Below are 57,671 nucleotides of genomic sequence, written 5' to 3' on the forward strand. Positions count from 1 at the left end.
AATAAAGCGGTGGACCATTCCTTATACGAAGGGATGCAGTATGAACGAAAGAATTTTTACTTATTGTTCTCTTCACAAGATCAAAAAGAAGGAATGCAGGCTTTCATAGAAAGAAGAAAACCGCACTTCAATGGAAGATAAGGAGGCGGAAGAGATATGTTTGAAACGATTCGCTACAATGTGCAAGATGGCGTAGCTTGGCTGCGATTGAATAGACCGGATAAGCTGAATGCTTTTATCGCTCAAATGAATCGCGAAATAAAAGAGGCGGTAAGAGAAGCATCCTTAGATGAAACCGTGCGATGTATTGTCATAACTGGTGAAGGGCGTGCGTTTTGCTCCGGACAAGACTTAGCAGAAGTTAATGAAGAAATGGACCATGGCCAAGTTCTCAGAGATCATTACGGCCCGATGGTGAAACAAATTGTGAAATGTGAGAAGCCAATTATTGCTGCCGTAAACGGTGTAGCAGCAGGGGCTGGATTTAGTTTAGCACTTGCTTGCGATTTTAGAATAGCTTCAGAAAAAGCAAGCTTCCTTAATGCCTTCATCCATGTCGGATTAATTCCAGATTCAGGTAATATTTATTTCCTTTCTAAATTAATCGGAAGCGCGAAAGCGGCAGAGCTGTCTATCTTGGGAGAAAAGGTTAGTGCTGAGAAGGCTTTTGACCTCGGGCTAGTGACAAAAGTGATTCCGATGGATACTTGGGAACAAGAAGTCGAGGAGTTTGCTGTGAAACTTGCACAAATGCCAACGAAAGCAATCGGCTTAATCAAACGTTATTTAACCTTGGCTAACAACCTTTCTTTTGACTCTTTTTTAGAGAAAGAAGCGGAAGGTCAACGTATTGCAGGATTAACACAAGATTCTCGTGAAGGTGTTAACGCATTTTTAGAAAAACGCAAACCTGTGTTTACAGGAAAATAATAGGAGTGGGATAATATGACAACAGTTCAAGAAATCAAAACAGAAAAACCTACTATGAAACGTGAATTCTACCATTTAATCATCAATGGCGAAAAGGTAGAAAGCAGCAACGGCGCTACGTTTAAAACATATAATCCTGCTACTGGCGAAGTCATTGCGGAAGTAGCAAAAGCGACAAAAGAAGATACAGAAAAAGCCATTCAAGCCGCTCGCAATGCCTTTGATTTTGGGAAATGGAAAAAATCACCGGTTAATAAACGTTCTCGTGTGTTAAATAAAATAGCTTCGATCATGCGTTCAAGATTTAATGAATTAGTAGAGTTAGAGATTTTAGATACAGGCAAATCCCTGCATGCCGCACAAGGTCAAGTGATGCAGGCAATTGAAGACTTCGAATTTTATGCAGGTGCCATCGTAGGACATGGCGGTACAGTGAACCCTCTGCCAGGACAATTCCACAACTATACTGAAAAAGAACCTGTGGGTGTTTGCGCGCAGATCATTCCTTGGAATTACCCATTAATGATGGCTGCATGGAAGATTGCTCCTGCCATCGCTGTCGGATGTTCAGTTGTTGTAAAGCCGGCTAGTTTAACACCGCTTACAGCTATTATTCTTGGAGAAATTTGTTTTGAGGCGGGAGTACCTGAAGGAGTCGTGAATATCGTTCCAGGTTCAGGTGCAGAAGTTGGAAACTACTTAGTGGAGCATCAACAAGTGGATAAAGTAGCCTTCACTGGTTCTACACCAATCGGTAAAGATATCATGGCAAGAGCGTCACAAACGTTAAAGCGTGTTACGTTAGAGCTAGGCGGTAAATCCCCTAATATCGTATTTGACGATGCTGATATCGATGCAGCGGTAGACGGTTCTTTATACGGTATTTTCTACAATACAGGTCAGTCTTGTGAAGCCCGCTCACGTTTATACGTACACGAAGACATTTATGACGAATTTGTAAGTAAATTTGTTGAAAAGACAAAGAAATTGAAATTAGGAAATCCATTTGACAAAGAAACACATGTTGGTGCGATTATTGATCAAGGCCAATGGGATGTAGTAGATGGTTATGTGAAATCTGCCATTGAAGAAGGGGCAGAGATTTTGGCCGGCGGTAAAGGGGCAAAAGTCGAAGGCTTTGAAAATGGATTCTGGTACGAGCCAACTGTTATTGCGAATGTTAATCATGACATGAAAGTAGTTAAGGAAGAAATTTTTGGGCCAGTTGTCGTGATCATGAAATTTAAAGATGAAAAAGAAGCCATCAAATTAGCTAATGATACGGAATTTGGGCTAGGTTCAGCTGTTTGGTCGAAAGACGGAGCACGTGCTACTCGTGTAGCAAATCAAATTCAAGCTGGTATCGTAATGGTGAACTGTCCGTTCTCAGCCATGCCTGGAACACCATTTGGCGGTTATAAACAATCCGGTTTTGGCCGTGAGCTATGCATTGAGACGCTTGATCTATATACGGAAACAAAAAGCATTATTTCGTACTATGGCAGCCGTCCGTTAAATCCATTTGGTGTGTAATTCTATGATGAGTACGGATAAAGCTCCTAATGAGTTTTATTCGTACTCATTTGCATAATAGTGTGTTGAATAAGGAGGACAACCATGATTAATAACATTGTAGTAGTAGGTTCGGGTGTAATGGGAAGAGGAATTGCCTATGTAGGAGCAGTCGGCGGATACTCGGTTACATTAGTGGATGTGAATGAAGCGGCATTAGAAAATGCCAAAAAAGAATTGAACAGCATTTTTGAAAAAGGATTATCCCGCGGGAAAATATCTGCTGAAACGGTAGAATTGTCCAAGAAAAATCTTTACTATGCTACTAATTTACAAGAAGCGGCCAGTGAAGCGGATTTAGTGATTGAGGCGGTTCCTGAGAAAGCTGAAATCAAAAAAGCGGTATTTGAAACCATTGAAAAATATGCACCAGCTCATTGTTTCTTTGCGACGAACACTTCAACAATGAGTCCTACGGAAATTGCTTCATACGGAAACCGTACGGAAAAAACAATAGCGATGCACTTCTTTAATCCGGTTCATAAAATGCCGCTTGTAGAAATTATTCGCGGCTTGGAAACAAGTGATGAAACAGCACAAGTGATTAAAGAAGTGGCGGAAAAGATGGGAAAAGAGACAGTTGTCATTAATGAGTTCCCTGGATTTGTCACAAGCCGCATTAGCGCCTTGGTCGGTAATGAAGCTTTTTACATGCTTCAAGAAGGGTTGGGTACACCTGAGGAGATTGATAAAGCCATTAAACTGGGATTAAACTACCCAATGGGTCCTTTTGAACTTGTAGACTTGGTAGGGTTAGATGCCCGATTAAATAATTTAAAGTATTTGCATGAGAAGCTTGGTGAAAAATATCGTCCGGCTCCGTTATTAGAGCAATATGTGAAGGCAGGACGTTTAGGTCGAAAATCAGGCAAGGGAGTATATGATTATACTACCAAAGAAAAAGAGGCGGTTAAAAAATGAGAGAAGTTGTAATCGTAGATGCTGTACGAACACCAATTGGCAGATATAACGGAGCATTAAAAAGTGTACGTCCAGATGACTTAGGTGCGGTTGTCATCAAGGCGCTTGTAGAACGCAATCCAGCTCTTCCAGCTGATGAAATTGAAGAAGTAATCTTTGGAAACGCAAACCAGGCAGGGGAAGATAATCGTAACGTAGCAAGAATGTCGGCTTTACTGGCAGGTCTCCCTGTTAGCGTTGCGGGTACAACAGTGAACCGTTTGTGCGGTTCTGGATTAGATGCTGTCATGTATGCAGCGAGAGCGATTGCGATTGGAGAAGGGGACATTTACATTGCCGGCGGAACGGAAAGTATGACACGTGCGCCTTTCGTTATGGCAAAGCCTGATAAAGAATTCCCTCGCGGTGGTATGGAGCTTCAGGACACAACGATTGGCTGGCGCTTCACAAACAAAAAGTTAGAAGAAATGTACGGCGTAGACACAATGCCGAAAACAGCTGAAAATGTAGCTCAGCGCTTTCATGTTTCGCGGAGTGATCAGGATCAGTTCGCTATTGAGAGTCAGCAGCGAGCGAAAAAAGCGATGGAAGAAAATCGTTTTGCAGAAGAGATTGTCCCTGTCGTTTATAAAGATCGAAAAGGAAATGAAATTGTCGTCGATACGGATGAGCATCCTCGTCCAGATACAACGTTAGATAAACTCGGAAAATTAAAGCCTCTCTTTGAAGGAGGAACGGTTACGGCGGGTAATGCTTCAGGTGTCAATGACGGAGCTTCAGCGTTATTAATCATGAGTGCTGATAAGGCGAAGGAATTAGGATTTAAGCCTTTAGTGAAGTATGTAGTAGGAGCGACAGCAGGATTAGAGCCGGCTATCATGGGATTAGGACCGATTTTTGCTACAAGAAAAGCGCTGCAGCGTTCTAATCTAACGGTAGAGGATCTCGGTTTAATTGAATTGAATGAGGCATTTGCTTCTCAATCTTTGGAATGCATCCGTCAATTGGAACTGGATACAAATAAAGTGAATGTAAACGGAGGGGCGATTGCGTTTGGCCATCCGCTTGGGGCAAGCGGAGCCCGTATCTTAACAACCCTTATATACGAAATGAAGAAACGTGATGAAAAATACGGCCTTGCGACGATGTGTGTTGGTGTTGGGCAAGGAATAGCAGCGATCGTAGAGAATGTAACAGAATAACGGGAGGGCCCTTATTTGACGACATGCCAAGTAAGGGTTTTTTTACAAATAAAAAGAGGTGTAGAAAATGTCTAATGTTTTGTATAGAATAGAAGATAGTATAGGGTATGTAACAATAAATCGTCCTGACGTATTAAATTGTTTTGATTATGAGACATTAAAGCAATTACAAGAAGTGGTAGATTCTATTGAGCTAGATCCTGAAGTGAGAGTAGTCATTTTCACTGGAGCAGGTGAGAAGGCCTTCAGTGCAGGTGCTGATTTAAAAGAGCGTAAAACTTTAACCGATGTTCAAGTAAGAAGAAACGTAAAAGCAATTCGGGATGTATTCAACAGCATCGCATCTCTTCCACAGCCAACGATTGCGGCGGTAAATGGGTATGCGTTTGGCGGCGGGTTTGAATTAATGTTGGCCTGTGATTTTTCATTTGCAGTAGAGGAAGCGAAACTGGGACTTACAGAGACGAGCTGGGCGATCATTCCCGGAGCTGGAGGTACACAGCGTTTACCGAGGTTAATTGGCGAGGCAAAAGCGAAAGAGCTGATTTTTACCGCGCGAAAAATCTCTGCTTCAGATGCTTATGGATGGGGAATACTGACGAGAGTTGTAAAGCGGGATGAACTAATGAAGTCCTGTGAAGAGTTTGCAGCAGAAATGCTGAAAAATGGTCCAATTGCTTTAAAGCAGGCGAAATATGCAATTAATCAAGGGATGAATGCAGATTTGCAAACTGGATTGGCAATTGAGTCGAAAGCCTATGAAATAACAATTCCAACCGAAGATCGATTCGAGGCTTTGCAAGCTTTTAGCGAGCGGAGAACGGCTAATTTCACTGGAAAATAAAAGTTGCGATACTCAGCATTGGACAATAATAGATTCTCTAGTCTCCACTTCTTTAATAATCAAACAGATCCAGGCGGTGCAAACAGAAAGAGGGAGATAAATGAGTACTGCTAATACGCAGTCCATGATTTTTACGATTTATGGCGATTACTTACGCCATTATGGAAATAAGATTTGGATTGGAAGTTTAATACGCTTATTAAAAGAATTTGGACATAATGAACAGGCTGTTCGGGTCGCTGTTTCGCGTATGTTGAAACTAGGGTGGATTCAGTCAGAGAAAAAAGGGAATAAAAGTTATTATTTTCTAACTTCTCGAGGTGATAACCGCATGGAAGAAGCCGCGGGAAGAATTTTCAAGCAGAATCCTCATGAATGGGATGGAAAGTGGAGAATCCTTATGTATACCATTCCGGAAGAAAAAAGACAAATTCGGGATGAACTCAGAAAAGAATTACTTTGGAGTGGCTTTGGAAGTTTTGCCAATGGCTGCTGGATATCTCCCAATGCCTTAGATAAGGAAGTTGAGCTCTTAATCGACAAATATGATATTAGGCCATACGTTGATTTCTTTTTATCAGAATATAAGGGGCCGAAGGAAAGCCAATCGCTTGTAGAGAGAAGCTGGCCTTTATCTGAGATTGAAGAAAAGTATGAGCAATTTATCTCGGATTACAGCAGGAAATACATTGTGCATCAAAGTATCATGCAAAGAGGCGAGATGACCGATGCGGAATGTTTTGTTGAGAGAACGAATCTTGTTCACGAGTATCGGAAATTTTTATTCACTGATCCAGGTTTGCCGAAGGAGCTTTTACCTGCGCGCTGGAGCGGTAACCATGCGGCGTTGTTGTTTAGTCAATATTATAAATTATTAGCTGAGCCGGCTAACCGCTTCTTTGAAGAGGTTTTCCAGGAAGATAATGATTTAAGGCGTAAAGATCAATCATATGATGCTTCTGACCATCATTTAATAAGCGATCAAATAAAAAACTCCTAGAGGGAAGCGTTCCTCTAGGAATTTTTTTGGTGCTTTCTTTTTTTGAAAAAAATGCATATTATGGCCCTTTATGTATGAATATGATTGTGTTTAGGTTGATTCTATTATAACATTATTTATAAGGGGAGTGGTAAAAGTGAAATATATAACGGAACAATTGCATATTAAATACCCTATCATTCAAGGGGGCATGGGGAACATCAGCAATGCGCCTCTTACGGCGGCTGTTTCAGAAGCGGGAGGATTAGGAACAATTGGAAGCGGTACCATGGCGCCAGACGAAGTAGAAAACATTATTCTAGAAACGAAGAAGAGAACAAATAAGCCATTCGCTTTAAATATTGCGATTACTGTTACACCTTATATAAAGGAACTAGTAGAGTTAGTTATAAAACATCAGATTCCAGTTGTATCATTATCTGCTGGGAATCCTGCTCCTGTTATTCCGGTTCTTCATGATCATGGAGTAAAAGTCATTGCTGTTGTCGCTTCTGTAAAGCATGCGCAAAAAGCAGAAGCGGCCGGAGCGGATATCTTAGTAGCGGAAGGATTTGAAGCAGCTGGAATTAACTCCAATCTTGAACTGACAACCTTCACACTTATTCCGCAAATTGCTCAATCTGTGGGCATTCCCGTACTTGCTGCTGGGGGAATAGGAGATGGAAAAGGCCTAGCGGCGGCGTTGATGCTAGGTGCCAGCGGTGTCCAAATCGGTACACGGCTGATTGCTACAAAAGAGGCTCCTTTTCATAACACGTATAAACAAAATTTGGTTCACGCAAGTGACACCGACACAGTCATTGTAGGGCGTTCTGTGGGGCGTGTAAGAAGAATGTTAAAAACCCCATATGCACACAAATTGCGTAATATAGAAGAGCAAGGGATGACTTTAGAACAATATAATGAGATGACGTCCGAAAAACAGCATGTAACGGGAGCGATAGCAGGAGACTTAGAAAATGGATTTATTAATAGCGGACAGGTAGCAGGATTGATTTCTGGCATCCCTAGCGTGAAAGAGCTGTTGGACGGCATGATGGAAGAAGCCAGCAGGCAAATTAATAGAGTAGCTATGGACATAATTCGTTAAAATAAAAAAATATACCTTTAAAGCGCCCAAAGGAAGTTTCCTTTGGGCTTATTGGCGTGCAAGTCTTGCCACAATAGCTCAATTCCTCCTATCTGATATTGAAATAACGGGCAGCAAGAATCTCGCAGATGAAAGGTTATTTAATATAAAACTAGAGAAAAACTAATTCTGTTCAGAAATGTCTGAATTTTATTTACAAATGTTCAATCCTATGGTATTTTAATCAAGTAAAGTATAACAGATATTAAACCGTCGTTTATAATTTGTTTGTTGTTAAATAAACGTTGCGTTTTTTAATCTTCAGGAGTGTGATAGATAGAAAAATTGCTATTTACTATTTAATTTAAGGGCTTTGGTAGAAGATTTTGATTTGGGGAATTTAAATACATAACGAATGTTTGTGGAGATTATTTACATTTGTTATAAAAGGGGGAACATGTATGGGAGTGCAATTTCAAGAACAGAAACTACACACGCAGATAGGACAAAAGGCTTCTTACACATCACTGATCCAAACGAGTGATTTTCAAACGCTGGTAAAGAAAAAGAAATCATTTATTTTGCCAATGGCCGTCTTTTTCTGTTTATTCTATTTTGCCTTACCTATTTTAGCCGCTTATACGAAAATATTAAATTATCAGGCAATTGGTCATATCACTTGGGCATGGGTATATGCATTACTGCAATTTGTACTCGTATGGGTATGTGGTTTTGTCTACATTAAGAAATCTGAAAAATTTGATAATTCAGCGGCAGCTATCGTAGCGAAACATAAGGAGGAATTGTATTAATGAGTCTATTGGCATTATCCTTATTCCTGGGAATCATCGCTTTAACATTGGTCATCACCTATCTTTCATCTAAAAGAACAAAAAATGCCCGCGATTTTTACACAGCCGGAGGTGGATTGACGGCATGGCAAAACGGTCTGGCGGTAGCCGGGGATTTTATGTCTGCCGCTTCGTTCTTGGGAATTACAGGAGCTATCGCTTTAGTGGGGTTTGATGGATTTTACATGAGTATTGGAAATCTAGTTGCCTTTTTATTTTTGCTCTATCTGGTTGCTGAGCCACTTCGAAATCTAGGAAAGTACACAATGGCCGACATGATTACGGCACGCTTCAATTCCAAAAAAGTTCGAGGGGTAGCTGCAGTTAACACGCTGGTTATCTCGATCTTTTATATGATTGCTCAGCTTGTTGGGGCAGGCGGACTTATTAAGTTACTGCTTGGAATCGATTATGCGACATCCGTTTTGCTTGTCGGTATCCTGATGACGATTTACGTTATTTTTGGCGGAATGACCGCTACCAGCTGGGTGCAAATTACAAAAGCTATTTTATTGCTCATCGGATCATTTGTTATCACGTTTATTGTGTTTGCTAAATTTGACTTCAGTGTTATGAATATGTTTCAGCATGTCAAGTCCTCAACGCCATTGGGAGAAGCGTTCTTGAATCCAGGAAACAAATACAAAGATGGGTTGGATATGATTTCCTTTAATATGGCACTAGTCTTAGGGGCAGCAGGTTTACCGCATCTTCTTGTCCGTTTCTTTACCGTAAAAGATGCAGCGACGGCACGTAAATCAGTCGTTTATTCCACATGGTTCATTGGCGCGTTTTTTATTATGACCATCTTTTTAGGCTTTGGTGCAGCTGCATTTGTAGGCTTTGAAAATATTGTTGCTGCGAATCCTGCTGGAAACATGGCAGCACCTTTGTTGGCGCAAACGATGGGCGGAGATTTTTTATTTGCTTTTGTTTCTGCCGTTGCTTTTGCTACCATTCTTGCCGTCGTTTCCGGACTTGTGCTCACATCCGCATCTGCGTTTGCTCATGATATTTATGGAGAAATCATTAAAGGCGGAAAAGTAACAGAGAAGCAGCAAGTATTTGTAGCACGTATGGCTTCTATCGGAGTAGCTGTTGTTTCTATTTTACTTGCATTGTCTGCCCAAAAATTAAATGTCGCTTTCTTGTCTGTACTGGCTCTTGGTATTGCTGCTAGTGCAAATCTTCCTGTAATCTTATGCACAATTTACTGGAAGCGCTTTAATTCAATAGGGGCTATTACAGGAATGCTGATTGGATTAATCAGCTCGGTTGTCCTTGTGTTATTGAGCCCGAATGTATGGAGTCCAACGCCGGGAGCTGCCATTTTTACCGGGGATCCTATTTTCCCGATGCTAAATCCAACTATTTACACGGTGCCGCTAGGTTTCCTTGGAGCATATTTCGGAACAGTTCTGTCTAGGGAAAAATCGAATGCAGAAAGCTTTGCAGAGGTTATATATAAATCAAACACGGGGTATGGGATTAGTGCTGCGAAAGACCATTGATATATAGGTACTAGACTTTAAGTTTAAAATAAAGTAAAGGAAGGTGTTACCTTAATCGGTAGCACCTTCATTTTTGTTGTTGTTTTAAGAACGATTCCAGGATGAAATGAAACTGGACATTTAGTGGAGTAGTTTTTCCTTTTTTCTACCCATTGCACCTGGTTTACTTTTTTTCTTCATTAACATCATGTGGAGTGATGCAGCGAAATGAGACGGGTGATGATAAAACGATTGATGTATTTACATTTCCGTAAGGAGCCAGCCGGTCAATAAGCTTGCTTAGATGATCCATCCCTGTAACGGCAGCCTTAAGTAAATAGCTAACTGAGCCAGTTAATCGATGACATTCAATGATGTCAGGGTCATCGATAATCCGCTTCTCAAATTCTGTATAAGATAATAACTTGAGTTCACTTACCTGAATATAAACGATTACATCACGTCCAATGGCTTCGAGAGATACCCGGGCACTGAATCCTTCAATAATTTCCCTATCTTGTAGCCTTTTTAAACGCTCAGTAATGCTTGGACGACTAAGGGATAATTTCTTCGATAATTCACTTAAAGTAATCCGTCCGTCCATTTGAAGAAGTTCAAGCAGACGAATATCTAATTGGTCCATAGAAGTATTCCCCTTTTTAAAAATGAAGTTAAATATTGAAAAACTTATGCAAAATATAATGATTATCACCAAAACTTGTACATTTTGGTATGTTTTTCAATTATATTATAGATTATTATTAAATGGAAGCGTAATCATTCATATTTTTAAACAAATAAAAAGATAAACGATATCCACTGCTAAGCATCTATTTAATTAAATGTAATCGCTGCCAAAGCGAAAAGCAGGCAGCTAGAGATGGTCATTCGAGAAGAAGAGTCAAGCAAGTCGTCGAAAATGAAGGTTCTTCATCATTAACACAGGAAAAGACGTTGTTTTTTCTCTTTTTTTTAAATGATTTTCTACTATAATCACAGTGCTAATGGAGGTAATTTAAATGAACGTGTTAGAACATTCTGTACAAAAAACTGAATCAGTTATTGAAAAAATGCATGAGCATGAGCAAATTGTTTTTTGTAACGACCCGACAACAGGATTGAAAGCGATTATCGCCATCCATAATACAACACTCGGACCTGCATTGGGGGGCTGCCGAATGCGCCCATATCGTACAATGGATGAGGCCTTGGAAGATGTACTGCGTTTATCTAAAGGGATGACATATAAATGCGCTGCTGCCGATGTCGATTTCGGTGGAGGAAAAGCGGTAATCTTCGGTGATCCTGCAACGGATAAAACACCGGCTATGTTTAGAGCTTTCGGCCAGTTTGTTGATTCTTTAAACGGACGTTTTTACACCGGAACAGATATGGGTACTTCAATGGATGACTTTATCCATGCCTCAAAAGAGACAAATTGCATCGTAGGAATTCCTGAAGCATACGGAGGCGGCGGTGATTCATCCATTCCGACTGCGCTTGGAGTCATTTACGGTATCAAAGCAACGAATAAAGTCGTTTTTGGTTCAGATGATCTTTCCGGAAAGACCTACACTATCCAAGGTCTTGGAAAAGTAGGGTTCAAAGTTGCCGAACAATTGCTTGAATCCGGCGCTGATTTATACGTAAGTGATATTAATGAAGAAGTCATAAAAGCCATTCAAGACCGTGCAAAACAATTAGGAAGCATTGCTCGTGTAGTAAGTGGAAATGATGTGTATTCTGCAGAAGCAGATGTATTTGTTCCATGTGCTTTTGGTGGAATTATTAACGATGAAACGATCGAACGGTTAAAAGTAAAAGCAGTAACTGGTTCGGCAAACAATCAGCTTCATACTGAGAAACACGGAGAAGTACTGAAACAAAAAGGAATTTTATATGCTCCAGATTACATTGTAAATGCTGGAGGTCTAATTCAAGTAGCAGATGAACAATATGGCTACAATAAAGAGCGTGTATTATCGAAAACAAAATCCATTTACACATCGTTATTGGAAGTTTACAGACAGGCAGAGTTGGATGATATCACGACCATCCAAGCCGCAAACCGACTATGTGAAAAACGAATAGAAGACCGAAAAAAGCATAATAGCTTTTTCACTCATACGAAACGTCCTAAATGGGATATTCGTAAATAATAATTTCTGTTTATGAGGTGATGACATGTTAACGGAATTTCCAATATTTCAAATTGTTGATGAATACGGCCAACTAATACATGAGGATTACAAAGATAAAGTAACTGAAGATCTTGTTAAAAAATTCTACTATAATATGGTTCGCATTCGTACCTTTGATCGAAAAGCCATAAGTTTGCAACGTCAAGGTAGACTTGGAACGTATGCTCCGTTTGAGGGTCAGGAAGCTTCTCAAGTTGGAAGTGCACTGGCGCTTGAAAAAGATGACTGGGTATTCCCTACTTATCGTGACCATGGTGCCACGTTAACGTTTGGAGCCGGTATGGCCCGTACATATTTATATTGGAATGGACGTGTGGAGGGATGCGTGCCTGAAGAAGGGAAAAAGATTTTCCCACCTGCCGTTCCTATTGCAACACAAATCCCGCATGCAGCAGGGGCTGCTATGGCGGAAAAAAGAAAAGGAACGAAAAATGCAGCGATTGCCTATTTTGGAGACGGTGCCACTTCAGAAGGTGATTTCCATGAAGGATTGAATTTTGCCAGTGTGTTTAAAGCTCCAGTTATCTTCTTTAATCAAAATAACGGCTTTGCGATTTCAGTGCCGATTAAAAAACAAATGAATTCAAAAACGATTGCCCAAAAAGCACTCGCTTATGATATGCCGGGTGTCCGTGTCGATGGAAATGATATTTTTGCTGTGTATTTCCAAACGATGGAAGGACTTGACCGTGCCCGTCAAGGTGAAGGCCCAACTTTAATTGAAGCTATGACATGGAGATATGGTGCTCATACAACGGCAGATGATCCAACGAAATATCGCGATCAGTCCGAGAGTGACATCATTCGAGAAAATCGAGATCCTATTCTTCGTGTAGAACGCTATATGAAAGCAAATAGCTTCTGGGATGAAGATTGGGTGATGAAGATCAAAGAAGAAATCGCAACCGAAGTCGAACTGGCGGTAAAAGATATGGAAAGCTATCCAAAACCAAATATTAATGACTTATTCGATAATGTATTTGAAAAGCCGACTTGGACAATTGCAAAACAAAAAGAAGAATATTTTCAATTGATCGGGAGGGAAGCTTGATGATTTTAAGTGTAGACAGACCGGCAGATATCCAAACTGAAAAAACTAACGAACTTACACTCGTTCAAGCCGTAACAGATGGGTTGCGCACGATGTTAAAAGAGGATGAGCAAGTCATTTTGCTTGGTGAAGATATCGGTAAAAACGGTGGTGTATTCCGTGCTACCGAGGGGTTGCAAAAAGAATTTGGGGAAGAACGCGTTATTGATACGCCGCTGAGCGAAGCAGGGATTATCGGAAGCTCTATCGGAATGGCTGTCAATGGATTCAAACCCGTAGCAGAGATGCAGTTTTTTGGCTTTATTTATCCGGCATATGAGCAGATCATGACACATGTATCACGAATTCGTATGCGTACGATGGGAAGCTATACCGTTCCAATGGTCATCCGAGCTCCATACGGTGCCGGCATCCGTGCTCCGGAGGTTCATTCAGACAGTGTGGAAGCGTTGTTTACACATATGCCCGGAATAAAAGTGGTTTGCCCTTCATCTGCATACGATGCAAAGGGTCTGATCATTGCAGCTATCGAAGATCCGGATCCCGTTTTATTTTTAGAGTCCATGAGAATCTACCGTTCTAACCGTGAAGAGGTTCCAGAAGGAAAGTATATAGTTGAAATTGGAAAAGGGAAAAGGCTCAAAGAAGGAAATGACGTTTCTGTTTTTGCATGGGGTGCGATGGTACCAGTAGCCATGAAAGCAGCGGAACAGGCCGAAAAATATGGCATTACCTGTGATGTCATTGATTTAAGGACCCTTTATCCACTTGATAAGGACATTATTGCAGAATCTGTTCAAAAAACCGGCCGTGCGGTGATTGTTCATGAAGCCCATGCTACAGGCGGAGTGGGTAATGATATTGTTTCCATTATAAATGATACATCATTTTTGCATATGAAATCTCCGATTGAGCGCGTGACAGGTTTTGATGTACCAGTACCATTATTTGCGCTCGAAGAACATTATTTACCTACACCAAAGCGGGTATTTAACGCAATCGAAAAAGTTATGCATTTTTAGGAGGGGAAAACATTGGTTGAAGTAAAACTTCATGATATTGGTGAAGGGATGACAGAGGGAGAAATTATCCACTATTTCGTCAAAGTGGGGGATTCGGTCAAGGTGGACCAGCCACTTGTAGAGGTACAAACAGATAAAATGGTAGCTGAGCTTCCTTCCCCAGCTTCAGGGAAAGTAAAGGAAATTATTGTGGACTATGGTAATACGGTCTCCGTTGGTACTACTCTTCTTGTACTGGAAACAGAAGGAGCAAAAGCGGTTGATATGGAAAAGAAACATGCAGAAGCAGCTTCTAAAAAGGAAGAGGCGTTACAATCACAACCGCAGCAATTAGCAGTGACTGAGCAAAAAGGAGAAAAAAAATTCATCATCGCGGCGCCTTACACAAGAAAAATTGCACGAGAGTTTCGTGTAGATATTAATGAAATTACAGGTACTGGTACATTTGGGCGCATCACTGTGGAAGATATATATAACTTTGTTAAAAAACGTGATGAAATCCAATCTTCTAAGGAAATGAAAGCGCCCTCCGCCAAAGTGTCTGAAGCAAAAGCAGAACCTAAACAAGAGATTCAAAAGCAGGAAGTTCCGAACATAAATGAAACTAATGCAGAAGTAATTCCGTTTAGAGGCCGTCGGAAGCAAATTGCAAAGAAAATGACCCAGTCACTTTATACGATTCCTCATGTGACACATTTTGAAGAAGCAGATCTTACTGAGCTGCTCGCCTATCGAAATGATTTAAAAGAAATGAATATCAATGTTTCGGCTGTTGCTTTCTTTATCAAAGCGATCGCAGTGGCATTAAAACAATTCCCTGTATTCAATGCCAAGCTTGATGAAGAAAACGAAGTAATCCGTTTAGAGAAGGAATATAACATTGGAATTGCCACGGATACGGAAAACGGTTTAATTGTACCTATCATTCATCATGCTGACCGATTATCTGTTCGTCAAATACATGATAAGTTGAAAGAGTTAACGAAAAAAGCGCAAGAGGATAAGCTAACGTCGGCTGAATTAAAAGGAGGAACATTTACCATCAGTAATGTCGGTCCATTAGGAAGTATCGGCGCTACTCCGATTATAAATCATCCGGAAACAGGGTTAATTGCCTTCCATAAGACGAAAAAAATGCCTGTTGTTATGGAAAACGATGAGATTGCGATTCGCTCGATCATGACCATGTCGATGGCGTTTGACCACCGCGTTGCAGACGGTGCTACAGCAGTAGCCTTTACGAACCGCTTTAAACAATTAATTGAAAACCCTAAGTTGTGGCCAATAGAACTTGCATAGTAACCAATAAATCCACTAAACTCCAAGAATATAACTAGTAAGTCCCACAAAGATCAGGGACAATAGAACACCAAATTAGGAAGACTACTCCACATCATTTTGGTAAAGTATTATCTAATAGATTGGTTGAAGTCTTCCTATCTCAAAAAGCAAATAAGTTTTAGAAACAGATCTCCCGAAAATAAATCGGACCTCACCTGAGGCTTGGGTGCAAAGAAATTTACAAAAAAGAACAACAGCAAAACGTGTAAGCGTTTGCACAGAAGGTTTTTTTCCGGTTGGACAAGTTCGTTACCATCAAGGAAACCCGTTGAAAGCTAATTTTGATCTTGTCGTTCTAGTATATTAATTAAAAGAGTTTAGGAGGACTAGTTAATGAAAGATGCATCATTGCAAAAGAAGTTGTTGCCGCGGCATATAAGTATGATGGCAATGGGAGGAGCAATAGGCACAGGGATTTTTAAAGGTAGTGCAGAATCCGTATCAATAGCAGGACCAGGTGTTATCTTTACATATATGTTCGCAGGACTATTGCTTCTTGTTGTTATGGGAGCTATAGCAGAAATGGCCATCGTCTATCCAAACACAAATATGAAAGGCTTTGTTCAGAAAGCATTTGGTAAGCGTGCTTCCTTTGTTATAGGCTGGATGTATTGTTTCATGTGGCTGGCTGTATGTGTGATCGAAATTGTCGTGGCAGGCAGCTTCTTGCAATACTGGTTTCCATCCATTCCTCTTTGGGAATTAAGTTTAGGCTGTGCCGCTTTAGTTATTGGAATTAACATGATGAATGTTAAAAATTATGGGGAATTTGAATTTTGGTTTGCAGGCATTAAAATCACCATGATTATCGTATTTATCATATTAGGAGCAGGTATTCTATTTGGAGCCATCCCGAGCAATCAATCCAACTATCTTCACAATTTTACAGAGCAAGGCGGTTTTTTCCCGAATGGGTGGATGTCAATCTTTACAGCTCTGTTAATTGTAATGTTTTCTTACGGAGGTTCTGAATTAATAGGATTAACAGTAACAGAAGTAAAAGATGCAGAACGGATTTTACCTAAGGTGATTAAAAGTTTTGTTTGGAGAATTATTTTGTTTTACACGCTGCCAATTCTGGTCATTTGCGGTTTAATTCCTTGGAATGAAATTGGCATCAGTCAAGCGAGTCCCTTTGTTCAGGTGTTATCCATGGCCGGCCTGAAGGGGGCAGCTCACCTTATGAACTTTATTTTAATTACAGCTGTCTTATCTGCAGCCAACTCCGGTATATACGGTTGTACACGGATGCTTCATTCCCTAGCGGTTGAAGGGGAAGCTCCAAAGTCTTTCTCTTTTGTATCAAAAAAGGGTGTTCCATTATACAGTTTAATATTAACAGCAATTATATTAGTCGGCGGCTCCATGATTGCCTTTGTTGCGCAGGAAAAGGTATTTACTTTATTAATGGCGGTTCCGGGTTTTGTTGTATCGTTGGTCTGGATTGGTATTTGTCTAGCACATTTAAAACTTCGCAATTCCTATCCTAAAGAACCAAGCTTTAAATTGTGGGGATTCCCATATGTAACTGTGATTACAGTCGTTACGTTAAGCATCATAACAGTTTTATTTTTGTTAGATGTACAGAATCGAGTGAGTATTATTACTTGTCTCGTTGTTTTAGCGGTGCTATCTTTGATTTCCATCTTTAAGTTTAAAAATGTGGATGAAAAAGATACCATGATAGTAAAACAGAATAAAGTAGTATAGTCATATCCATATTTAAGAGAATAGGTGAACAATAAAAAAAATGATAGGGGCCATAATGGCTCCTATCATTTTTTACATTTAAAAATATAAATTACTTTACAAAGTAAGTGCATTTTTGTATGCAGACAAATCCTAAATTATAGTACCTTTTGACATTTTACCATTAAAAATTTAAATGGAGGTTTATTTTCCGCATTCTTATGTGGTTCAACAATTTCCGAAAATTCTATCAGTCCATATTTCCCGAAATCTTGTTTAATGGAGTCATCATCATAAAAATACATTTTTACCCCTTCCATGATCTCGAAATAGTCTTTCCCTAGTTGTTTACCCTTTCCAAACATTGGGGCTTCTTTTGAAATAGTAGTAAAAATCATATAACCGTTTGGCTTTAACTGACTATAGCAATCTTTAATTAACTTCTCTCTCTCACGATCATTTAATAAGTGAATAAGTGCATAACAAAATATACCATCATAAAGCTTATTATCAAAGGGCATATCGGTTACTGAACCATGAAATATAGGAATAGTAAGCCCATTTTGCCTTGCCAATTCAATCGCTGTTTTTGAAATCTCAATACCTGTTACATTTATTCCGTTGTCCATAAAAACCTTTGCATTTCTTCCATACCCAATACCAGGAATCATTATATCCTTTACATTCTTTTCAAGGAAAAAGTCCTTTGTTAAAATTGCGGAGTCTGAGGGTTCGAATCCCCACATCATTTGATTTTGGATAAAACTTGATTCCCAAAATTCCGTCATAACTCAATCTCCTTTACAAATTGCTTAAATAATCGTTCCTGTTGAAAGATTATAATATCCATGGATACACAAAGCAATTCTGATCATATTTTCTATTAAATTTTTGATAAAATATCATGAAAGTACTATACTAAAAAACTTAGGACACTAGAGGTTATCGATTTATTGAAGAAAGTAGAAGAAAAACCGAAGAGAGAGTATTAGGCTATCGTTAAAGCCCATAGTTAATTTTGATACTGATTTTTTATAAACTATAAATTCTGAAAATAATTAATATTCAGTATTGATTAAACACTATATCAGCAGTATAATCAAATCATAATGTGGAATGCATTCCACATTGTGAAACAGAAAGGGTGATCAAATTGTCAAAGCTGCATTTAAATTTTGCGTGTTGGGATTATGACCGAATTCAAGCCTTAACCAATGGAACTGTTCAAGCAAAAGGAATTGATTTAAACTGGCTGAACATGCCGGTTGAAGAAACTTTTTGGAGAATGATGCGCCATCAGGAATTTGATGTATCCGAATTATCGCTATCCTCTTATTTAATTGCTAAAGACCGCGGTTTTCCAAACTTCACGGCAATACCTGTTTTTATGTCTCGAAGTTTCCGTCATTCAGGCATTTATATTAATAAATATTCTGGAATTGAAAAAGCGGAGGACTTAAGAGGAAAACGGGTTGGAATTCCAGAGTACCAGTTGACGGCCTGCCTTTGGATTCGTGGAATATTACAACATGAGTATGGTGTTCATCCGTCCGAAATGAACTGGTTTACAGGTGGACAGGAGTCTCCGGGCCGAGTTGAAAAAATAAAACTCTCGTTACCGGACAATATTAATATCCAGCCAATAAATGAAGAACAAACCTTAAATCAAATGCTTGAAGATGGAGAAATAGATGCTTTTATTGCTCCACGAGCTCCATCCTGTTTTTTAAAGGGGTCGCCGAAAGTGCAACGGCTGTTTCCAGACAATGTATCTATCGAAAAAGATTACTATAAACGAACAGGCATCTTCCCAATTATGCATGTTGTTGCTATTAAGGATGAAATTCTGAAAGAGCATCCATGGGTTGCTGCCAATCTTTATTCGGCTTTTGTGGAAGCAAAGCAGAAAGTTTATGACGGATTTAACCAAACAGCAGCTTTAAAAGTAACTTTGCCTTGGTTTGTTTCTGAATGGGAAAATACCCGTCAATTAATGGGAGAAGATTTCTGGCCATATGGGTTGGAGAAAAATCGAAAAACTTTAGAAGCAGCTGTTACGTATTCGTATGAGCAAGGAATGATTAATAATCGATTAAGTGCGGAGGATTTGTTTGCACAATCGACTCTAGAAGCATACACACTATAAACTTAAAGCTTATTTGGCCATAAAGCTAGTCTTTATGTTCAATTAGAGCTGCTGCTACCTTTTTTTGAAAAAAATGAATTCAGAAAATAAATAATATTCAGTATTGACTAAGGTTTTCACTGTCAGTATAATGAAAAACATAATAACCACATTATGGAACGCGTTCCGCTATATGGAATTATAACAAACTATGGACTTTCGAAATTTTTACTCTAAAAGTTAACTTGGTGGTTTTTATAGACCTCAATGAAAGCGGTTTAATGAAATAATTTTAATCCTTTTGACAAAAAAATTTTTAAAAAGGGGAAAGATCATGGGGCAAGTAGATGAAAAAGAGTTAAAGCTTCAAGTAGCAAAAGCAATACGCTTGTTAGAAGCGGTTGAACTGCTGGATATGAATGGGCATGTCAGTTGTCGGATTCCAGGTACTGACCGATTTTTCATTAATTCCCGAAAGGCAAGCAGAGCATCTGTTACAGTGGGTGATATCGTAATGTGTGATTTAAATGGAAAATTGTTAGAGGGAGATTCAGAACCGCCAAGTGAATACCATATTCACACAGAAATCTATAAAAGACGCAGTGACGTATTAAGTGTAATTCACAACCATCCGCATTATCAAACCGTGCTTGGAATAGCAGATGTGGCAATGAAGCCAGTTTTCGGAATCGGATCCTTTGTGGACAACGTACCCGTTTATGAGAAATCAAGTTTAATTAACACCGCGGAATTGGGAGCAGAATTAGCCGAAACAATCGGTAAGGAAATTTCTGTTCAGCTGCGTAATCACGGAACAGTTGTTGCCGCTGAAAGTGTAAAGGCGGCTTTCGCTCGATCAGTATTTATTGAAGAAAATGCAAAAAAACAATATGATGCTTTGCTCTTGGGACGAGAGATTAGGGTGCTAACCGGAGATAATCTAGTCCGAACAAGAGAGACAGCCTGGCAGCCAAGTATTATTGAGAAAGTATGGACCTACCATGAACAAAGGGCATTAAAACAAGGCATCTTAGAAGGTATTGATGAACAATCACCACAAACAATGATGTCTAAATAGGTAAGGGTTAAATCTTATAATTATGAATAATAGGAGGGCATTTAGATGTTAAGTCAAGAACAAAACGAGTTGTTAACTAGTGTTGGACCCGATACACCAATGGGAAATTTAATGCGCCGCTATTGGATTCCAGTCGCTGCAGTGAGTGAACTAGAAAACAAGCCAACAAAAAAAGTCAGAGTTTTATGTGAAGATTTGGTTCTCTACCGTGACCTGTCTGGCAATCTAGGTTTAATTGACGAGAGATGTCCTCATAGAAAAGTATCTTTAGTATATGGAATGCCTCAAAAAGAGGGATTGCGCTGCCAGTATCATGGATGGTGCTTTAATCAAAAAGGGCAATGTACGGAGCAGCCAAATGAACCGGATACCAGTACCTTTAAAGACCGGGTTAAAACAAAATCATATCCGGTAGAGGAAATGGGTGGACTCATTTTTGCTTATCTCGGTCCAGCACCGGCACCATTGCTTCCACGTTTTGACGGCTTTGTCGTCGAGCATGCTGTGCGTATGATTGGCAGCGCGGTTATCCCTTGTAACTGGATGCAAATTATGGAAAATTCACTTGACCCCGTCCATACTGAGTGGCTCCATGGTCATTACCATGCTTATGTAACAGGTTTAAAAGGAGAAACACAGGAAGTGGCCTTCCAACGCAAGCATAACAAAATTGCTTTTGATGCATTTGAATATGGCGTTGTTAAAAGGAGATTGCTAGAAGGACAGTCAGAAGACAGTGATGATTGGCGCATCGGACATCCAGTCGTATTTCCTTTTATGCTGGCGGTTGGCAGTGGCGGTCTTGGGTCTTATCAATTCCAGATCCGAGTTCCGATTGATGATGAAACCACATGGCATATCTGGTATATGGCGTATGCACCAGGACTTGATGTAGAAATTCCTCATCATTTAAAAGAAATTCCATTATATGATGTTCCTTACAGAGATGAAAACGGCGAATTTATTACCGATTACATTGATGGACAGGATATTATGTGCTGGATTACGCAGGGGACAATCGCAGACCGAACGGAAGAACGTTTGGGGACTACGGATAAGGGGATCATTTTCTATCGGCAAATGCTTAAAAAGGAAATTGAAAAAGTGGCACAGGGTGAAGACCCGATTGGAACGATTCGGAATGAGGCGGATAACCATATCATCGTCCTGCCGTTGGAGAGAAAAAAGCATCATTTCAGTGACGGCTTTGAAAGTGTATTTAAGAGATTCCAGACGCGTTTCTCACCAATTATTGACGATGTAGTCGCATTATTTGACAAAGTGGGGGTTAAGTAATAATGACATTTATGCTGAGGGGGAAAGACAAACCATTTGTCGATTCCTCCCTAATCCAAAAGGGTGAGAGAGACACTACATTTGCGCCAACAGTCAATTACTGCAGCCATTGCGGTCAGTCGATGAGCGACCCGCGCAGTTTCATTACGGAATATTGGAGATCAGAGCAAAATGTATATTTTTGCTGGTGCCATTCTTGCGGGTACCTTTGGGAGTCAGCAGAGGTAAAGCAACTGACAACAATGGAGCTGGAAGAAGATGATTAAGGTTTTTTTGGATACGCCTTGGAAGGTGTAATCCTCTATATGTTTCTGAAAGCGATTCCAGTAATAAGGACCGAGAACCAAAAAACAGGAGGCGAAATAGTGAAAAATACTAAATTTTCTAAATGGGGTCTTACAATCATTGGCTGTACGTTGTTAACTGGAATGGTGGCATGTTCCAACGGTGAGTCGACTCAAAAATCAAACTCTGCACCAGCTGGAAATACTGGAACTGTGAAAAGCCAGCCAATTGATAAAACAGACACCAATGCCATAAAAGTGACATTGGCGGGCGGTTCAGTAGGCGGTTTTTGGTCCGGTCTTGGTCAAGTTGTTTCCAAATCATTCGCTGACAGTTATGCGGGATCAGCGGCAACCTATGAACCAGGGAGCGGTGCTGGAAATATTAAGTTAGTCGATGAAGGACAAGTTGAGCTTGGTCTTATTCAAGATGTGGAAGGGATTGCAGCAATCAAAGGGTTACCGCCGTTTGCCCAGAAATATGAAAATATGCACGCAATTGGAAGTATATACCAAAACGCATCCATGCAGATATCCGTCCGTGATGCCTTTGCGAAAAAGTACAAAGTTAAAAGTTTGAAGGAAATAGCTGAGAAAAAAGTACCTGCAAGGATTGCGATTAATCAACAAGGAAACCTGAACTCCTTGGCAGCCAATACAGCACTTGAAGCTAACGGAATCACAGATGAAAAATTGAAAGATTGGGGAGGATCCCTCACATGGGAAGGCAGTTCACAGCGTTGGGAAGCAATGGGAAGTAACCGAATGGATATTACCATTGACTTTGTTTTTGCTCCAGACGCGAAAGTCCAAGAAAATGCGGTTCAGACTGACCTTCAGCTTTGGTCTGTTAATCAGGATACCATCGATACTCTAGGCAAAGAGTGGAAGTTAAATGCATACACCATTCCAAAAGGAACCTATCAATTTCAGAAGGAAGATGTACAAACAGTGGGAATCAACGGGATTATTTTAGTCAACGACAAAGTCAGTGCTACCGATCAATACAAGATGGCCAAGTCATTAGTTGACAACTTAAAGAACATTCAAGCTCTACACCCGGCTGTGAAAAACATGACAGCAGAAAATCTGGCAGATACTGGAGCAATTCCATTAGCTCCAGGAGCAGAAGCATTCTATAAAGAAATTGGGGCTATTAAGTAATTTCTAATATCTGACCATTTGCATGAACCGAGGAAGGTGGGAGTTAATTGGGTTCTCAAAAAGTTGAAAAAGAAATGGGACTATTCCGGGCATTTTTTAAGGAAGGCAACCGAAGAGTCCTAACCGGTTTCTTTCGTAAAATGATTTTAACGATGGCTATTATTTTGACTATCTTTGAAGTATGGCTTGGAGCAATTGGAACAATGGATCTATTTCAATATACCACTGTATTTTATCCTTTAGTTTTAACCGCTGCCTTCCTGCAATTTAGTTCGACGAAGAGAGTGAAAGGGCAGAAGCCAACATGGCTGGATATTTTTATGGCTGCAATGTCACTTGGTATTGGTGTTTACTTCTTAATGAATATTGAACTTTATTTGAAGCGTATCCCATTATTTAATCCGTTAACCCCGTTAGAAATGGCAATAGGAATTGCGACGGTACTATTAACACTCGAAGCAACAAGACGGACATTGGGTTTTACACTTACTTCTGTAGTCCTCGTTATTTTAGCCTACGTTTTTTGGGGGCAGTATATTCCTGGCGCGTATTCTCATCGCGTAATAGACTATAATCACTTTTTAGATGATATGGTCTACACAACGAATGGAGTTTTTGGTACACCGCTTGGCGTGGCAGCAACCTATGTTTTTCTATTTGTTTTGTTTGGCGCTTTTTTTACTGCAGCTGGAGGGGGAGAGTTTTTCTTCCGTTTAGCGGCAACCATTTCAGGCAGAAGTGTTGGTGGACCTGCCAAAATTACGGTTATCACATCCGGAATGTTTGGGATGATATCTGGCAGTCCGACTGCAGATGTGTTAACCACAGGATCGATTAATATTCCTACGATGAAAAAGATGGGTTATTCACCCGTATTTGCTGGAGGAGTGGAATCAGCCGCTTCCACAGGTGGCAGCATTTTGCCGCCGATCATGGGTTCCGCTGCCTTTTTGATGTCTGAATACGCAGGAATCAGCTATGGTGCAATCGTGATAGCGGCGACAGTTCCTGCTTTACTCTACTATTTAGGAATCTTTTTACAGGTGCATTTCCGTTCCATCAAACAAAATATGCCTACGTTAAAAGAGGAAGAGATCCCCAAAATAAGCGATGTGTTTAAAGAAGGCTGGATCTACCTAGTTCCTCTCGTATTCTTGGTAATTGGCATTATGAACGGAATGACCGCTTCCCTGGCTGCTGTATTGGCAACGGCAATTGTCATTGTGTGCAGCTGGGTAAAACCAGAATATCGGATCGGGTATAAAAAATTGATCCTAATTTTTGAAGAAGTGATTGAACGAATGGTCCCTGTGACCATGGCCTGTGCAGCAGCTGGAATACTGATTGATGGAATTATGCTGACAGGTCTTGCCTCCAAGTTTGGAACATTAATTTTCTCGCTAACAGCTGGAAGTCTATTCTTAACATTAGTAGCCACGGCAGTTTTATGTGTTATTTTTGGAATGGGGATGCCTGTTTCTTCTGCGTATATCTTGACGGCAGTGTTAGCAGCACCATTATTGATCAATATGGATATACCTGCGTTGAACGCCCATCTATTTATCGTGTACTACTCCTGCTTATCGGCTATCACTCCTCCTGTGGCAGTGGCGGCATTTGCAGCTTCAAGTATCGCACAGGCGGACCCGGTAAAAATTGGTCTGAATGCTTGTAAACTAGCGATTGTCGCTTTTATTTTACCGTTTATTTTTGTCTATGATCCAGGAATCCTTTTAAAAGGTACATGGTGGGATATCGCTTCCAGTATCGTATTGTCAGTGATTGGCGTTATTGCGATTGCTGCTGCTGTGGAAGGCTGGTATAAAGCAAGAATGAACAAGTTGGAACAAGTGATCTTATTAGTGGGCGGCATCTTACTAATTGCACCGGGGTTGATTAGTGACGTAATAGGACTCATTATTACTGTTACGATTTTAAGTATGAATCGAATAAAAGCTAAGAAGAGCCTAAACCCAGATAAGAATACAGAGGATGTTAATATTCTTGAAGCATAAGCGGTAATATGTGTCTCCAGATTAAAACCTGGAGACTTTTTATGATAAGGAGGCTTGAAATGAGTGAAGTGAAACAATATTGTTGGCATGATGTGATAGATTCTGACACGAGGGATATTTATCAATCATATGAACGGGTAACGTTCATTGGAATGAAGCCTGCTGTGCTTCTGGTCGATCTTTATAATCTGGTCTACGAAGGTGGTTCTTTGCCTGTAAAAGATGTGGTGAAAAAGTATCCAAGTTCGTGCGGGATTCATGCTTGGAATGCCATTGAGCCAACCAAACAATTGATTTCATTGGCTAGAAGCCATCAAATACCATTGATTTACTCCACACAGGGTACAAATCGCATTCAAGCAACAAATAGGCAGCGAAATGTTGTGCATGATAACTCTTATGAAATACATGAAGCTTTCCAACCAGCACCAACCGATATTATCATTCAAAAGGAACGCGCCAGTTGTTTTTTTGGAACTCCATTGATCGCTTACCTAACTAGGATGGACATTGATTCTTTAATTATTTGCGGTGAGAGCACAAGTGGATGTGTTCGAGCTACGGCTGTAGATGCTTATTCTTACGGATTTCATCCGGTTATAGTAGAAGAATGTACATTTGACCGAAGTATTATTTCTCATAAAGTAAGCTTGTTTGACCTTCACCATAAATATGCAGATGTTATGAGCCTTGGTGAGGTGAAAGGGCATCTTGATTTAAGATTGGGTGCGTTCTAAAAATCAGTCGAACCTAGTTCACTCATTATATATTAAACTACTGTGGTAATGATAATCCACAGCTCTGGTCCTAAAAGGGTTTTTGATTGTTTATCCCGTTCATTTCCAAAAGCAGTAGTAACTCTTACCCATAAAAACATGATAAACTATTATGTATATATAGTTTAATTTAGGTATTTTCTTGCGTAGGAGGTAAGTGTTGGTACATATTGGTTTTAGAGACGGAGGAGTTTTGATGAAAGAATCAATTCAAACAGTACAATCTGTGGAAAGAGCTTTGAGAATTATGGAATGTTTTACACTTGAAAATCCGCAAAAATCATTAGGTGAACTGGCCGCCGAAACGAATTTGTCAAAAAGCACCATTTATCGCTTGCTTGCTACACTGGCGATATGCGGCTACATAAAACAGGATAAACAAACCCAAAAATACAGTTTAGGGTTTAAGCTATTTAATTTAGGTGCTGTGGTGAGTGGAAATATGTCTTTAAGGGACACAGCATTACCGTTTATGAAAAGGCTATCTGAAGAATTGTCAGAAACAATTGATCTAAATATTATTGAAGCAGATCAACGAGTGTGCATTGAAATGGTGGAAAGTTCAGAGGAAATTCGTAATATTGTCAAAGTTGGCCAGCGTAATGTTTTATGGACAGGGGCTTCCGGTAAAATCCTGCTAGCAAACCTGGAGGAAACCGAACGTAAGAGAATTATTGCCGATGCGAAAAAGCTTAATCAATTGCCTATAGAGGAAATCGTATTAGAAAATGAGCTTGAGATTATTCGCAAACAAGGATTCGTTCTCTCTATTGATGATCGACTTAAAGGTTCATTTGCGATTGCTTCACCCGTTTTCGATCATACTAGAAGACTTATTGGTGGATTAACAGCAGCTGGGCCAATCCATCGATTATCAGAAGATCGAAAGCCATTTATTATTAAGCAAGTTATGTATACTGCTTACAAGATTTCAGAATCCATGGGAGACAGTGGTGCGCAAAATCGCTTCAACATGCAAATAACACAGTAATTAACGATAAAAAACTGTACGGATACAAAGTTAGATTGGTATTCGTGCAGTTTTATTTTATTTTCAGAATATTTATAACAATCATTGAAAACAAATTCAAAAAAATGCTATAATTTTCTTAAGCTTATAAAATGGAATGCGTTCCGTATTGTGAAAACGATGAAAAAGTTTTCAACTAATCACAAATGAAAGGAATGATATAATGATGAATTTTCAAGATCATCCGTATTTGCTCCGCATAGGGATTGTCGGATTGGGAAATGCGGGTAGTGCCCTGCTTCCAAGTATTGCAAAACACCCAAATGTAAAGGTTACAGCAGCAAGCGGTAGAAATGAAGAACGGTTGAAGAAGTTTGCTGGGGATTATCAGGCTGAGTATTACTTGAGTGTAGAGGACTTATGTCAAAGTGAGCAGGTTGATGCTGTTTACATAGCAAGTCCGACGGAATTTCATGTAGAACATGTGAGAATTGCAACGCAATATAAAAAACATATTATTGTTGAAAAGCCTTTAGCAGTATCAGTTGAAGAGGCTGATTTGCTTATTCAGGCTGCTGAACAGGCGGGTATTCATATGATCGTCGGACATTCGTTTAGTTTTGAACCGCCTATACGAAAGATAAGAGAAATTATTGAAAAAGGTACGCTTGGGAAGGTGCGGATGATTAACAATTGGTATTATAATGACTGGATGTACCGTCCGCGTACACCTGAAGAGCTAGATACAGAGCTCGGTGGTGGTGTAACCTATCGACAGGGTTCTCACCAGTTTGATGTTATTCGATATATTGGCGGAGGTATGCTTAGAAGTGTCCGTGCAATGGCTGGTCGGTGGGATGAATCTCGTCCGACAGAAGGGGCCCATGCAGCCTTTTTAGAATTTGAAGATGGGACTGCAGCAACTGCTGTTTATAATGGATATGATCATTTTTTAACTACGGAACTTACGTTTGGAATTGGTGAAGGTGGTCCATCACAAAGGAATCAAGGCTACGGGTCTTCTCGTAAAGCTATTCAGCAATTGAGCAGCAGTGAGGAGGAAAGGAGGTTAAAAAGTCTAAAAGGATACGGTGGAAAACATGCAAAAAACTATGATCAAGAAAAAGCTCATCAGCCGTTTTTTGGATTAACGGTTGTTAGTTGTGAGCGGGGCGACATCCGTCAATCACCGAATGGGTTGTACGTTTACGGAGAAAGCGATAAAGTGGAGATTCAGCTTGGGAATGAAACCGGTCGGGATGTAATGATTGCCGAGCTATATGATGCGGTTGCCTTTGATAAGCCTCCTATTCATGATGGTAAATGGGGCAAAGCAAATTTAGAAGTTTGTCAAGCAGTCCTGAAATCTGCCAGGGAACGCAAGGAAATTTACCTGAAGCATCAAGTAGCTATTAACTCATCTAAGCAAATAGCGAGAAATAAATATTGATAAAAATTTGGAAAAGGGTGCAAGACGAGCTTCAACACACCAGGTGTTGAAGCTTGTTATCCTTTATTTGAGGTGAGGGAAGGGTGGTTCTTTCTTACTTTTTAATCATTCAAACGTTAATTTCTATTGCAGTGCAGGGAACACGACCAATTGTTTCTTTATTTGCCGATTCACAAGGTATATCCGTGAGTGTTATTGGAATTTTGGTTTCGGCTTATGCATTTTTTCCAATGCTTTTTGCCGTTAAAGCTGGGAAGTGGCTGGATGCATACGGCGCTCGGCATATGTGTTTGTTAGGAAGTATTGGTTTGTTAGTGTCTGTATTGATTCCGATCATCAACCCGATTGTTCCAACACTTTTTTTTTCGCAATTACTAATGGGTTTTTCGCAAATTTGCTGTCTCATTTCATTGCAAAAAACGGTTGGAAACCTTCCAGGGAACCAGGATAATCTTATTGCTATGTTTAGCCTAACAGGTTCGCTAGGCGAGCTAATCGGGCCCCTCGCAAGCGGGTTTGGATATGAATACGTTGGTTTTCGCTTTACGTTCGCCATGGCTGCTGTAATTGTCGGTATCGTCTTAATCAGCTGCTTGCTTGTACCAATTAAATTCTGGAAAAGTGCAGTTGCCTCTAGAATAGAAAAAGCGGGTAATAAAACATCCTCATGGAAAATGCTAAAACATGTTAATTTACGGAAAGCACTTATTATCAGCGGGTTAGTATTGTATTCAAAAGATCTTTTTGTGGCTTATTTTCCTGTTTTGGGTACTGGAGTCGGAATGAACGCTAGCAGCATCGGGATCGTTTTATCCCTTGTGGCCGCATCATCTATTGGAGTTCGTCTCATACAATTTCGCCTATTGCAAATCTTTGGGCGGGGTAAAATTTTAACCTCCACATTGATAATCAGCGGGCTTTCTTTTATGTTATTGAATGTAAGTGATTTTCCAGTTCTCTACGGACTCATCGCTGTCTTTCTAGGGATTGGGTTAGGATTAGGGCAGCCCCTTAGTCTGGCTTATGCAATGAAGGTAAGTCCGCTAGATAAGCAGGGAGAAGTATTGGGCTTACGGTTGACCTTTAACCGATCTTCCCAGTTCGTCTCGCCCTTTTTCTTTGGGGCAGTGGGAAGAATAGCCGGGGTTTCAGCTATTTTTATGGTATCCGGGATTGTCCTCCTTTTAGGAGCTTTTTTTACTCGATTGCAGAAGGTGGAAAATGGAAATGCACATGATAGTATGAGTGATTTATCTTTTTCATCTAGAGATGAAAAAGAAAGACTAGCGAAAAAAACAAATTAAAACATATCCCAAAATAAATAGGGGCAAAATTCTTCTAATGTTTGAACTGATGTGAAATTCTTTAAATGGAAAAATTGTTAATAAAAATGCACTAATAGATGTACCAGCAAGGAGTAGCGTCATATAAAAAATCCCAAATTATCACAATTTAAAATTGAGAATTTGGGATTTGTCGTTCTTCTATGAGTGAATGATATGTGGGGTGGTGGCAGGAAACTAAGTTATGCTTTTACTGGTTGTTCCCGATTTACATCATCGCGGCGACGATCGCCCCAATAGGTAGAGCCATGTTTAAGGTATTCATCGTAGCTCCATTTTATAGGCTCCCAATCAGGCTCGAAGATTAAGTAACTATTTGTAAAGATTTCAACACGAAGGCCGCTGCCTGGATCTTTTACATAAATGTACATCGCTTGTGAAATACCATGTTTACCAGGTCCAACAAAGCCAACTTCATTTTCACATAAAATGTCAGCTGCACGTAAAAGGTCTTGAGAGTTATCTAGCCAGTAGGCGATATGGTGCATTTCATTGGGTCCAATTGAATTTTTCGTCGTCATCATCGCAACATCGTGTACTAAGTTTGTAACACTCATCCAGCTAGCTACTTGTTCATCATCTGGATTAACGAAGTATTCGCGAAGCTTAAAGCCTAATGTTTCTGTTAAGTAGTTTACTATTCGTTTATTATCCATTGAAGTTTGCAAATTGACATGGTCGATGCGTCGTGGTGAAACACCTTTTGCCCAAGATTTATATACTTGATTTTTCAGCACTGATTTACGACCTTCCTCAGCTGCTGGTTTTTCCATATCGTAATAAATTTCAAAGCGGTGCCCACTTGGTAATTCAAAACGAATCGCTTCTCCTTGACCTACTTCTTCACCATCTTTAATCCAGCGTACATCTGTGCCAGCATCTTCTAAAAGAAGTGCAAAGGTTCCAACATCCTCACGCCGTTTTGCTTTCCATCCGATGTGGTCGATGTAAGACTTTTCTCCAGCTTTGATTGAAAGGGAATGGTGCTCAAAGTCACCCCAGGCACGTAAATAGTGTGTACCATTAACTGCACGTGTTTCCTCTAAACCGATTACTTCTTTAAAGAACCATAGTGATGATTCTAAGTCCTCTGTTACTAATGCAACGTGACCTAATTTTGCAATTTCTGGAGCATAAATGAATTTTTCCATAATTTTCACCTCAATTTAAAGAATGTGAACCAGTAGGTTGTAAAACTGGCAGCCTATTATCCTTGGATACCTGTTTTGATACCAAATAAATGTCTGCCATAACCGTAAATACCATCTTCGTATAAAGATGTAATATGAGTAGCTATCGCAATTAAGTCACGTGCAAACAATTCAACAGGATGACCTTTCAATAAGGCATGTCCGCCAAGTGTTAATAAACTTTTAACACCAATATTGACGCACTTATCGATAATCGTAGCTCGTATTGCTTTATATCTAGCCCCTTCATAAGGACCACCTTTATCTTGTTCCATCATGACAATGTATTGGTTTAATAAAGCTTTAGCTGATTCCATTTCTATACTTAATTCTGCAAGTACACGCTGACTTGTAGGAGATTCTTTTTCAACGACACCTGAGAAGCGAATTCGACCTGCTGTATGTTTTTCAAACTCTTGTAATACACGTTCAGCGCCGCCTACCGCCATTGCAGCAAATCCAACATAGAAGCCAGGGTAAAAGGGGGTGTTGTAATATAAATAATCTTGATCGAAATCCTTTTCTGGCGGTTGACTGCACTCAATAATTTTACTAAAACGAAGAATCGATTCAGGTTTTACAAAAACTTTATCAACAATCAGTGTATTACTACCTGAGCCGCGTAATCCAAGAGAATCCCAGTTTTTCACAACTTCTAAATCAGACACTTTTAAGCAAATACCCACTCGTTCAGGCTTCTCAGAATCGTCAAATTTCATCATCGCTCCAACGCCAACCCAATCACAATAATTGATACCGCTTACAAAGTTGTATTTACCAGAAACATAGTAGCCGCCTTCACACTTTTCTACTTGCCCTATAGGTGCAAAAACATCAGCTACAAAGCCGCCTTGGTTAACGATTTCGTCACGTAACGGCTTTGGTAAATATGACACCCATGCATTGTGCACTGAAAAAAAGTATGTGAGCCAAGCTGCCGATAAATTGTAATAGCCAACTGTGCTGACCATATCGACAAATGTACGCCAATCAAGTTGTGGGTAACCATATTCTTTCGGAAGAATTAAACGATGAATATTTTCGTTCCGAATAATATTTGCAATATTTTCAGATATTGTGGCATTTTGATCGGCTTGTAACGCTTCAAGCTCTGCGGCTTCACCAATTCTTTTCGCTTTTTCGATTATTTCATTAAAAAGCAATTTATTTTCAACAAGTACTGCCATACAATCAGTTCCTTTCAACATGGATTTAAATAATTATTTAACGGTTACAGCATCTTCATTCTTAAGTGCTAAGAAGTCTATGACAAGCTGATTAACCAGTTCAGGCTGATCTGTTTGACATTGATGTCCGCAATTGTCAATGTACTCAAACTTGATATTTGGTAGTAATTTTTCCAGTTTGTAAGCGGTTTCTATTGACGCAACAGCATCTTGTTTACCCCAAATAAATTTACCAGGAACTTTTAGTTTTGGCAGGGAATCTTTAATACAGAATCGATCCCATAATTTTGTGGTCGTATTCATTTTTGCTAAATAATCATCGAATGCTTTGTTTGCTTCTTTTACACCTGGCCGATTTGCAGCATGATGACGTAATTGAATTAATTCTTCTGGCACTACCGTATCTCCACCTGAATTGCGATTCATGAATTTGCGAAGTGAATTTTCTGTATAATCATAGCCGATTACTTCTAAAAATGATCTTAATTTTCTTTCTGGTATTTCCTGCATTGCCTGATAAATCGTGTTACTACCGATATAAACAACTTTGTTCACTTTTTCTGGATGGTCAATAGCATATTTAGCTGCTACATAAGCACCTTGTGAATTACCAACTAAGTACACTTGGTCTAGACATAATGCTTCTATAAAATCATGTACATGATTCACTAAACTTTGATGCCCATTAACTGGCCATGCATGAGGGCGTGTATCAGTTAAACCCATTGATAATTGGTCAGGTGCATATGCACGATATCCGGCTTCTGCTAAAGCGGGTAACATAAAGCGCCAACCTGCTGCTCCACCAGCACCTGGACCTGCACCATGTAATAAGATAACTGCCGGTCCTTCTGTGCCTGCCCATGAATAATGGGTACGAACTCCATTTGCTAAGACCCAGCTATTATGAAAACCTTCAAAAATTGTCATATGTATTACCTCCTTAGTTTGTTTGTATTGGCTTTTCTGAGTTCAGTATAACTGTTTGAATTTTTAAATATCATAGTAGTTTTTATTGAATAAATATTATGAATCTATAAAATTTATTGAAAATTAGAATTATATTGATTAATATTAGTATCAGAAATGGGAACAGGGGGATTGTTCATGAGTAATATTTCGTTTGACACAGGAGAGGCCAAAAATATTTTAATGTCGGCGAACGCCTTTCTGACACTAAAAAATAATTTGGTTAATAATATCGGGTCGTATAAAACAAAAGGGTTCCTGTTTCGATTCGGAAAAGAATTTGGGATGGAAGCAGCGAAAAACTATTTACAAAATAAAACTAGGAAAAATAAAACATTTGGTGAAGGGCATGCCAGACTGGGGCACGTAAAAGATGTGATATTCATGGGGGAAATTGTGAAACATCCAGATGGTTCTATCGAATGTATCGACACATGGGGGAAATGGGTTGAGTCGTTCGAAGCGGAGCTACATGATCAAAATTATGGTCTTGCCACAGAATGTGTTTGTCACACATTATGTGGATTTGCCAGTGGCGCATTATCCTATGAATTTGGGGAATCGATTATTGCTATAGAAACGAAATGTGTTGCGAAGGGGGATCCTTGCTGCGAATTTGAAATTCGTCTTGAAAAAGATTGGTTACCAGCGAAACAGGAGTTAATTAATTTATATCAAAGTGATAATATTTTGTCGGAATTAGAAATGACGTATGATACCTTGCTGCACCATAAGCATATGCTTGAAAAAATATCGACCTTCCACAGTCAACTCACACAAAACGTGACCGAAAAACATTCGATGGATGAAATACTTCAAACTGCTTACGAACTACTCTATATTCCGATGCTGATAGAAGATATACATGGACATCAGTTAAGTCAAATCGGACTAACTGAGCAACAATTAGTAAGCATAAAAAAAGAACAAAAGAATTTAAACTATCTCGAAAAGAAGCATGCTGTATCGTACTATGCAGGTCGTTCCCATTTTAAATTAGTAACACCTGTATTAATTAATAAAAAACATTATGCAACTTGCTCATTTTTCTACTTTTCACCTCAGAAAATAGAGAATAATGATTTTTTATTTTTAGAAAGAATATCGAATGTGATGGCGTTGTGCATTTTATACGAGGAGGCGCAATTTGAGGAACAGCAACGAATGAGAAGTTCCATTTTAGACCGGTTAATTCATAATCAAAACATCAAAGACATTGAATCATATTTCAAGTTTTTGCCTTTTAAATTTGAGCCTCCCTTTTCTACAGCTGTTATCCATATTCAAAAACTAAAGTCGAATAATGAAATCATTGATTTACATGATCAACTTATTCAAATGTCACGATTATTTAAAAAATGGGAGTTGCCTAGTATTTTTGCTGTCGTTGGGGAGGAAATTGTCTTATTAAACGCACAATTTAACGATAAACAAGCTTTCATGAAAAAATTCAATAAGATTTTTCAGGAGATAGAAAAGCAAAATGTCAACTATAATTATGTTTTAGGTATGAGCGGGGCCTTTACAGAATTAAAGGATTTCGAAAAATCCATAAAAGAGGCACGGGTTGCTCAACGATTCCCAAATAAAAAGCTTATGACAGACTATGAAGATTTAGGTATGCTAGGGGATATCGTCACGAATATGAGTTTAGAGCAATTGCATGAAATGGCGAAAAAAACATTAAAAGACTTATATCATTTCCATGATCCACGAAAAAGAGAGTTGCTGCATACACTTTATGTGTATTTATTAAATGGACAGAGGCTAAAAGAAACAATGGAAGAGCTATCATTATCAATTGGTGGAATACAATATCGGATTAAACAAATTGAAGAGCTGTTGCAATTCACAGTTAAAAACGCATCAACGACCGCCTATATATTATTAGTTATACAGGCACTTATTTTATCAGGGGAATTACAATTTGATTAAGACAATTAGTAGCTGAAAATTTGATTTAATCAACTTTAATGTCTGATCAATAAACAGCTGAGTAAATACATACTTTTGTAAACGTTGTCATAAAAAAAACTCATCGGAAATGGATAGGGCCATCTTCGATGAGTTTTTATTTATATTTATTCAATAACCACAGGTGCTGTAATAGCTTCCTCTTTTTTCGTGATAGCAGATTTGCGTTTGTGTGTCATTAGTAAGAAAACTGCACTGATGATATATAACGCTACAACGATTAATACGCCTGAGTTGAAGCCAGAGCGAATATCGTCTCCTGCTAACATAATTAAATAACCTGTGATAAATGGTCCGATAATTCCTGCCATACTCGAAATGGATAGTGAAATTCCTGAAACACTGCCAATTAAGTTTTTTGGAACGATCAACGTTTTTATCGTCGTACCAAGTGGAAGTAGACATGTATTCATAATTAAGCCAATCGCAAGGAAAATAACCGCTAAAATTGGCGATTCAACGATTGTTGTCAGTCCAAAAGCAATAGCACCTATAATCAATACTGTTGTTAACACTTTATCGTATGAGTTAATAAGGCTCTTGTTTTTGCGGAATAAAATGTCCGTAAATTTTCCAACGAAGATGGCAAAAATTGTCCCTGCAATCCCCATGCTTGCAAACACGATACTCATTACTTGTGCGTCAAGTCCAACAATTTTTGCTAAATATGTTGGTGCCCACGTAATAACCCACGTATTGGCCCACATCGATACAAAACCTACGACCATTACTGAAAGGACGTAAGGATTCAACATAACTTTAATAATATCTTTGAATAGAGCTTCTTGTGTAGAGGGCAGGGACGCAATCGTTTCTTGAATCGGTTCTTTCGGTTGACTTTTCATGAAGAGGAAGACAACTGCCCAAATTAGACTGACTATACCCAATGTTGCAAATGTATGTTGCCACCCAGCTGAGCCAATTAAAAATACAATAACCGGTGCAGCTAAATACGTCCCAACGGTTGTCCCAGACGTCATAATCGCATAAGCAGATCCACGTGTTTCACTTGTAAACCATTTTGCTACATGGGCCACGCATAATCCATATGTACCACCTTCGAAGAAACCTAAAGTAACACGAATGATGATTAATCCAGATAAGCTATCAATAAAATAGGCACTAGATAAAGAAACCGTCCAACCTAAAGCAATCAGTATCAGTAAATACTTTGTATTGAAGCGATAAGTTAAAGTACCAAGGAGAATACTACCAATCGCATAAGCCGCAAAGAAACTACTACCGACTAAACCGAATTGCTCATAATTCAAATTCAGCTCATTCATAATCGGTTCTGCAGCAAAGCCAAGCACTGATTTATCCGTGTAATTCATAATAGACAATAAGAAAAGCATGGCTAATACTGTCCAACGCATTATAATATCCCCCTAAGTTTTAAATAGTTTTTCTATACCTATACCGAAGAAATACTTGTTAGCGCTTACATTTAATTCAAATCGAATCGCTCCCAACTTATGTAATCTGTGGTTGAATTAAGTTTTTAGACATTTTGTTAGTTGTAAGGAAAAATAAAAAATATCAAATGATTTTTCGGAATATTGCGATAAGAAACATTCTATAAGATTGTATATATTTTTACAACTCTAAATTTTCTAATTGATCAATATAAAGCCAAACTTGTCATTGATTTTTATTGTTTTTCTCCGGATTTTCAATAAAAGTAGCAATTATAATGTTTTTTTGATTATTTTATGATGGTAACATCCACTAACGATAAGGAGGAATTAGAATGGATGATCGCTTATTTCGAGATGCAATGGGGAAATTTGCTACAGGTATAACGGTGTTATTAACAGAAAATGATGGAGTACCACATGGTATGACGGCAAATGGCTTCATGTCTGTATCACTTGACCCAAAATTAGTCGTCATTTCCATTGGTCATAAAGCGAAATTTTTAGAAAAAGTAAAACAATCGAAAAAATTCTCGGTCAATATTTTAAGTGAAGATCAAGAACATTATTCGCGTCATTTCGCGGGCCAACTGGGTGAGGATGTACAATTTGATCAATTAAGCGGCCTGCCTGTATTAAAAGATACGATTGCACAAATAGCATGTGAAGTTGTATCAGAACATGTAGAAGGTGATCACACATTATTTATTGGAAAAGTAATAGATTTACACTTAGAAGATAAAAACCCACTCCTATTTTTTGGTGGGAAATATCGACAATTAGCAGAATTAGCCATCGTTTAATCAAAGGAGAAAACCCATGGATATTCAGTTAGCAGGCGAGCAGCTGCTTGAAGCAGAACGCTCAAAACAAACAATTGTACCATCCACATCGATAAAGAAAAACATTTCTGATTAAAGTAAGAGGATAAAGAAGGGAGGAATCGCAAATGGAAGTGATTTATGTGAATGAAGTTAATTTACGCGATTTACAGGTAGAAGCGAGAGATGTTTCGATGGCTTTAGGGTACTTTGATGGAGTACATCTTGGACATCAAAAAGTTGTGGAGACTGCAAAGCGGAAAGCAATGAAATATCAGCTTTCATTGGCGGTCCTTTCCTTTTTTCCGCACCCGAAAAGTGTCCTAAATCCAGGCTTTGAGGTGAATTATTTAGAGCCAATCGAGCAAAAAATTGAAAAGCTTGAACAATTAGGTGTCGATGTGTTTTATGTCGTTGAATTTACAATGAAATTAGCAAAAGTTGAAGCGGCTGCATTTATAAAGAATTATGTTATTGGGCTGGGCGCAAAGGAAATCATTTGCGGCTTTGACTATACATACGGTGCAAAAGCAAGTGGGAATGCCGAAACGATTCAAGACCATGTGCCACCGCATATTGGTGTAACCATTGTTGATGAGCTAAAGTGGCATGGGCAAAAAATTAGTTCGACACTTATTCGAAAATATTTAAGTGAATGTCGATTGCAAGAAATTCCAAGTTTACTAGGAGACTATTATAAAACAAAGTATTGCTGTAAAAATGGCATTTTACCAAATTATTCACTTCCAAATATAGGGGAGTATAAAATATTAATTGAAAAAGATGATACGATCTCAGAGGCAATTGCGAAAGTGAAGTCGAAAAAGAAAATTCTTCTACAATATGAACCTCCTAGTTTTAATAGTGTCCTGACGATTAAATGGTTAGAAAAAATAGAAAGCAAACCATATTAAGTCATAATAGAAAATACCACAAGAAAAAGAGGCGAAATCACCTCTTTTTTTTTATCTCAAAAACTATGGTTTTGAGATAAAGGTAGCTCTATCAAAACGTCTCCATAAATCGTTGAGCAACTTTCGATAGTGGTCGCTTTTGGTCCCAAATAAGAGTGGTTTTATTATGCAGTGGACAATCCACTATTTCGACAATTTTAACATCATTTGACTGATGTATGGAAAGAGTTGATTTTGGCAGGACAGCCGCTCCCATCCCGGCAGCGACAAAAGAAAATATTATGGCAGCGTCATGACATTCGCAGACGATGTTCAATTTGATCCCTTGTTTTATACAGGTATCATGGATGGCGCTATATGGCCCATACTTGTTTTCACGGACGACCATGACGAGTGGAATGTCTTCAAGATCTTTCATATGTATAGATGTTCTGGATGGATCCCACTCCCATTTACTTGGAACGAATAATACATAAGACTCTATTTGTAACGTCCTTGTTCCATAATCTAAATGTAGATCTGATACAAAACGAACTACAGCTAGTTCTACTAGCCTCTCTTCTACCAATTTAACGACTTGAAAGGGATGACCGTCCAGTATGCGAAATGTAACGAGTGGATATTTATTAAGGAAAGTTTGAATTCTTTCCGGTAAATATGTCACGGCGCATGTCTTCGCAGTTCCGATTGAGAGTTGTCCCCTTAGTCCATCTCCCGTTTCTTTCACTTCGATTAAAGTGTCATCAATTTGTTGGAGGATACTTACCGCACGTTGGTAGAGTAACAATCCAGCCTCCGTTAATTCGACGCTTCTACTGTTCCGGAAAAACAAAGCGGTCCCTACCTGTTCTTCAATTATCTTTAACTGTTGGCTTAAGGGTGGTTGTGCCATATTCAATTTTTTTGCCGCACGTGTAATTTGACCTTCATTTGCTACTGTCACAAAGTAACGTAGTTGGCGTATATCCATCTGATGACCACCTATCCATATTTTAATCGTATCGCAAATCTACTAAATAGATATTTGAAGTATAGTATAACGGATGCTACTATAAACGTAAAGATAGAGAATTTTTAGAATAATCAAAAACGGAAGATGTTTCCTAACAACAATAGCTGGAGATCTTCTAGCAAAAGACCGTGCGCATGGTTGCAAATGCAAGAATTAGTTAAGGAAACAATGCCCCATTCAATCCTAAGTGTAAAGAATACGGTTGGTGGAAGCAACAGAGAGAGTATGGAAAGGGAGTGCATTGGTGCTAGTATATTTAAATTTTGCAGCTGTTCTAGCGGTGACAGGATATGCGTTGTATTTATTTTTCCAAATCGTATACAGTCGTTATTTGTTTGTAAAGCTCGGTAAGAAACCAACTTTTGAACTGAACCTCAAAGAACGATTGAATAGCGTGTTAGTCAATGGGTTTGGTCAAAGAAAATTGTTTAAAGACAAGAAAAGCGGTCTGATGCATTTTATCTTGTTCTATGGTTTTTTCATCATCCAAATAGGGCTTATCGAAATCATCATCAAGGGATTTATCAATGGGTTCGAATTCCCTTTCGGTGTCGCGCATAAATATTTCAGTTTCATGCAGGAATGGACAACCTTCCTCATGCTCTGCGGTGTGGCATTTGCTTTTTACCGTCGTTATATAGAAAAATTAAAGCGCTTGCAATTTAGGAGAGATGTTAAAGCTGCTGTGGTTATCATTGCTCTAACGACGCTGACTGTGTCCATCCTGCTGACGTTGGGGTTTGAAACCGTGATGCTCGGGCATGAACCGGATTTCGTCTATGCTCCATTTTCCGGAGTGGTTGCGACAGTATTCTCCGGGATTGGTACGACAGCAGGAACAGTATTATTCTACGTATTTTGGTGGGTGCACCTGCTGACAGTGTTGTCCTTCATGGTGTTCGTCCCGCAATCTAAGCAAGCCCATGAACTATTCGCGTTGTTCAACTTATTTTTCAAGAAAGTCGGACCTGTTGGAAGATTGAGAAAGATTGATTTTGAGGATGAAGAGGCTGAGGAATTCGGCGTTGGAAAAATCGAGAATTTTACCCAACAGCAGCTAATTGATCTGTACGCCTGTGCTGAATGCGGACGATGTACAAATATGTGTCCTGCTTCCGGTACAGGTAAGACCCTTTCACCAATGGAACTCATATTGAAAATGCGAAACCACCTGACGGAAAAGGGGGCTTCAATCACATCGCGTACGCCTTGGGTACCAGCTTTTGCTTTTAAAGATGCGAGGGCCAATCAATTTGCTCTACTAGCAAGAGCGGATGTAAATTCCGAGGTGGCGGCTACTATAGAAATGCCAAACCTGATTGGGGATGTCATCTCGGAAGAAGAATTGTGGGCCTGTACAACCTGCCGAAATTGTGAGGATCAATGTCCGGTGATGAATGAACATGTGGATAAAATTATCGATATGCGAAGATTTTTGGTCATGACACAAGGGGAGATGCCGGCTGAGGCTTCACGCTACTTCAATAATATCGAGAGACAAGGAAATCCTTGGGGTACGAACCGCAATCAACGCATCAAATGGCGGGAAGGTATGGAGGATATTATCAAAACTGTTGATGAGACTAGTGAATTCGATGTTTTATTCTGGGTTGGTTCGATGGGCTCGTTCGACATCCGCAGCCAGAGGATTGCCCGATCCTTTGCTCGTTTGATGCACAAAGCAGGTGTGAATTTTGCGATTCTCGGCAATGAAGAGAAAAACTCCGGGGACACGTCACGCCGGATGGGGAATGAGTACTTATTCCAGGACTTATGCTCTCAAAACATTGAGACGTTCCAGACGTACGGCGTGCGCAAAATCGTGACGACCGATCCCCATGCATTTAACACCTTCAAAAATGAGTACCCGGAATTTGGGCTGGAAGCGGAAGTCGTTCACCATACCCAACTTCTGGCTGATTTATTGAAGGAAGGAAAGCTCAAGCCAACTAAGAAGATTGAAGAGAAAGTGGCCTATCATGACTCTTGTTACATCGGACGCTACAATGATATCTATGATTCTCCAAGGGATATCCTCCGTGCAATCCCGGGAATTGAGCTGCTCGAGATGGAACGAAACCGGGAAAATGCACTCTGCTGCGGTGCTGGAGGAGGAAGGATGTGGATGGAAGAGCGCGAAGGGACCCGGGTGAATATAGCTCGCACGGAAATGGCGCTTCAAACGAATCCGACGGTCATCGGCAGCAATTGCCCATATTGTTTAACGATGCTTTCCGATGGCACAAAGGCCAAGGAAGTTGAGGAACAGGTGCAAACGCTGGATATTGCTGAAATCATTGAGATGTCGGTGGAGTTTTAAAAAAGATACAAAAGGAGATTAAATCATGAACGTTACACAAAAGTTTGATAGGTATACGACGGCTGACGCTTTAATGGAAGCGCTTCAGGAAGTTGGCATTTCCTACTTGTTTTGCAATCTGGGCAGCGATCATCCTTCGATGATTGAAGCCTTGGCAAAGGCCAAGGAGGAAGGGAAGGAACTTCCCAAGGCTATCATTTGTCCGCACGAAAGTGTCGCTTTATCCGCGGCTCAAGGGTATGCGATGCTGTCCGGCCAGGCGCAGGGCGTGATCATTCATACGGATGTGGGGACTCAAAATCTGGGAGGTGCTGTTCATAATGTATTCCGAGCTCGCGTTCCAGTGTTCATTTTCGCAGGAGAAACACCGATTACTATGGACGGAGAGCTTCCTGGCAGCCGCAATTCCTATGTGAATTACCTGCAAAATGTATACGATCAACGAGGAATCCTCAGGTCCTATGTCAAATGGGAATCAGATATCAGAACGGGAAAGAACGTTAAACAGCTCATTTACCGGTCGATGCAGATGGCTAAAAGCGATCCGGCTGGCCCCGTTTATTTGACCGGTGCAAGAGAAGTTCTAGAGGAAAATGTGGAGAGGCTGCCGGATTCTTGGGGGGAATGGGCGCCAATTGAACCGTCCTCTATCCCTATATGGGGACTTGACGAAATTGTAAGGGCTTTATTAGAAGCTCGAAATCCATTGGTGATTACTTCCTATTTAGGCAGAATGACGAAGTCGGTCCCGCAACTGGTTGAGTTTTGTGAAAGACTTGCGATACCTGTAGTCGAGCAAATTCCTACTTACGTAAATTTCCCGAGGGATCACCCACTGCATCTTGGGTACGATCCCAACCCACTTATTCCCGAAGCGGACGTCGTTATCGCCATTGATACAGATGTCCCTTGGGTGACTACACTGGTTCAACCAAAGGGTGATTGCAAAGTCTACTACATTGATTTAGATCCAATCAAGGAAGAAATGCCATTATGGCACATTCCCGCGATGAAAAATTATCGTGCCGATGCATATGTCTCCTTACTTCAATTAAATGGCGCTCTAGCCCAGATGGATATTAATGAGGTGCAAGTACAAGAGCGTTATTTTCGTTTAGTGCAGCATCATGATGAGCAACGTGTAGCTTGGAAGCAGGAAACACAGATAGAAGGAAATACAATTTCGCCAGAATGGCTTACTGCTTGTTTAAGAAAAGTGGTGGACGAAGAGACCATCATATTAGATGAGACAATTACGAATACCATGACGGTAGCCAAACATTTGCCGCGCTCTAAGGAAGGAACCATGTTTTCAAGCGGCGGTACTTCCTTGGGGTGGAACGGCGGCGCAGCCATTGGAATGAAGCTTGCAGATCCAACGAAAACGGTAGTGACCTTAACCGGTGACGGTTCATACTTATTCAGCGTTCCGTCATCCGTTCACTGGATGTCGCGCAGATATCAAGCTCCATTTTTAACCGTCATTTACAACAATGAAGGCTGGAATGCAACGAAGCAGAATCTATTAAAACGGTATCCGGATGGTATAGCCAAAAAAACAGACAGTTACTGGGTGAATTTTGATCAATCTGCCGATCTAGCAAAAATAGCTGAAGCGGCAGGTGGGGCATACGCGAGGATGGTGACAGATCCAAGGGAGTTACTTGAAGTATTACAGCTGGCCATGAATGAAGTGAAAAACGGGAAATCAGCTGTGGTGGATGTCCGCCTGGCCAAAATATCGAATCAGAAAGATTATTAATTTGAGTTTTTCTGAGAGTTTGATTTCATTGGGAGGTGATGAACGGTTAACCACGTGTTTTTTTAAATAAAGCTGTGAAATTTTTAAGTAGGGGGAAGGTTGAAAAATGAAAAAATTCGTTATGCTTTTTTTGTCAGCTTTACTTATTGTACTGGCAGGTTGTTCTGACTCTTCCAAATCAACGGGTTCGAATGCAGTGACGGCAGCCAATAATGAAAAACAAACCAAAATCGAGTATCCTAAAAGACCGATTGAAGTACTCGTGCCATTTGCTGCGGGCGGCTCTACAGACATTGGTGCCCGAATCCTGGAAAAATACCTTCCTAAATATTTGCCAAATGCTCAGCTAGTGATAGTGAATAAACCAGGCGGCAGCGGCTCGATTGCGATCACAGATTTGTTTAACTCCAAGCCTGATGGATACACCATTGCAATGTCTACACACCGTGCTATTTCCATGCAGCCTTTGTATGGAAATGTGAAATACTCATATGACAGTTTTCAACCTATCTCAAAAGTATTCGGAAACCAGCAAATCATGATTGTGAAAGCAGATGCACCTTGGAAAACGTTTGAAGAATGGCTTGATTATGTGAAGAAGAATCCTGGTAAATTTTCATATGGTGTAGCCGGGGGGATTGGTTCAGGGGCTCATCTTCCGATGGCAGAACTTGAAAAGATGGCACATCTTAATGCCAAGGCGGTATCATTTGAAGGAACGCCTCCAGCAATCACAGGAGTTCTAGGCGGTCATGTTCAAGGTGCTATGGTACAGCCGAGCGATGCCAAAGCGCTTATTGAATCTGGAGAGCTCCGCGCAATATTTAATGCCGCAAGTGTACCTGTTCCATATTTTCCAGATATTCCTTTGTTGAAAGATAAAGGCTTCGATATTGCAATCGATAGCAATACCTCGCTTTTCGCACCGAAGGGTGTGCCAAAGGAAATCATTACGATGCTAGAAGAAGCGGTTAAGAAAACAATGGAAGATCCTGAAGTGTTAAAAGAGTTCGAGCATGCCTCATTACAGACTCAATATGGCAGTCCTGAGGTTGTCCAAAAAGAGGTAGATGGAGAGAATGTAAGATTTGGCAAAATGTTAAAAGAACTCGGACTAATCAAATAAGACCACGTTATTGAAACATCCGTGGGTTTTCAGGTTGACTCCTGAATTCCCACCATTTTCAATTTGTTCATGGAAGGGGATAATTTCAATCATGAGTAATTACAAGTCAGGGATATGGGCTGGTGCAGTCATTTTCCTTCTAGCTCTTTTCTTGTTTGTACTGTCCTTACAGTATTCCTATTCTAGTGCTCTTGGACCGGGACCGGGTTTTTTTCCTACTTGGTTGAGCGCTATCCTGATGGCACTCGCGATTTGGTATATGTATGATAGCGTGAAAGGGAAAAATGCAAGCAGTGAATCATGGCCAACTGGACGTTCTCTCAAACATATTTTATTTATCGTTATCAGTTTGGTCCTTTTCGTAATAATCTTTTCATTATTCGGATTCCTACTTGCGGGTGTTATTTTTTTGGCTATGTTGTTCTATAAAGAGTATAAATGGTACACCACCTTATTGATGTCTGTGGGAATAACAGTATTCATTTACTGGTTGTTTAATACAATCTTAAAGGTGTACTTACCTTTAGGCGGGATACTATTTTAGGGGGACAGATAAATGGATTCATTGTTATTGCTTTTGCATGGATTTGAAACGGCTATGAGCTGGTCAAATCTTCTCTACTGCCTTATTGGTGTAATGCTTGGGATGGTCATCGGTGTACTCCCTGGACTTGGTCCAGTATCTGGAACTACTTTACTTATTCCCCTTACTTTCGGGATGGAGCCAGTCTCTGCGATTATTATGCTTTCCGGAATCTTTTATGGTTCGATGTATGGTGGAACGATTACCTCTGTATTAGTGAACGTGCCAGGTGAGGCGGCATCGGTCATTACATGTATCGACGGGTACGAGATGACGAAAAAGGGGCGTGCGGGTGTAGCTCTTGGGGTGTCAGCAATTGGTTCGTTTATCGGTGGGATAGTTGCAGTAACAGCACTTACATTTGTGGGTCCTGTTCTGTCTAAATTTGCGTTGAAGTTTGGTCCTCCGGAGTTCTTTGCAATTATGCTGCTAGGCATGCTGATGATTGTGGCATTGATGGGAAAGTCTTTGGTCAGGGGATTAATTGCTGCATTCCTTGGTTTATTGCTGGCCATGGTAGGACAAGACATGGTCACCGGAGAATTCCGTTTCACATTTGGCTCCATCGAGTTGATGGATGGAATTGATTTTGCAGTCATGGCCATGGGTCTGTTTGGAATTTCTGAAATTTTGCTGAATGCGGAAAACCCAGCGAAAGTTACCAAACCAGAAAAGGTCAAAGGACTTCTTCCTAGGCGGGATGAATGGGGAGCAACTTTAAAATCTATCGGAAGGGGAACTGGCATCGGAATGCTTCTCGGAGTCATCCCAGGTGCAAATTCCATTATCGCGTCAACCTTTTCCTACATTGTAGAAAAAAAGGCTGCAAAGGATCCATCTCGCTTTGGAAAGGGAGCGATCGAGGGAGTAGCCGGCCCTGAAACGGCGAATAACGCTCACAGCGGTGCGGCCTTAATTCCATTATTTTCCTTAGGTCTGCCTAGCTCGCCGACTATGGCGGTCATTTTAGGAGCATTCATTATGCACGGTTTAACGCCAGGGCCAGCCCTGTTTACGAAAAATCCGGACTTTGTTTGGGGCTTGATTGCCAGTATGTTTATTGGGAATGTTTTATTACTAATCATGAACATGCCTTTAGTTGGTATGTGGGCCAAAATTGCGATGATACCATATAAATTATTGTTTCCGATTATCCTGATGGTCATCTTGGTTGGAACCTACAGTCTAAATGGCAGCCTTTGGGATGTTGGGATGATGCTGATGTTTGGGGTTATTGGTTATATCATGAAAAAATTGGATATCCCTATGTCCGCGATGATTGTAACTTTTATATTGGGGTCACAATTGGAGACTTCAATGCTGCAATCCTTATCTATTTCAACCGAAGGGTTTCTTATCTTTTTTACGGAGCCGATTTCAGCCGTTATCATGGGTGTTGCCCTCATTATATTTGCAATTAGCGTCTATAGCGGAGTAAAAAATAAGCGTGGGAATCTCGCAGACGATGTTGAAATGTAATATAGGAGTGAATGAAAGAAATGGACATAACGGGGGTGATTGCATATGAAGGTGAACTTGTTTATCAACAATGAGGATGTGACAACAGAACATTATGATGAAGTGAAGGACCCAGGCAGATTAAGTGAAGTAGTTGGTTATATCGCCAGAGGAGATGCAAACCATATTGATGCAGCTGTGCAGTCTGGGCATCGAGCCTTCCAATCCTGGAGCCAAACTTCACTTGAAGAAAGAATGTCAATCCTATTGAAATCTGCGGAAGAAATTGAGAGAAATGCGTTTTTCATCGCCAGTGTGACGGCTAAAGAAAACGGCATCCTGCTTGGCAGAACCGTTGATGAGGTCAAGTTAGGGTTGATGGATATGAGAAATATGATAGAAATGGCGCCTTCTGCCTTTCAAAAGAGAATCATAGAGGATGAAGGCGGTTGGGTAAGCATAGTGAAGAGGCCGATGGGTGTGATTGCTTGTATCGTTCCGTGGAATGCCCCTATCATTCTGACCTTACAAAAAATAACGCCCATCCTCCTTGCAGGCAATCCTATTGTTGTCAAGCCGTCTCCAACTGCTTCAATGGGCGTAGTAACGTTATTAAGAACCATGGCGGAATTTTTCCCTCCAGGTGTAATTAATGTTGTTCTTGGAGGAGGCGATGTAGGAAGTGCTCTAACCTCTCATCCGCTTGTTCGTAAAATTTCCTTTACTGGGGGAGGGAATACCGCCGTGACGATCATGAAATCGGCTGCTGAAACACTCAAAGGGGTTCACTTTGAATTAGGCGGTAACGATCCGGCCATTGTACTAGACGACGCCGATCTGAATGAAGTCGCTCCTAAAATCGTCGAAGGGGCATTCCGAAGAACGGGGCAATTCTGCTTTGCGATTAAGCGAGTTTACGTTCCTTATAGTATGTATGAAGAGTTCTATGAAAAAGTTTGTGAATTATCAGATTCCTATAAAATTGGGTATCAATTGAATGAAGAGACCACAATGGGCCCTATTAACAACCAACTTCAATATCAAAGGATTAGTGAACTAATCGATAGACTCGAGGAAAGTGGGGCTAACTTAGTCAAGTTAGGGAAGGTGCTGGAACCTGAAAATTGGGATAATGGATACTATCTTCAACCAGTTGTTGTTCGAGATGTTGATCCAAACGTCGAGATTGTAACCTGTGAACAATTTGGTCCAGTGCTTCCGCTGATTCCCTATCATACGGAAGAAGAGGTTATTCAGATGGCCAACAATTCTGAATTTGGTTTGGGGTCTTCCATATGGTCTTCGGATTTTGATCGTGCATTGAGCGTTGCCAATCAAATAGAAGCGGGTATGACCTTCATAAATGGACATGGACAGACACTTTTAGGTTCAAAATACATCCCGTTTGGCGGGATCAAGCAAAGTGGAATTGGAAGAGAAAAATCCATCGAAGTTTTTGATGAATTTATTGAATACCATGGGATTAATTTCCATAAAAAAAATAATGTTTGCTAGTTTAAAAAAGCTCTCCAAATTTGGGGAGTCCTTTTTTTATTTACCATTTTGAGGTCCTTGCACCTCTATCTTGGCGGTGAATCTATTGAATTATTACATTATTATTCTGATGAATACGATTCTTATCACTACGATTACAGGAATTAAACCTGTTGTTTCTTTATACTCCTATTCCTTAGGTCTTTCACCTCAAGAAATCAGCATAATTATTGCTAGTTCTGCTATCTGTCCGGCCCTTTTGGCCATGCATATTGGCAAATGGGTTGATCATTTAGGGACACGTCCCATGGTAATTATCGGGCATGCCATGTATTTGATTTCCTTATTGTTAACTATCATATTCCCATCCTTTTTCATTTTTTTACTCCAGCTAGCTATGGTTGGTATTGCTTCAACCTGCCTGATGCTCGCCTTGCAGAAGAGAATTGGCAGCTTAGGAGGTGACATCGATCGGATGGTGGCCAACTACAGTCTGTTTGGTTCAGTTGGCGCAATGATTGGCCCAATTATTAGTTCCGTTCTTTATGATCACTATGGGTACGATATTTGTATCATTTTTAATATGTTGCTCATTGCCATTGCATTGTGCAGTGAGATGGGTATGAGGAATTTAGATGGAGAGAGCATGCAAAAAACGGATGAGAACGAAAAAGCAAATTTGCAGGGAAGCGAATCGATTTGGACCCTCATTCGAAACCGTGACATGCGCAATGCGATTCTTATTGGGGGATTGATCTTTTCCTATAGAGAACTATTTAGCGTGTACTTTCCATTGCTTGCCGACAATATGGGCATCAGTCCAACTCTGACAGGACTTCTCCTCTCCTTCCTCGGTCTGGCCATGCTGGTTATTCGATTTACCCAAACGACTCTCGTTCGCTCTTTTGGCCGCATGAGGATACTTACGTGGTCTCTTTTCGTTACTGGTATCATTTATCTAGTTATCCCGTTCTCCCCTTGGATCGTTTTGTTATTTGGGTTGGTTGGTATTTTAGGAGCTGGTCTAGGCCTGGCGCAGCCGCTTAGCACTGCCGCGTTATTAGAGGAATCCTCACCCGACCGCCGTGGAGAAGTATTAGGAGTCCAGATGATGATTAATCGTGTTTCCCAATTTGCCATTCCGGTCATCTTTGGAGGAATTGGCGGTTTGATTGGGGTCTCAGCTATATTTTGGGGCAGCGGTCTCGTTCTTATGGCCTTTGGATATGTCACACGTCCCTTACCTGTTTATGTTAAAACGACCAAGAATCAGCAAAAGCATATGTAATTTCTTAGAAGAATTCCTCTGTTTCCATATTTAAATCATATGGTAAGTCTATTTAATAGATATTAGTAATATGTGTTTTCTTGTGTTAAATTTTAAATATACAGATTATTCAAAAATAATTTTTGGAACCAAAAATGATTATTTTACTTTCAGGAGGTTTATATGAAAACTTTGGTGTTGCTCAAACAAACATTTGACACAGAAGAGAAAATTGTACTTAAGAATGGGAAAGTAAGTGAGGAAGGAGTTAAATTCGTCATTAATCCTTATGATGAATACGCTGTCGAAGAAGCGGTGGCGATTAAGGAAAAACTCGGTGGAGAAGTAACGGTTGTGACTGTTGGCCCGCCACGTGCTGAGGCTGCACTCCGTACGGCTTTGGCAATGGGAGCTGATAAGGCGATCATTGTCGATGATGAATCTATTTTCGGTGATGAATATATGATTTCCAAAGTATTAGCTATTGTTGCGAAAAGAGATAGTTATGATTTGATTTTAGGCGGATATATGGCGGTTGATGACGGAGCAGCTCAGGTTGGACCACGCTTAGCGGAAGAGTTAGGAATCGTTCATATCTCTACCATTACAAATCTTGAAGTCGAAGACGGTAAAGTAAGAGTAGAAAAAGACGTAGAAGGAGATATCGAAATTATTGAAGCCGCTACACCTGTACTGCTCACTGCACAACAGGGTTTAAATGAACCACGTTATCCGTCACTTCCGGGAATCATGAAAGCAAAGAAAAAACCGATAGAACGGATTAAAGCCGCTGACCTGAGTCTGAATATTGAGGAAATTCTTTCGAAAACAGAAGTATCAGAACAATATTTGCCGCTCGAAAAAACAGCAGGAAAAATTCTACAAGGGGAACTGCCCGAACAGGTCTCTGAGCTCGTAGAATCGCTGCGCTTTGAAGCGAAGGTAGTGCAATAATCTCAATAGATAGTAAACTTTTTTGAATCTTAATCATTTAAGGGGGAAGGGCATCGATGAGTAAAGATGTATTAGTTGTTGCTGAAAAACGCAATGGTAATTTGAGAAATGTTTCTTTTGAAGCGCTTGCTGCTGCCAAAAAAATAGCGGACGGTGGAAAAGTCACGGCGGTATTGTTCGGGCAAGGGGATAAAGGAGATGCGGAGCAGCTGGGGCATTATGGTGCGGCTCAAGTCTACTTGGTTACCAACGAGGAATTGAATGATTTTTCAATTGATGCTTACACGCAAGCGTTCACTGAAGTATTTAATATCGTAAAGCCTGACGCCGTATTACTCGGTCATACTGCTATGGGGCGTGATTTGGCACCACGGGCAGCAGCTCGTTTGGGACTTGGATTAGTATCTGATTGTACAGAGGTTAACGTTCAAGGAGATGAAGTGGTCTTTGTTCGCCCGATTTACGCAGGAAAAGCGTTTCAAAAGAAAAAAATCACTAATGGAACAATTTTTGCCACCATTCGTTCTAATAATATCGACAAAGGCGAACCAGATACGGGGCTCACGGCAGAAACCATCGAACATAAAGCAGCCATTACCGATATTCGCACGGTCATTAAAGATGTCGTAAGAAAGACAGCAGGCACCATTGATTTGACAGAGGCTAAAATTATTGTTTCGGGTGGCCGGGGAGTGAAAAGTGCAGAAGGCTTCAACCCGATTCATGAATTAGCAAAAGCTCTGGGAGCGGCTGTTGGTGCGTCCCGTGCAGCTTGTGATGCAGGATACTGTGATTACTCAATGCAGGTGGGTCAAACCGGGAAAGTGGTAACACCTGATTTATATATTGCATGCGGCATTTCCGGCGCGGTGCAGCATTTGGCTGGGATGTCTAATTCCAAAATTATCGTAGCGATCAATAAGGATCCTGAAGCGCCGATTTTCAAAGTGGCTGATTATGGAATTGTAGGGGACCTATTTGAAGTGGTTCCAATGTTGACTGAAGAGTTCAATAAAGTTCCAGTATAAAGAAAAGAAAGAGGGGAAACGAACATGGCTAATATTCTTTCGGGTCTTACAGTCATTGATGTAACGCAAAACGTTGCGGGCCCATTTTGTTCACAAATGTTAGGCGATTTAGGAGCGACAGTCATCAAGATTGAACGTCCGGGACATGGAGATGATACGAGGCATTGGCATCCGCCATTATGGGGAGGGGAATCTTCCACCTTCCTGGCGTTAAATCGTAATAAGAAAAGCCTTTGTGTGGATCTTAATCATCCAGAGGGGCAGAAAATTGTCCATCAATTATGCGAGACTGCAGACATCTTTATCCATAGCTTGAAGCCAGGAAGCGAAGAATTTCGCGGACTCGGCTATGAGCAATTATCCGAAATCAATCCTTCATTAATATACGCGGCGATTAGTGCGTTCGGAGATAAGGGGAAAATGAAAAACAAGCCAGGCTACGACCCACTTATTCAGGCATATAGCGGCATTATGAGTTTGACAGGAAATGTGGGTGACGACCCAGCCCGCGTCGGCGTATCCATTGTGGATATGGCAACAGGCATGTGGTCTTTGATTGGTATACTAAGTGCCCTTCATCAACGCAACGAAACCGGCAAAGGCTGCAAAGTAGCAAACAGTCTGTTAGAAACGGGAATTGCATGGGTTACATTACAACTTTCTACGTTCATGGCATCCGGAAATCTTCCGAAGAAGATGGGAACGGGAATGGCGACGACTGCACCTTATGAAGCTTTTAAAACAAAAGGGGACCAATGGGCGATTATCGCTGCGGGAAACAATCGATTGTTTAAAAATTTATGTGCGGCGCTTGAGATGCCAGAGCTGGTCGAGGATCCTCGATTTGAATCCAATTCGACCAGGGTTCTAAACCGTAAAGAGCTTCATCATATTATTGAAGAAGTCACCTTAGGATATGAAGTGGACGACCTCGTTAACTTAATGGCGGAATACAATGTACCAAGTTGTCCAATCAATACATTGGATCGGGTGCTCTGCGATGAACAAGTGAATGCGCTTGCAATGATTAAACCAGTTGAAGATTTTAGGGTTTCTGATTTCAGAATGGTCGATCTTCCATTCCGAATCAATGAAGAACGAGGCAATCTTCAATCATTACCCCCACTGCTAGGGGAGCATACGGATGAAATTCTTAACTCATTAAATTATTCAAAAGAAATATTGGAGCAGCTCAAGAGTAAGAGCATTGTTGGTTAGGAGGTAAGACTATGACATTACCCCAACACGTTGAATTGTATGAGGTAGGGCCAAGGGAAGGCTTTCAATCGGAAGCAAGCAATATTCCCACAGAGGATAAGATTGCTTTCGTTAATGCATTGAGCCAGACTGGACTCAAAAACATAGAGGTTACATCTTTTGTCAGTCCGAAGTGGGTTCCGCAGATGGCAGATGCGGAAATAGTATTAGCAAAGATTGAGAGAGTGCAAGGGGTGGCTTATCGTGCAGCATATCTGAATTTGAAAGGGCTGGAGCGAGCGCTAGCCAATAACGTTACATTGGACGGAAGTCTTGTTCTATCTGCAAGTGATGCCTTTTCGAGGCGGAATTTGAATAAATCGACCAGTGAAATGCTGAAAGCGTTGCCAGAATGGATTGAAGCCTATCAGGCAGCAGGCATTCCTGTGAAACAGATGGGATTTATGGCATCCTTTGGCTGTAACTTTGAAGGCTACATCTATTTGGATCATTTGCTTAACATCATGGGCAAGGTCATTTCCTTGGCAGAAAGTTATGGAGAACGGATTCAAAAAGTCAAATTAGCTGATACGATGGGCTGGGCCAACCCGGAACAGATTAAACGAACGGTTCGTGCCATTCAGGATAAATGGCCGGAAATTAATATACATTTGCATCTGCATGATACACGCGGACAGGGTCTCGCAAACGTATACGCTGCGCTACAGGAAGGCCTTTGGGAATTCGATACGGCGGTTGCAGGACTAGGAGGATGTCCATTTGCTGCAGTGAAAGGGGCACCAGGAAACATTTCTACAGAGGATGTCGCATTTCTGTGCGAAGAAATGGGCATTGATACCGGACTTAACTTGGAAGCTCTAGTCGAATGCTCCAAGATGGTTGAACAAATTGTGGGCCGAGAGCTTCCTGGGCATCTGTCCAAGGGCGGGGTTCTTCCTGGAATTAGACCACAATCCTGGATGCAGGTACAAGGATCATAAATTAATAGAAAAAAATAATCATAGAACGTGGAGGAATTAAAGATGGATTTTGAATTTTCTGACCTGCAAAATGATATTCGCGCTGGCGTGAGAGAGGTTTGTTCCCGGTTTGATTTAGATTATTGGAGACACTCCCATGAGGAACATACCTATCCGACAGAATTTGTAAAAGCAATGAGCGATGCAGGCTGGTTAGGTGCATTAATTCCGGAAGAGTATGGTGGCTCAGGGTTAGGGTTTACAGAAGGAGCCATTATCTTAGAAGAAGTCAACCGATCTGGCGGAAACTCTAACCAGGTTCACGCTCAAATGTATACAATGGGTGCACTTCTTAGACACGGCAGTGAGGAACAAAAGCGTAAATATTTACCGCAAATTGCAAACGGTTCCTTAAGACTGCAGACCTTTGCAGTAACAGAGCCGGATGCTGGTACGGACACAACTAAAATTAAAACATTTGCCGAGAAAAAGGGAGACCGTTACATTATTAACGGCCAAAAAATCTTTATTTCCCGCTTCAATAACACAGACTTGATGTTGCTTCTGGCCCGTACAACACCACTTGACAAAGTAGAAAAGAGAACTCACGGCATCAGCTTGTTCCTGATTGATACCCGTGAAGTTGGAAACGGAATTGAATCAACGAAAATTTCTACTATGCTAGGCGGAGACACGAATCAATTGTTCTTCAACGACCTTGAAGTTCCTGAGGAATGCTTAATTGGTGAAGAAGGAAGAGGACTATACTGCGTGATGGACGGAATGGTCGCAGAAAGGATTCTTGTATCTGGTTCCGCTCTTGGCAACGGGAAGTGGTTTATTGACCAAGCTGTCAAGTATGCGAATGAGCGTGTTGTATTTAACCGTCCTATCGGCCAAAACCAGGGCATCCAATTCCCGATTGCTCAAGCGTATATGGAGCTTCAAGCTGCGGAGGCACTTATGTATAAAGCAGCAACTAAATTCGATAACAATCTACAGGCTGGTGCAGAAGCAAATATGGCGAAGTACCTTTGCTCTGAGGCTGCGTATCATGCGGCTGAAGCATGTATGCAAACGCACGGCGGCTATGCTGCAGCAAACGAGTATCACATTAACCGCAAGTGGATGCAAGCAAGAATGATGAAGATAGCTCCAATCTCTTCGAATCTGATATTAAGCTATGTAGGTCAGCACGTATTGAAAATGCCAAGATCATATTAAGTAAGAAGAAGTAAGGAAAGGAGAGCGAATGCTGTGAGTATAGTGCAAGAATCCTATGAAATGCTGAAGGTTGAATTTAAGGGTGAAAATAACGAAATTCTGGTTGTCACGCTAAATAGACCAGAAGTAATGAATGCGATGAATACTAAAATGCTTGAGGAAAGGCTAAGGCTATTCCGCGAGCAGGCCTTTAACGAAGATTTAAGATGCGTTGTTATTACCGGAGCAGGGGAGAGAGCGTTCAGCACCGGAGGCGATTTAAAAGAACGTAACGGAATGAGTGACGGCACGTGGAAACGACAACATCATATCATTGAGGACTTGGTCCTGTTGACTCGGGAATTCCCGGTACCTATCATTGCCGCCGTGGAAGGCTATGCACTTGCTGGAGGATGTGAATTGGCACTTTCGACTGATTTTATCATTGCTTCGGAAACAGCTGTTTTCGGATTGTCGGAAGCATTAAGAGGAATTTTACCTGGTGGCGGAGGGCTGCAAAATCTGGCTCGAGCAATTGGGGTACGCCGTGCCAAAGAGCTTATCTATACAGGACGAAAAATTGATGCAGCATTAGCTTACGAATGGGGTATGGTCAACCGAGTCGTTTCCAAAGGAATAGCGCTGGAAACGGCACTGGAATTGGCAGAATTGATTGCAAACACCGCGCCAATGGCAGTAAGAGCGGCAAAAGTCTCGATTAACCAAGGATCCGAAACAGACTACCATACGGCCTACGCTCTGGATATTGCAGCATACAACCAGTTAGTGACATCGGAAGACCGGTTAGAGGGAGTGGCAGCATTTAATGAAAAACGTAGACCAAGATGGAAAAATCAATAATTTCATGACAAGGCTCGCTGCCTTTATTACGGAAACATCCTATCATCAGCTTCCAGAAGAAATGGTGGAATTAGCCAAGAGGGCCATTATTGATACGATAGGAGTAGCTTTAGCAGGATGGAATGAACCTGCTGTAGAAAAGGCTAAAAAGGTATATGTCTCGCAGGAGAGCGGGCAGGGCGGTGTCTCTTCTCTTTGGGGGGAGCCTGTGAAAGTTGATTGCGATAAAGCAGCCATCATAAACGGGACGGCTTCCCATGTGTTGGATTATGACGATGCTTCGGTTGGTGTCGTCATCCATCCAAGTGCTCCGATTCTGTCTGCGATAACACCTCTTGCCGAGAAGCTTAAGAGCTCGGGGAAGGAGGTCATTACAGCCTATAGCATCGGCACGGAAGTTATGATCCGCATTGGGCAGGTTATGGGGATACGGCATTACAATCTCGGCTGGCATGCCACCGATACGTTGGGTACGATTGGAGCGGCTGCTGCTGCCTCCTATCTGCTTCATCTCAATGCGGAGCAATGCTCCCATGCCATTGCTATCGCTGCATCGATGACAGGTGGGCTACAGAAGAATTTCGGTTCCATGACCAAGTCGCTGCATGTTGGATTGTCGGGATCACACGGCATTCAGGCGGTATTGCTTGCTAAACAGGGCTTTACAGGGAATCGTGATATTTTTGGAAAACGCGGCTTTTTCATGGCGTTTAGCGGCGGGGCCGATGAGGAGGAGCTCCTGTACGCGATGAACCTCATCAGATTCGGAGAGCCTTACGATATGTTAGAGGGGTTATCCGTCAAGAAGTTCCCTTGCTGCTTTGGTACACACCGCTTTATCCAAGGGGCGCTTGATCTCAAAGCGGAATATCAGTTGAGTTTGGATGCTGTACAGGCAATTGTGCTTCGGGCACAGCCGAGAAGTCTCTTGCCTTTGGTACATTCACGTCCTGTCACAGGCTTACAGGGAAAGTTTAGTGCCGAATATACCGTCCTTGCAGCGATAGCCGATGGACATGTTCGGTTGAGCAGTTTTGAGGATGAGCAAGTGCAGCGTATGGACATTCAGAATTTGCTGCCTATGGTCAAGGTGATAGAACTGCAGGAAACGGAGGAGGACAAGCGACTCAATCGAAGATTGCCTGTAGAAATAGAAATTAAGACAAAGAACGGTCAAATGTATGCAAAAACGCTTCAACATTCACCGGGTTCCAAAGAATACCCCCTGAGCGAAAAAGAGCACCGAGAGAAGTGGATCAGTTGTTTGAGTCATTACGCCCAGTCCTTCCTTAATTATGGCAGCATGGAGCAAATTGCCCATGAGCTATATGATCAAGGTTTACGAATCGACACGTTCACATACTTCAGTGATTGGATAAACGAGATACACAACCAATTGAATGATTATAAACAAAAAACAAATGATTTGATTTCAAAGTAAGAATCAAATGGAAGGAGTATCAAAATGAAAATTGCATTGTTCAATGAATATCGCGTTGGTGTTGTCGATGGCAGCAGTGTGATCGATATTACTGAATTAACATCTTGGAGTAACGAGGAACCGCAAGCTTCCCTAGTCAAACTGATGGGAGAATTCGATGTTTTGAAACCCAAAATTAAAGCTGGCATAGGTTCTTGTCCTGTATATCAATTATCGGACGTGTCATTACGTGCCCCTGTCCCAAATCCGAGCAAAATCGTAGCAGCTCCTATTAATTATATCCTGCACAAACAAGAGATGAACACCGCTTCAACGGTGGACGGTCTCGGATTTTTCCTTAAATCGCCTTCTTCGATTATTGGGCCTGATGAAACGGTGCTGCTGCCGTTCAGGGACCGAAGAGTGGATCATGAAGCGGAAATTGCTTTCGTTGTCGGTAAGGAGGCCAAGGATGTTAAGGCGGAGGATGCGTCTAAGTACATCTTCGGATACCTTGCTTTAATGGACATTACGGTCCGCGGTAAGGAAGATCGGCCATGGCGAAAATCCTTTGATACCTTTACTCCAATCGGTCCATGGATTGTGACGGGTGACGAAGTGGAAAATCCTAATCAACTGCAAATGAATCTGTGGGTTAATGATGAAATCAGACAATCTGCCAACACGAGTGATCTCATTTACGATTGCTATAAATTTTTTGAGGCAGCTTCCAGTGTCATGACGCTTCTTCCTGGGGATATTGTTACGACTGGAACACCGGAAGGAGTTGCTCCAATTACTAAAGGTGATATTGTTCGAATTCACATCGAAAGAATCGGTGAATTTTCTGTA

General features: G+C 40.7%; 50 protein-coding genes (2 of these 50 running past the window's edge). 43 read left to right on the forward strand and 7 right to left on the reverse strand.

Features of this window, described 5'->3' with window-relative positions; translation table 11 throughout:
• The 10 genes from ACE198_RS10670 to ACE198_RS10715 form a co-directional block, all read left to right on the forward strand.
• A protein-coding gene (locus tag ACE198_RS10670) for an enoyl-CoA hydratase/isomerase family protein (RefSeq protein ID WP_375375546.1) crosses the window boundary here: on the forward strand, positions 1 to 141 show its 3' portion. It extends 636 nt beyond the left edge of the window; the window shows 141 of its 777 coding nt (coding positions 637-777); its start codon lies beyond the left edge, outside the window; its stop codon occupies positions 139 to 141.
• Between the two features lie 15 nt (positions 142 to 156).
• Positions 157 to 930: an enoyl-CoA hydratase-related protein gene (locus ACE198_RS10675; protein ID WP_098571814.1), complete on the forward strand. Its 774-nt coding sequence runs from the start codon at positions 157 to 159 to the stop codon at positions 928 to 930.
• A gap of 15 nt (positions 931 to 945) precedes the next feature.
• Entirely contained in the window at positions 946 to 2,463 is a 1,518-nt protein-coding gene (locus ACE198_RS10680) for an aldehyde dehydrogenase family protein (protein ID WP_375375547.1), read from the forward strand.
• An 84-nt stretch (positions 2,464 to 2,547) separates the two neighbouring features.
• The gene (locus ACE198_RS10685; RefSeq protein WP_375375548.1) at positions 2,548 to 3,423 is read left to right on the forward strand and encodes a 3-hydroxyacyl-CoA dehydrogenase; all 876 of its coding nucleotides are present in this window, start codon (positions 2,548 to 2,550) and stop codon (positions 3,421 to 3,423) included.
• A complete protein-coding gene (locus ACE198_RS10690) occupies positions 3,420 to 4,625 on the forward strand; it encodes an acetyl-CoA C-acyltransferase (RefSeq protein ID WP_375375549.1) in 1,206 nt (401 codons plus the stop codon). Before ACE198_RS10685 ends, ACE198_RS10690 begins: the two co-directional genes overlap by 4 nt.
• 67 nt (positions 4,626 to 4,692) lie before the next feature.
• Entirely contained in the window at positions 4,693 to 5,469 is a 777-nt protein-coding gene (locus ACE198_RS10695; RefSeq protein ID WP_375375550.1) for an enoyl-CoA hydratase-related protein, read from the forward strand.
• A 100-nt stretch (positions 5,470 to 5,569) separates the two neighbouring features.
• Entirely contained in the window at positions 5,570 to 6,469 is a 900-nt protein-coding gene (gene paaX, locus ACE198_RS10700; protein ID WP_375375551.1) for a phenylacetic acid degradation operon negative regulatory protein PaaX, read from the forward strand.
• A 136-nt stretch (positions 6,470 to 6,605) separates the two neighbouring features.
• Entirely contained in the window at positions 6,606 to 7,559 is a 954-nt protein-coding gene (locus ACE198_RS10705; RefSeq protein WP_375375552.1) for an NAD(P)H-dependent flavin oxidoreductase, read from the forward strand.
• A 440-nt stretch (positions 7,560 to 7,999) separates the two neighbouring features.
• Positions 8,000 to 8,350, forward strand: a complete 351-nt coding sequence (locus tag ACE198_RS10710) for a DUF485 domain-containing protein (RefSeq protein ID WP_251458512.1) — start codon at positions 8,000 to 8,002, stop codon at positions 8,348 to 8,350.
• Positions 8,350 to 9,900, forward strand: coding sequence for a solute symporter family protein (locus ACE198_RS10715; RefSeq protein WP_375375553.1), 1,551 nt, complete (start codon positions 8,350 to 8,352; stop codon positions 9,898 to 9,900). Before ACE198_RS10710 ends, ACE198_RS10715 begins: the two co-directional genes overlap by 1 nt.
• 163 nt (positions 9,901 to 10,063) lie before the next feature.
• Here the strand turns inward: ACE198_RS10715 and ACE198_RS10720 are convergent, their stop codons facing one another.
• A complete protein-coding gene (locus ACE198_RS10720) occupies positions 10,064 to 10,522 on the reverse strand; it encodes an Lrp/AsnC family transcriptional regulator (protein ID WP_375375554.1) in 459 nt (152 codons plus the stop codon).
• A 376-nt stretch (positions 10,523 to 10,898) separates the two neighbouring features.
• Here ACE198_RS10720 and ACE198_RS10725 point away from each other — a divergent pair, with 376 nt between their 5' ends.
• The 5 genes from ACE198_RS10725 to ACE198_RS10745 all read left to right on the forward strand — a co-directional run bounded on the left by ACE198_RS10725 (position 10,899) and on the right by ACE198_RS10745 (position 17,204).
• The gene (locus ACE198_RS10725) at positions 10,899 to 12,038 is read left to right on the forward strand and encodes a Leu/Phe/Val dehydrogenase (protein ID WP_375375555.1); all 1,140 of its coding nucleotides are present in this window, start codon (positions 10,899 to 10,901) and stop codon (positions 12,036 to 12,038) included.
• A gap of 25 nt (positions 12,039 to 12,063) precedes the next feature.
• Positions 12,064 to 13,131: a pyruvate dehydrogenase (acetyl-transferring) E1 component subunit alpha gene (gene pdhA / locus ACE198_RS10730; RefSeq protein ID WP_375375556.1), complete on the forward strand. Its 1,068-nt coding sequence runs from the start codon at positions 12,064 to 12,066 to the stop codon at positions 13,129 to 13,131.
• Positions 13,131 to 14,153, forward strand: a complete 1,023-nt coding sequence (locus tag ACE198_RS10735; RefSeq protein ID WP_375375557.1) for an alpha-ketoacid dehydrogenase subunit beta — start codon at positions 13,131 to 13,133, stop codon at positions 14,151 to 14,153. The genes pdhA and ACE198_RS10735 overlap by 1 nt, the downstream gene beginning before the upstream one ends.
• Positions 14,154 to 14,165: 12 nt before the next feature.
• Positions 14,166 to 15,452: a dihydrolipoamide acetyltransferase family protein gene (locus ACE198_RS10740; RefSeq protein WP_375375558.1), complete on the forward strand. Its 1,287-nt coding sequence runs from the start codon at positions 14,166 to 14,168 to the stop codon at positions 15,450 to 15,452.
• A gap of 375 nt (positions 15,453 to 15,827) precedes the next feature.
• The gene (locus tag ACE198_RS10745; RefSeq protein ID WP_375375559.1) at positions 15,828 to 17,204 is read left to right on the forward strand and encodes an amino acid permease; all 1,377 of its coding nucleotides are present in this window, start codon (positions 15,828 to 15,830) and stop codon (positions 17,202 to 17,204) included.
• A 137-nt stretch (positions 17,205 to 17,341) separates the two neighbouring features.
• Here the strand turns inward: ACE198_RS10745 and ACE198_RS10750 are convergent, their stop codons facing one another.
• On the reverse strand, positions 17,342 to 17,971 hold the full coding sequence (locus ACE198_RS10750) for a class I SAM-dependent methyltransferase (RefSeq protein ID WP_375375560.1): 630 nt from the start codon (positions 17,969 to 17,971) through the stop codon (positions 17,342 to 17,344).
• 356 nt (positions 17,972 to 18,327) lie between these two features.
• Here ACE198_RS10750 and ACE198_RS10755 point away from each other — a divergent pair, with 356 nt between their 5' ends.
• From ACE198_RS10755 to ACE198_RS10800, 10 genes are all read left to right on the forward strand, one after another.
• On the forward strand, positions 18,328 to 19,329 hold the full coding sequence (locus ACE198_RS10755) for a PhnD/SsuA/transferrin family substrate-binding protein (RefSeq protein ID WP_375375561.1): 1,002 nt from the start codon (positions 18,328 to 18,330) through the stop codon (positions 19,327 to 19,329).
• Positions 19,330 to 19,642: 313 nt separating this feature from the next.
• Positions 19,643 to 20,386, forward strand: a complete 744-nt coding sequence (locus tag ACE198_RS10760; RefSeq protein WP_375375562.1) for a class II aldolase/adducin family protein — start codon at positions 19,643 to 19,645, stop codon at positions 20,384 to 20,386.
• A gap of 45 nt (positions 20,387 to 20,431) precedes the next feature.
• Positions 20,432 to 21,682 (forward strand): Rieske 2Fe-2S domain-containing protein, encoded by a 1,251-nt coding sequence (locus tag ACE198_RS10765; protein WP_375375563.1) that lies wholly within the window; start codon positions 20,432 to 20,434, stop codon positions 21,680 to 21,682.
• Positions 21,683 to 21,684: 2 nt separating this feature from the next.
• Entirely contained in the window at positions 21,685 to 21,948 is a 264-nt protein-coding gene (locus tag ACE198_RS10770) for a hypothetical protein (RefSeq protein WP_375375564.1), read from the forward strand.
• A gap of 99 nt (positions 21,949 to 22,047) precedes the next feature.
• A complete protein-coding gene (locus ACE198_RS10775) occupies positions 22,048 to 23,130 on the forward strand; it encodes a TAXI family TRAP transporter solute-binding subunit (protein ID WP_375375565.1) in 1,083 nt (360 codons plus the stop codon).
• Positions 23,131 to 23,177: 47 nt separating this feature from the next.
• Positions 23,178 to 25,145, forward strand: a complete 1,968-nt coding sequence (locus tag ACE198_RS10780) for a TRAP transporter permease (protein WP_375375566.1) — start codon at positions 23,178 to 23,180, stop codon at positions 25,143 to 25,145.
• A gap of 59 nt (positions 25,146 to 25,204) precedes the next feature.
• Positions 25,205 to 25,882: an isochorismatase family protein gene (locus tag ACE198_RS10785; RefSeq protein WP_375375567.1), complete on the forward strand. Its 678-nt coding sequence runs from the start codon at positions 25,205 to 25,207 to the stop codon at positions 25,880 to 25,882.
• A 235-nt stretch (positions 25,883 to 26,117) separates the two neighbouring features.
• The gene (locus ACE198_RS10790) at positions 26,118 to 26,912 is read left to right on the forward strand and encodes an IclR family transcriptional regulator (protein WP_375375568.1); all 795 of its coding nucleotides are present in this window, start codon (positions 26,118 to 26,120) and stop codon (positions 26,910 to 26,912) included.
• 202 nt (positions 26,913 to 27,114) lie between these two features.
• Positions 27,115 to 28,341 (forward strand): Gfo/Idh/MocA family protein, encoded by a 1,227-nt coding sequence (locus ACE198_RS10795; RefSeq protein WP_375375569.1) that lies wholly within the window; start codon positions 27,115 to 27,117, stop codon positions 28,339 to 28,341.
• Between the two features lie 83 nt (positions 28,342 to 28,424).
• Positions 28,425 to 29,645: an MFS transporter gene (locus ACE198_RS10800; protein ID WP_375375570.1), complete on the forward strand. Its 1,221-nt coding sequence runs from the start codon at positions 28,425 to 28,427 to the stop codon at positions 29,643 to 29,645.
• 221 nt (positions 29,646 to 29,866) lie between these two features.
• Here ACE198_RS10800 and ACE198_RS10805 read toward each other — a convergent pair whose 3' ends face one another.
• The 3 genes from ACE198_RS10805 to ACE198_RS10815 are packed head-to-tail and all read right to left on the reverse strand — an operon-like array spanning position 29,867 to position 32,991.
• Positions 29,867 to 30,835 carry a VOC family protein gene (locus ACE198_RS10805; RefSeq protein ID WP_375375571.1) on the reverse strand — a complete coding sequence of 323 codons (969 nt, stop codon included), beginning with the start codon at positions 30,833 to 30,835 and terminating at the stop codon, positions 29,867 to 29,869.
• 56 nt (positions 30,836 to 30,891) lie between these two features.
• Positions 30,892 to 32,061 (reverse strand): acyl-CoA dehydrogenase family protein, encoded by a 1,170-nt coding sequence (locus ACE198_RS10810; RefSeq protein ID WP_375375572.1) that lies wholly within the window; start codon positions 32,059 to 32,061, stop codon positions 30,892 to 30,894.
• A 33-nt stretch (positions 32,062 to 32,094) separates the two neighbouring features.
• Positions 32,095 to 32,991, reverse strand: coding sequence for an alpha/beta fold hydrolase (locus ACE198_RS10815; protein WP_375375573.1), 897 nt, complete (start codon positions 32,989 to 32,991; stop codon positions 32,095 to 32,097).
• A gap of 177 nt (positions 32,992 to 33,168) precedes the next feature.
• Here ACE198_RS10815 and ACE198_RS10820 point away from each other — a divergent pair, with 177 nt between their 5' ends.
• Positions 33,169 to 34,965 carry a V4R domain-containing protein gene (locus ACE198_RS10820; RefSeq protein ID WP_375375574.1) on the forward strand — a complete coding sequence of 599 codons (1,797 nt, stop codon included), beginning with the start codon at positions 33,169 to 33,171 and terminating at the stop codon, positions 34,963 to 34,965.
• Between the two features lie 146 nt (positions 34,966 to 35,111).
• Here ACE198_RS10820 and ACE198_RS10825 read toward each other — a convergent pair whose 3' ends face one another.
• Positions 35,112 to 36,380 (reverse strand): MFS transporter, encoded by a 1,269-nt coding sequence (locus ACE198_RS10825; protein ID WP_375375575.1) that lies wholly within the window; start codon positions 36,378 to 36,380, stop codon positions 35,112 to 35,114.
• A gap of 374 nt (positions 36,381 to 36,754) precedes the next feature.
• On the opposite strand from ACE198_RS10825, the gene ACE198_RS10830 reads away from it, so the two are divergent.
• Both ACE198_RS10830 and ACE198_RS10835 read left to right on the forward strand, forming a co-directional pair.
• Positions 36,755 to 37,222, forward strand: coding sequence for a flavin reductase family protein (locus tag ACE198_RS10830; protein WP_375375576.1), 468 nt, complete (start codon positions 36,755 to 36,757; stop codon positions 37,220 to 37,222).
• Between the two features lie 146 nt (positions 37,223 to 37,368).
• The gene (locus ACE198_RS10835) at positions 37,369 to 38,154 is read left to right on the forward strand and encodes an adenylyltransferase/cytidyltransferase family protein (protein WP_375375577.1); all 786 of its coding nucleotides are present in this window, start codon (positions 37,369 to 37,371) and stop codon (positions 38,152 to 38,154) included.
• 91 nt (positions 38,155 to 38,245) lie between these two features.
• Here ACE198_RS10835 and ACE198_RS10840 read toward each other — a convergent pair whose 3' ends face one another.
• Positions 38,246 to 39,124 carry a LysR family transcriptional regulator gene (locus ACE198_RS10840; RefSeq protein ID WP_375375578.1) on the reverse strand — a complete coding sequence of 293 codons (879 nt, stop codon included), beginning with the start codon at positions 39,122 to 39,124 and terminating at the stop codon, positions 38,246 to 38,248.
• Positions 39,125 to 39,410: 286 nt separating this feature from the next.
• Here ACE198_RS10840 and ACE198_RS10845 point away from each other — a divergent pair, with 286 nt between their 5' ends.
• From ACE198_RS10845 to ACE198_RS10915, 15 genes are all read left to right on the forward strand, one after another.
• On the forward strand, positions 39,411 to 41,486 hold the full coding sequence (locus tag ACE198_RS10845; protein ID WP_375375579.1) for a (Fe-S)-binding protein: 2,076 nt from the start codon (positions 39,411 to 39,413) through the stop codon (positions 41,484 to 41,486).
• Positions 41,487 to 41,511: 25 nt separating this feature from the next.
• Positions 41,512 to 43,248, forward strand: coding sequence for a thiamine pyrophosphate-requiring protein (locus ACE198_RS10850; RefSeq protein WP_375375580.1), 1,737 nt, complete (start codon positions 41,512 to 41,514; stop codon positions 43,246 to 43,248).
• Positions 43,249 to 43,354: 106 nt separating this feature from the next.
• Positions 43,355 to 44,374: a tripartite tricarboxylate transporter substrate binding protein gene (locus tag ACE198_RS10855; RefSeq protein ID WP_375375581.1), complete on the forward strand. Its 1,020-nt coding sequence runs from the start codon at positions 43,355 to 43,357 to the stop codon at positions 44,372 to 44,374.
• A gap of 91 nt (positions 44,375 to 44,465) precedes the next feature.
• Positions 44,466 to 44,918, forward strand: a complete 453-nt coding sequence (locus tag ACE198_RS10860; RefSeq protein WP_375375582.1) for a tripartite tricarboxylate transporter TctB family protein — start codon at positions 44,466 to 44,468, stop codon at positions 44,916 to 44,918.
• A gap of 12 nt (positions 44,919 to 44,930) precedes the next feature.
• Complete coding sequence (locus ACE198_RS10865) at positions 44,931 to 46,436, forward strand: tripartite tricarboxylate transporter permease (protein ID WP_375375583.1); 1,506 nt, start codon at positions 44,931 to 44,933, stop codon at positions 46,434 to 46,436.
• A 45-nt stretch (positions 46,437 to 46,481) separates the two neighbouring features.
• Positions 46,482 to 47,930 carry an aldehyde dehydrogenase family protein gene (locus tag ACE198_RS10870; protein WP_375375584.1) on the forward strand — a complete coding sequence of 483 codons (1,449 nt, stop codon included), beginning with the start codon at positions 46,482 to 46,484 and terminating at the stop codon, positions 47,928 to 47,930.
• An 85-nt stretch (positions 47,931 to 48,015) separates the two neighbouring features.
• Entirely contained in the window at positions 48,016 to 49,197 is a 1,182-nt protein-coding gene (locus tag ACE198_RS10875) for an MFS transporter (RefSeq protein WP_375375585.1), read from the forward strand.
• Positions 49,198 to 49,359: 162 nt separating this feature from the next.
• On the forward strand, positions 49,360 to 50,130 hold the full coding sequence (locus ACE198_RS10880) for an electron transfer flavoprotein subunit beta/FixA family protein (RefSeq protein ID WP_375375586.1): 771 nt from the start codon (positions 49,360 to 49,362) through the stop codon (positions 50,128 to 50,130).
• Positions 50,131 to 50,186: 56 nt separating this feature from the next.
• Positions 50,187 to 51,158, forward strand: coding sequence for an electron transfer flavoprotein subunit alpha/FixB family protein (locus ACE198_RS10885; protein ID WP_375375587.1), 972 nt, complete (start codon positions 50,187 to 50,189; stop codon positions 51,156 to 51,158).
• Between the two features lie 24 nt (positions 51,159 to 51,182).
• Entirely contained in the window at positions 51,183 to 52,376 is a 1,194-nt protein-coding gene (locus ACE198_RS10890; protein WP_375375588.1) for a CaiB/BaiF CoA transferase family protein, read from the forward strand.
• Positions 52,377 to 52,387: 11 nt separating this feature from the next.
• On the forward strand, positions 52,388 to 53,356 hold the full coding sequence (locus ACE198_RS10895) for a hydroxymethylglutaryl-CoA lyase (RefSeq protein WP_375375589.1): 969 nt from the start codon (positions 52,388 to 52,390) through the stop codon (positions 53,354 to 53,356).
• Positions 53,357 to 53,398: 42 nt separating this feature from the next.
• Positions 53,399 to 54,559, forward strand: a complete 1,161-nt coding sequence (locus tag ACE198_RS10900) for an acyl-CoA dehydrogenase family protein (protein WP_375375590.1) — start codon at positions 53,399 to 53,401, stop codon at positions 54,557 to 54,559.
• 33 nt (positions 54,560 to 54,592) lie between these two features.
• Positions 54,593 to 55,399, forward strand: coding sequence for an enoyl-CoA hydratase/isomerase family protein (locus tag ACE198_RS10905; RefSeq protein WP_375375591.1), 807 nt, complete (start codon positions 54,593 to 54,595; stop codon positions 55,397 to 55,399).
• Positions 55,365 to 56,840: an MmgE/PrpD family protein gene (locus ACE198_RS10910; RefSeq protein WP_375375592.1), complete on the forward strand. Its 1,476-nt coding sequence runs from the start codon at positions 55,365 to 55,367 to the stop codon at positions 56,838 to 56,840. Before ACE198_RS10905 ends, ACE198_RS10910 begins: the two co-directional genes overlap by 35 nt.
• A gap of 24 nt (positions 56,841 to 56,864) precedes the next feature.
• Positions 56,865 to 57,671 carry the 5' portion of a fumarylacetoacetate hydrolase family protein gene (locus ACE198_RS10915; protein ID WP_375375593.1) on the forward strand. 27 nt of this gene lie beyond the right edge of the window, so the window shows 807 of its 834 coding nt (coding positions 1-807); its start codon is at positions 56,865 to 56,867; its stop codon lies beyond the right edge, outside the window.

The sequence above is a fragment of the Neobacillus sp. KR4-4 genome (genome assembly GCF_042136325.1).
Classification (GTDB): Bacteria; Bacillota; Bacilli; order Bacillales; family Cytobacillaceae; genus Neobacillus.

Coding starts and splice junctions, on each gene's coding strand:
- ACE198_RS10675 (WP_098571814.1), top strand. CDS start 157: ATGTTTGAAACGATTCGCTACAATGTGCAAGATGGCGTAGCTTGGCTG.
- ACE198_RS10680 (WP_375375547.1), top strand. CDS start 946: ATGACAACAGTTCAAGAAATCAAAACAGAAAAACCTACTATGAAACGT.
- ACE198_RS10685 (WP_375375548.1), top strand. CDS start 2,548: ATGATTAATAACATTGTAGTAGTAGGTTCGGGTGTAATGGGAAGAGGA.
- ACE198_RS10690 (WP_375375549.1), top strand. CDS start 3,420: ATGAGAGAAGTTGTAATCGTAGATGCTGTACGAACACCAATTGGCAGA.
- ACE198_RS10695 (WP_375375550.1), top strand. CDS start 4,693: ATGTCTAATGTTTTGTATAGAATAGAAGATAGTATAGGGTATGTAACA.
- paaX (WP_375375551.1), top strand. CDS start 5,570: ATGAGTACTGCTAATACGCAGTCCATGATTTTTACGATTTATGGCGAT.
- ACE198_RS10710 (WP_251458512.1), top strand. CDS start 8,000: ATGGGAGTGCAATTTCAAGAACAGAAACTACACACGCAGATAGGACAA.
- ACE198_RS10715 (WP_375375553.1), top strand. CDS start 8,350: ATGAGTCTATTGGCATTATCCTTATTCCTGGGAATCATCGCTTTAACA.
- ACE198_RS10720 (WP_375375554.1), bottom strand. CDS start 10,522: ATGGACCAATTAGATATTCGTCTGCTTGAACTTCTTCAAATGGACGGA.
- ACE198_RS10725 (WP_375375555.1), top strand. CDS start 10,899: ATGAACGTGTTAGAACATTCTGTACAAAAAACTGAATCAGTTATTGAA.
- pdhA (WP_375375556.1), top strand. CDS start 12,064: ATGTTAACGGAATTTCCAATATTTCAAATTGTTGATGAATACGGCCAA.
- ACE198_RS10735 (WP_375375557.1), top strand. CDS start 13,131: ATGATTTTAAGTGTAGACAGACCGGCAGATATCCAAACTGAAAAAACT.
- ACE198_RS10745 (WP_375375559.1), top strand. CDS start 15,828: ATGAAAGATGCATCATTGCAAAAGAAGTTGTTGCCGCGGCATATAAGT.
- ACE198_RS10750 (WP_375375560.1), bottom strand. CDS start 17,971: ATGACGGAATTTTGGGAATCAAGTTTTATCCAAAATCAAATGATGTGG.
- ACE198_RS10760 (WP_375375562.1), top strand. CDS start 19,643: ATGGGGCAAGTAGATGAAAAAGAGTTAAAGCTTCAAGTAGCAAAAGCA.
- ACE198_RS10765 (WP_375375563.1), top strand. CDS start 20,432: ATGTTAAGTCAAGAACAAAACGAGTTGTTAACTAGTGTTGGACCCGAT.
- ACE198_RS10770 (WP_375375564.1), top strand. CDS start 21,685: ATGACATTTATGCTGAGGGGGAAAGACAAACCATTTGTCGATTCCTCC.
- ACE198_RS10785 (WP_375375567.1), top strand. CDS start 25,205: ATGAGTGAAGTGAAACAATATTGTTGGCATGATGTGATAGATTCTGAC.
- ACE198_RS10790 (WP_375375568.1), top strand. CDS start 26,118: ATGAAAGAATCAATTCAAACAGTACAATCTGTGGAAAGAGCTTTGAGA.
- ACE198_RS10795 (WP_375375569.1), top strand. CDS start 27,115: ATGATGAATTTTCAAGATCATCCGTATTTGCTCCGCATAGGGATTGTC.
- ACE198_RS10805 (WP_375375571.1), bottom strand. CDS start 30,835: ATGGAAAAATTCATTTATGCTCCAGAAATTGCAAAATTAGGTCACGTT.
- ACE198_RS10810 (WP_375375572.1), bottom strand. CDS start 32,061: ATGGCAGTACTTGTTGAAAATAAATTGCTTTTTAATGAAATAATCGAA.
- ACE198_RS10815 (WP_375375573.1), bottom strand. CDS start 32,991: ATGACAATTTTTGAAGGTTTTCATAATAGCTGGGTCTTAGCAAATGGA.
- ACE198_RS10820 (WP_375375574.1), top strand. CDS start 33,169: ATGAGTAATATTTCGTTTGACACAGGAGAGGCCAAAAATATTTTAATG.
- ACE198_RS10825 (WP_375375575.1), bottom strand. CDS start 36,380: ATGCGTTGGACAGTATTAGCCATGCTTTTCTTATTGTCTATTATGAAT.
- ACE198_RS10830 (WP_375375576.1), top strand. CDS start 36,755: ATGGATGATCGCTTATTTCGAGATGCAATGGGGAAATTTGCTACAGGT.
- ACE198_RS10835 (WP_375375577.1), top strand. CDS start 37,369: ATGGAAGTGATTTATGTGAATGAAGTTAATTTACGCGATTTACAGGTA.
- ACE198_RS10840 (WP_375375578.1), bottom strand. CDS start 39,124: ATGGATATACGCCAACTACGTTACTTTGTGACAGTAGCAAATGAAGGT.
- ACE198_RS10850 (WP_375375580.1), top strand. CDS start 41,512: ATGAACGTTACACAAAAGTTTGATAGGTATACGACGGCTGACGCTTTA.
- ACE198_RS10855 (WP_375375581.1), top strand. CDS start 43,355: ATGAAAAAATTCGTTATGCTTTTTTTGTCAGCTTTACTTATTGTACTG.
- ACE198_RS10860 (WP_375375582.1), top strand. CDS start 44,466: ATGAGTAATTACAAGTCAGGGATATGGGCTGGTGCAGTCATTTTCCTT.
- ACE198_RS10865 (WP_375375583.1), top strand. CDS start 44,931: ATGGATTCATTGTTATTGCTTTTGCATGGATTTGAAACGGCTATGAGC.
- ACE198_RS10870 (WP_375375584.1), top strand. CDS start 46,482: ATGAAGGTGAACTTGTTTATCAACAATGAGGATGTGACAACAGAACAT.
- ACE198_RS10880 (WP_375375586.1), top strand. CDS start 49,360: ATGAAAACTTTGGTGTTGCTCAAACAAACATTTGACACAGAAGAGAAA.
- ACE198_RS10885 (WP_375375587.1), top strand. CDS start 50,187: ATGAGTAAAGATGTATTAGTTGTTGCTGAAAAACGCAATGGTAATTTG.
- ACE198_RS10890 (WP_375375588.1), top strand. CDS start 51,183: ATGGCTAATATTCTTTCGGGTCTTACAGTCATTGATGTAACGCAAAAC.
- ACE198_RS10895 (WP_375375589.1), top strand. CDS start 52,388: ATGACATTACCCCAACACGTTGAATTGTATGAGGTAGGGCCAAGGGAA.
- ACE198_RS10900 (WP_375375590.1), top strand. CDS start 53,399: ATGGATTTTGAATTTTCTGACCTGCAAAATGATATTCGCGCTGGCGTG.
- ACE198_RS10910 (WP_375375592.1), top strand. CDS start 55,365: ATGAAAAACGTAGACCAAGATGGAAAAATCAATAATTTCATGACAAGG.